The organism is Allobosea sp. CCNWLY174 (assembly GCF_037120455.1).
GTDB classification, from domain to species: domain Bacteria; phylum Pseudomonadota; class Alphaproteobacteria; order Rhizobiales; family Beijerinckiaceae; genus Allobosea; species Allobosea lupini.
The window spans coordinates 1-54,650 of the sequence record NZ_JBBBBQ010000003.1; the positions used below are offsets into that span (position 1 = coordinate 1).

Annotated in this window: 57 protein-coding genes and 1 tRNA gene (1 of these 58 running past the window's edge); 30 read left to right on the top strand and 28 right to left on the bottom strand. The window is 67.2% G+C overall.

The window, feature by feature from the left end; genetic code table 11:
• Positions 1-150: 150 nt before the first annotated feature.
• Positions 151-546 carry a hypothetical protein gene (locus V7S63_RS10950; protein ID WP_336530252.1) on the top strand — a complete coding sequence of 132 codons (396 nt, stop codon included), beginning with the start codon at positions 151-153 and terminating at the stop codon, positions 544-546.
• A 20-nt stretch (positions 547-566) separates the two neighbouring features.
• Positions 567-1,331 (top strand): hypothetical protein, encoded by a 765-nt coding sequence (locus tag V7S63_RS10955; protein WP_336530253.1) that lies wholly within the window; start codon positions 567-569, stop codon positions 1,329-1,331.
• A gap of 269 nt (positions 1,332-1,600) precedes the next feature.
• On the opposite strand, the gene V7S63_RS10960 is transcribed toward V7S63_RS10955, so the two are convergent.
• The 11 genes from V7S63_RS10960 to proB all read right to left on the bottom strand — a co-directional run bounded on the left by V7S63_RS10960 (position 1,601) and on the right by proB (position 10,963).
• A tRNA-Arg gene (locus V7S63_RS10960) sits at positions 1,601-1,677 on the bottom strand.
• Positions 1,678-1,818: 141 nt separating this feature from the next.
• Positions 1,819-2,235: a phosphoribosyl-ATP diphosphatase gene (gene hisE, locus V7S63_RS10965; protein WP_336530254.1), complete on the bottom strand. Its 417-nt coding sequence runs from the start codon at positions 2,233-2,235 to the stop codon at positions 1,819-1,821.
• Between the two features lie 62 nt (positions 2,236-2,297).
• Positions 2,298-2,801 (bottom strand): RNA pyrophosphohydrolase, encoded by a 504-nt coding sequence (locus V7S63_RS10970; protein WP_336530255.1) that lies wholly within the window; start codon positions 2,799-2,801, stop codon positions 2,298-2,300.
• Positions 2,798-4,006, bottom strand: a complete 1,209-nt coding sequence (locus V7S63_RS10975; protein ID WP_336530256.1) for a divergent polysaccharide deacetylase family protein — start codon at positions 4,004-4,006, stop codon at positions 2,798-2,800. Before V7S63_RS10975 ends, V7S63_RS10970 begins: the two co-directional genes overlap by 4 nt.
• Before the next feature lie 162 nt (positions 4,007-4,168).
• Positions 4,169-5,539, bottom strand: coding sequence for a S41 family peptidase (locus tag V7S63_RS10980; protein WP_091838379.1), 1,371 nt, complete (start codon positions 5,537-5,539; stop codon positions 4,169-4,171).
• The gene (locus V7S63_RS10985; protein ID WP_100962742.1) at positions 5,539-6,870 is read right to left on the bottom strand and encodes a murein hydrolase activator EnvC family protein; all 1,332 of its coding nucleotides are present in this window, start codon (positions 6,868-6,870) and stop codon (positions 5,539-5,541) included. The genes V7S63_RS10980 and V7S63_RS10985 overlap by 1 nt, the downstream gene beginning before the upstream one ends.
• Before the next feature lie 32 nt (positions 6,871-6,902).
• Positions 6,903-7,385, bottom strand: a complete 483-nt coding sequence (gene rlmH / locus V7S63_RS10990) for a 23S rRNA (pseudouridine(1915)-N(3))-methyltransferase RlmH (RefSeq protein ID WP_336530257.1) — start codon at positions 7,383-7,385, stop codon at positions 6,903-6,905.
• 12 nt (positions 7,386-7,397) lie between these two features.
• Positions 7,398-7,754, bottom strand: a complete 357-nt coding sequence (gene rsfS, locus V7S63_RS10995; RefSeq protein WP_091838248.1) for a ribosome silencing factor — start codon at positions 7,752-7,754, stop codon at positions 7,398-7,400.
• Positions 7,755-7,877: 123 nt separating this feature from the next.
• On the bottom strand, positions 7,878-8,489 hold the full coding sequence (locus V7S63_RS11000) for a nicotinate-nucleotide adenylyltransferase (protein WP_091838246.1): 612 nt from the start codon (positions 8,487-8,489) through the stop codon (positions 7,878-7,880).
• Complete coding sequence (locus V7S63_RS11005) at positions 8,486-9,727, bottom strand: glutamate-5-semialdehyde dehydrogenase (RefSeq protein ID WP_336530594.1); 1,242 nt, start codon at positions 9,725-9,727, stop codon at positions 8,486-8,488. The genes V7S63_RS11000 and V7S63_RS11005 overlap by 4 nt, the downstream gene beginning before the upstream one ends.
• A 96-nt stretch (positions 9,728-9,823) precedes the next feature.
• The gene (proB, locus tag V7S63_RS11010) at positions 9,824-10,963 is read right to left on the bottom strand and encodes a glutamate 5-kinase (protein ID WP_199777485.1); all 1,140 of its coding nucleotides are present in this window, start codon (positions 10,961-10,963) and stop codon (positions 9,824-9,826) included.
• 602 nt (positions 10,964-11,565) lie between these two features.
• Between proB and rpsU the strand changes: the two genes are divergently transcribed.
• From rpsU to V7S63_RS11035, 5 genes are all read left to right on the top strand, one after another.
• A complete protein-coding gene (gene rpsU, locus V7S63_RS11015) occupies positions 11,566-11,829 on the top strand; it encodes a 30S ribosomal protein S21 (RefSeq protein ID WP_091838241.1) in 264 nt (87 codons plus the stop codon).
• A gap of 82 nt (positions 11,830-11,911) precedes the next feature.
• Positions 11,912-12,286, top strand: coding sequence for a DUF6481 family protein (locus tag V7S63_RS11020; RefSeq protein WP_244543923.1), 375 nt, complete (start codon positions 11,912-11,914; stop codon positions 12,284-12,286).
• A 279-nt stretch (positions 12,287-12,565) separates the two neighbouring features.
• Entirely contained in the window at positions 12,566-13,681 is a 1,116-nt protein-coding gene (locus tag V7S63_RS11025; RefSeq protein ID WP_336530258.1) for a TRAP transporter substrate-binding protein, read from the top strand.
• 83 nt (positions 13,682-13,764) lie between these two features.
• Positions 13,765-14,355: a TRAP transporter small permease subunit gene (locus V7S63_RS11030; protein WP_091838234.1), complete on the top strand. Its 591-nt coding sequence runs from the start codon at positions 13,765-13,767 to the stop codon at positions 14,353-14,355.
• 8 nt (positions 14,356-14,363) lie between these two features.
• The gene (locus V7S63_RS11035; protein ID WP_208862337.1) at positions 14,364-15,683 is read left to right on the top strand and encodes a TRAP transporter large permease; all 1,320 of its coding nucleotides are present in this window, start codon (positions 14,364-14,366) and stop codon (positions 15,681-15,683) included.
• Between the two features lie 10 nt (positions 15,684-15,693).
• On the opposite strand, the gene V7S63_RS11040 is transcribed toward V7S63_RS11035, so the two are convergent.
• The gene (locus V7S63_RS11040; protein ID WP_336530259.1) at positions 15,694-16,221 is read right to left on the bottom strand and encodes a hypothetical protein; all 528 of its coding nucleotides are present in this window, start codon (positions 16,219-16,221) and stop codon (positions 15,694-15,696) included.
• Here V7S63_RS11040 and V7S63_RS11045 point away from each other — a divergent pair.
• Both V7S63_RS11045 and V7S63_RS11050 read left to right on the top strand, forming a co-directional pair.
• On the top strand, positions 16,220-16,360 hold the full coding sequence (locus V7S63_RS11045; RefSeq protein WP_336530260.1) for a hypothetical protein: 141 nt from the start codon (positions 16,220-16,222) through the stop codon (positions 16,358-16,360). The two genes, V7S63_RS11040 and V7S63_RS11045, sit on opposite strands and share 2 nt — an antisense overlap.
• A 60-nt stretch (positions 16,361-16,420) precedes the next feature.
• Complete coding sequence (locus V7S63_RS11050; RefSeq protein ID WP_091838229.1) at positions 16,421-16,732, top strand: hypothetical protein; 312 nt, start codon at positions 16,421-16,423, stop codon at positions 16,730-16,732.
• Positions 16,733-16,822: 90 nt separating this feature from the next.
• Here the strand turns inward: V7S63_RS11050 and V7S63_RS11055 are convergent, their stop codons facing one another.
• Entirely contained in the window at positions 16,823-18,247 is a 1,425-nt protein-coding gene (locus V7S63_RS11055) for a M20 family metallopeptidase (protein ID WP_336530261.1), read from the bottom strand.
• A 143-nt stretch (positions 18,248-18,390) separates the two neighbouring features.
• On the opposite strand from V7S63_RS11055, the gene V7S63_RS11060 reads away from it, so the two are divergent.
• Both V7S63_RS11060 and V7S63_RS11065 read left to right on the top strand, forming a co-directional pair.
• Complete coding sequence (locus V7S63_RS11060; RefSeq protein WP_248307532.1) at positions 18,391-19,545, top strand: glycosyltransferase family 4 protein; 1,155 nt, start codon at positions 18,391-18,393, stop codon at positions 19,543-19,545.
• Complete coding sequence (locus V7S63_RS11065) at positions 19,542-20,213, top strand: class I SAM-dependent methyltransferase (protein WP_336530262.1); 672 nt, start codon at positions 19,542-19,544, stop codon at positions 20,211-20,213. Before V7S63_RS11060 ends, V7S63_RS11065 begins: the two co-directional genes overlap by 4 nt.
• A 17-nt stretch (positions 20,214-20,230) precedes the next feature.
• On the opposite strand, the gene V7S63_RS11070 is transcribed toward V7S63_RS11065, so the two are convergent.
• From V7S63_RS11070 to V7S63_RS11085, 4 genes are all read right to left on the bottom strand, one after another.
• Positions 20,231-20,446, bottom strand: a complete 216-nt coding sequence (locus V7S63_RS11070) for a DUF1059 domain-containing protein (RefSeq protein ID WP_091838219.1) — start codon at positions 20,444-20,446, stop codon at positions 20,231-20,233.
• 219 nt (positions 20,447-20,665) lie between these two features.
• Complete coding sequence (locus tag V7S63_RS11075; RefSeq protein ID WP_091838217.1) at positions 20,666-21,373, bottom strand: L,D-transpeptidase; 708 nt, start codon at positions 21,371-21,373, stop codon at positions 20,666-20,668.
• Positions 21,374-21,513: 140 nt separating this feature from the next.
• Complete coding sequence (locus tag V7S63_RS11080; RefSeq protein WP_199777486.1) at positions 21,514-22,581, bottom strand: patatin-like phospholipase family protein; 1,068 nt, start codon at positions 22,579-22,581, stop codon at positions 21,514-21,516.
• Positions 22,578-23,363, bottom strand: a complete 786-nt coding sequence (locus V7S63_RS11085; RefSeq protein ID WP_336530263.1) for a 3-hydroxybutyrate dehydrogenase — start codon at positions 23,361-23,363, stop codon at positions 22,578-22,580. The genes V7S63_RS11080 and V7S63_RS11085 overlap by 4 nt, the downstream gene beginning before the upstream one ends.
• A 117-nt stretch (positions 23,364-23,480) precedes the next feature.
• On the opposite strand from V7S63_RS11085, the gene V7S63_RS11090 reads away from it, so the two are divergent.
• From V7S63_RS11090 to V7S63_RS11100, 3 genes are all read left to right on the top strand, one after another.
• Positions 23,481-24,014 carry a transcriptional repressor gene (locus V7S63_RS11090; RefSeq protein ID WP_100962532.1) on the top strand — a complete coding sequence of 178 codons (534 nt, stop codon included), beginning with the start codon at positions 23,481-23,483 and terminating at the stop codon, positions 24,012-24,014.
• 67 nt (positions 24,015-24,081) lie between these two features.
• Positions 24,082-25,359, top strand: a complete 1,278-nt coding sequence (ispG, locus tag V7S63_RS11095; RefSeq protein ID WP_336530264.1) for a flavodoxin-dependent (E)-4-hydroxy-3-methylbut-2-enyl-diphosphate synthase — start codon at positions 24,082-24,084, stop codon at positions 25,357-25,359.
• A gap of 160 nt (positions 25,360-25,519) precedes the next feature.
• Complete coding sequence (locus tag V7S63_RS11100; RefSeq protein ID WP_100962534.1) at positions 25,520-27,505, top strand: potassium transporter Kup; 1,986 nt, start codon at positions 25,520-25,522, stop codon at positions 27,503-27,505.
• A 4-nt stretch (positions 27,506-27,509) separates the two neighbouring features.
• On the opposite strand, the gene V7S63_RS11105 is transcribed toward V7S63_RS11100, so the two are convergent.
• Positions 27,510-28,463 carry a polyprenyl synthetase family protein gene (locus tag V7S63_RS11105; RefSeq protein WP_336530265.1) on the bottom strand — a complete coding sequence of 318 codons (954 nt, stop codon included), beginning with the start codon at positions 28,461-28,463 and terminating at the stop codon, positions 27,510-27,512.
• A 134-nt stretch (positions 28,464-28,597) separates the two neighbouring features.
• On the opposite strand from V7S63_RS11105, the gene mtgA reads away from it, so the two are divergent.
• Both mtgA and rpmF read left to right on the top strand, forming a co-directional pair.
• Positions 28,598-29,326, top strand: coding sequence for a monofunctional biosynthetic peptidoglycan transglycosylase (gene mtgA, locus V7S63_RS11110; RefSeq protein ID WP_442896452.1), 729 nt, complete (start codon positions 28,598-28,600; stop codon positions 29,324-29,326).
• Between the two features lie 90 nt (positions 29,327-29,416).
• On the top strand, positions 29,417-29,602 hold the full coding sequence (gene rpmF / locus V7S63_RS11115; protein ID WP_057189713.1) for a 50S ribosomal protein L32: 186 nt from the start codon (positions 29,417-29,419) through the stop codon (positions 29,600-29,602).
• Positions 29,603-29,679: 77 nt separating this feature from the next.
• Here rpmF and V7S63_RS11120 read toward each other — a convergent pair whose 3' ends face one another.
• Positions 29,680-29,898, bottom strand: a complete 219-nt coding sequence (locus V7S63_RS11120) for a hypothetical protein (RefSeq protein ID WP_143079743.1) — start codon at positions 29,896-29,898, stop codon at positions 29,680-29,682.
• Positions 29,899-30,065: 167 nt separating this feature from the next.
• On the opposite strand from V7S63_RS11120, the gene V7S63_RS11125 reads away from it, so the two are divergent.
• Positions 30,066-31,760, top strand: a complete 1,695-nt coding sequence (locus tag V7S63_RS11125) for an EAL domain-containing protein (protein WP_336530266.1) — start codon at positions 30,066-30,068, stop codon at positions 31,758-31,760.
• Between the two features lie 35 nt (positions 31,761-31,795).
• Here the strand turns inward: V7S63_RS11125 and phaR are convergent, their stop codons facing one another.
• Positions 31,796-32,371 carry a polyhydroxyalkanoate synthesis repressor PhaR gene (gene phaR, locus V7S63_RS11130; protein WP_091838193.1) on the bottom strand — a complete coding sequence of 192 codons (576 nt, stop codon included), beginning with the start codon at positions 32,369-32,371 and terminating at the stop codon, positions 31,796-31,798.
• Between the two features lie 249 nt (positions 32,372-32,620).
• Between phaR and V7S63_RS11135 the strand changes: the two genes are divergently transcribed.
• From V7S63_RS11135 to phbB, 3 genes are read left to right on the top strand one after another with little or no spacing between them, the layout of a single operon-like run.
• Positions 32,621-33,799: an acetyl-CoA C-acetyltransferase gene (locus V7S63_RS11135; RefSeq protein WP_336530267.1), complete on the top strand. Its 1,179-nt coding sequence runs from the start codon at positions 32,621-32,623 to the stop codon at positions 33,797-33,799.
• A gap of 13 nt (positions 33,800-33,812) precedes the next feature.
• On the top strand, positions 33,813-34,028 hold the full coding sequence (locus V7S63_RS11140) for a DUF1737 domain-containing protein (protein ID WP_336530268.1): 216 nt from the start codon (positions 33,813-33,815) through the stop codon (positions 34,026-34,028).
• A 40-nt stretch (positions 34,029-34,068) separates the two neighbouring features.
• Positions 34,069-34,794 (top strand): acetoacetyl-CoA reductase, encoded by a 726-nt coding sequence (gene phbB / locus V7S63_RS11145; protein WP_091838185.1) that lies wholly within the window; start codon positions 34,069-34,071, stop codon positions 34,792-34,794.
• Positions 34,795-34,865: 71 nt separating this feature from the next.
• Here phbB and V7S63_RS11150 read toward each other — a convergent pair whose 3' ends face one another.
• Together V7S63_RS11150 and V7S63_RS11155 are read right to left on the bottom strand one after the other, a co-directional pair.
• A complete protein-coding gene (locus V7S63_RS11150) occupies positions 34,866-36,062 on the bottom strand; it encodes an MFS transporter (RefSeq protein ID WP_336530269.1) in 1,197 nt (398 codons plus the stop codon).
• Between the two features lie 94 nt (positions 36,063-36,156).
• On the bottom strand, positions 36,157-36,816 hold the full coding sequence (locus V7S63_RS11155; protein ID WP_091838181.1) for a GntR family transcriptional regulator: 660 nt from the start codon (positions 36,814-36,816) through the stop codon (positions 36,157-36,159).
• A 44-nt stretch (positions 36,817-36,860) separates the two neighbouring features.
• Between V7S63_RS11155 and V7S63_RS11160 the strand changes: the two genes are divergently transcribed.
• Together V7S63_RS11160 and V7S63_RS11165 are read left to right on the top strand one after the other, a co-directional pair.
• Positions 36,861-38,027: a pyridoxal phosphate-dependent aminotransferase gene (locus tag V7S63_RS11160; RefSeq protein WP_336530270.1), complete on the top strand. Its 1,167-nt coding sequence runs from the start codon at positions 36,861-36,863 to the stop codon at positions 38,025-38,027.
• A 12-nt stretch (positions 38,028-38,039) separates the two neighbouring features.
• A complete protein-coding gene (locus V7S63_RS11165) occupies positions 38,040-39,038 on the top strand; it encodes a dipeptidase (RefSeq protein WP_336530271.1) in 999 nt (332 codons plus the stop codon).
• Between the two features lie 232 nt (positions 39,039-39,270).
• Here the strand turns inward: V7S63_RS11165 and V7S63_RS11170 are convergent, their stop codons facing one another.
• The gene (locus tag V7S63_RS11170) at positions 39,271-40,257 is read right to left on the bottom strand and encodes a GlxA family transcriptional regulator (RefSeq protein ID WP_336530272.1); all 987 of its coding nucleotides are present in this window, start codon (positions 40,255-40,257) and stop codon (positions 39,271-39,273) included.
• 122 nt (positions 40,258-40,379) lie between these two features.
• Here V7S63_RS11170 and V7S63_RS11175 point away from each other — a divergent pair, with 122 nt between their 5' ends.
• Positions 40,380-41,210 carry an alpha/beta fold hydrolase gene (locus tag V7S63_RS11175; RefSeq protein ID WP_336530273.1) on the top strand — a complete coding sequence of 277 codons (831 nt, stop codon included), beginning with the start codon at positions 40,380-40,382 and terminating at the stop codon, positions 41,208-41,210.
• A gap of 189 nt (positions 41,211-41,399) precedes the next feature.
• Positions 41,400-42,287 (top strand): aromatic amino acid exporter YddG, encoded by an 888-nt coding sequence (gene yddG, locus V7S63_RS11180; protein ID WP_336530274.1) that lies wholly within the window; start codon positions 41,400-41,402, stop codon positions 42,285-42,287.
• 1 nt (position 42,288) lies between these two features.
• Here yddG and V7S63_RS11185 read toward each other — a convergent pair whose 3' ends face one another.
• Genes V7S63_RS11185 through gloB form a run of 3 tightly spaced genes read right to left on the bottom strand, consistent with a single transcriptional unit; the run spans position 42,289 to position 44,292 of the window.
• The gene (locus tag V7S63_RS11185; protein ID WP_336530275.1) at positions 42,289-43,050 is read right to left on the bottom strand and encodes a GNAT family N-acetyltransferase; all 762 of its coding nucleotides are present in this window, start codon (positions 43,048-43,050) and stop codon (positions 42,289-42,291) included.
• Positions 43,051-43,052: 2 nt separating this feature from the next.
• Positions 43,053-43,508, bottom strand: a complete 456-nt coding sequence (locus V7S63_RS11190) for a cupin domain-containing protein (protein ID WP_336530276.1) — start codon at positions 43,506-43,508, stop codon at positions 43,053-43,055.
• A 19-nt stretch (positions 43,509-43,527) separates the two neighbouring features.
• A complete protein-coding gene (gloB, locus tag V7S63_RS11195; protein WP_336530277.1) occupies positions 43,528-44,292 on the bottom strand; it encodes a hydroxyacylglutathione hydrolase in 765 nt (254 codons plus the stop codon).
• Positions 44,293-44,455: 163 nt separating this feature from the next.
• On the opposite strand from gloB, the gene V7S63_RS11200 reads away from it, so the two are divergent.
• From V7S63_RS11200 to V7S63_RS11215, 4 genes are all read left to right on the top strand, one after another.
• Positions 44,456-45,226 carry a class I SAM-dependent methyltransferase gene (locus V7S63_RS11200; protein WP_336530278.1) on the top strand — a complete coding sequence of 257 codons (771 nt, stop codon included), beginning with the start codon at positions 44,456-44,458 and terminating at the stop codon, positions 45,224-45,226.
• A 118-nt stretch (positions 45,227-45,344) separates the two neighbouring features.
• Positions 45,345-46,298 (top strand): acetyl-CoA carboxylase carboxyltransferase subunit alpha, encoded by a 954-nt coding sequence (locus V7S63_RS11205; RefSeq protein ID WP_199777497.1) that lies wholly within the window; start codon positions 45,345-45,347, stop codon positions 46,296-46,298.
• Positions 46,299-46,496: 198 nt separating this feature from the next.
• Positions 46,497-47,918: a hypothetical protein gene (locus V7S63_RS11210; RefSeq protein WP_336530279.1), complete on the top strand. Its 1,422-nt coding sequence runs from the start codon at positions 46,497-46,499 to the stop codon at positions 47,916-47,918.
• A gap of 214 nt (positions 47,919-48,132) precedes the next feature.
• Positions 48,133-49,050 (top strand): TorF family putative porin, encoded by a 918-nt coding sequence (locus V7S63_RS11215; protein WP_336530280.1) that lies wholly within the window; start codon positions 48,133-48,135, stop codon positions 49,048-49,050.
• A gap of 119 nt (positions 49,051-49,169) precedes the next feature.
• Here V7S63_RS11215 and V7S63_RS11220 read toward each other — a convergent pair whose 3' ends face one another.
• Positions 49,170-49,991, bottom strand: a complete 822-nt coding sequence (locus V7S63_RS11220; protein WP_336530281.1) for an AraC family transcriptional regulator — start codon at positions 49,989-49,991, stop codon at positions 49,170-49,172.
• Positions 49,992-50,096: 105 nt separating this feature from the next.
• Here V7S63_RS11220 and V7S63_RS11225 point away from each other — a divergent pair, with 105 nt between their 5' ends.
• Together V7S63_RS11225 and V7S63_RS11230 are read left to right on the top strand one after the other, a co-directional pair.
• Positions 50,097-51,302, top strand: a complete 1,206-nt coding sequence (locus V7S63_RS11225) for an MFS transporter (RefSeq protein WP_336530282.1) — start codon at positions 50,097-50,099, stop codon at positions 51,300-51,302.
• A 50-nt stretch (positions 51,303-51,352) separates the two neighbouring features.
• Positions 51,353-52,141: a 2-keto-4-pentenoate hydratase gene (locus tag V7S63_RS11230; RefSeq protein WP_336530283.1), complete on the top strand. Its 789-nt coding sequence runs from the start codon at positions 51,353-51,355 to the stop codon at positions 52,139-52,141.
• Between the two features lie 33 nt (positions 52,142-52,174).
• Here V7S63_RS11230 and secA read toward each other — a convergent pair whose 3' ends face one another.
• Positions 52,175-54,650: the 3' portion of a preprotein translocase subunit SecA gene (gene secA, locus V7S63_RS11235; protein ID WP_336530284.1), read on the bottom strand. 371 nt of this gene lie beyond the right edge of the window; the window shows 2,476 of its 2,847 coding nt (coding positions 372-2,847); its start codon lies beyond the right edge, outside the window; its stop codon occupies positions 52,175-52,177.

Sequence of the window (54,650 nt, forward strand, 5' to 3'; positions counted from 1 at the left end):
GTCCTCAAATCCTCGCTGGAAAAACAGGCCGCCTGAGGCCAGAAACGAAACTCAGGACTCTCCCTCAGAACGGAGGAGAAAAAGGTCTCAGGTCAGGATCAATCATTTAGCTGAAAAGTTCCGCGTGTCCGGCTCCTATCGTGCGCGGGTTTGCAGCGCGCTCAACGTGCCCCGCCCACCGGCGGGGTACTGGCAGAGGAAAGCGGTTGGGAAGGCCCCGCCTCGCCTTGGACTGCCGGCCGCCCTGCCGGGGATCAACTGAGCTGGGCCAAGGACAAGCCGCTTGCTGCGCCCGTCAAGAAGCGCGTGTGGCGCACGGTGGATCGTAAGGCTGCAATCAAGGCCATCAGATCCGCTCGCCACCCGATGCTGATCGGCGTGGAAGAGTACTTCCGGAAGTCGCGTACCACCGAGGAGAACGAATTCCTCAGGCCTTATAAGCAGCTCTTGCCTGACATTGTCGCGTCAGAAGCCCGTCTCGTTCGCGCTCTCGAGCTAGCCAACGACATCTCCAGCGCGCTCGCCGAAAGGGCCATCGTGTTCTGATCGCGCCGCCTGATCAGGAGATGGATCGTATCCATGTCGAAGAGCGTGAGATGCCCGGGAAGGACAGAAAATATGGGCGCTATCAATTTGGGAGCATCTGGTCGCCACGTCGACCGACGATCACCTACATCGGCTCCTTTCCCATCGGGCTTGCCCTGACTGAGATGACCGAGCGAGCCACTCTACGCTACCTGGACGGAAAACATGTCCGCGAAGATAGCAAGCTGGTTCAGTCAGCCAAACCATGGCAACTCACCCACTCCTGGACCACTGAGCAGGATCTTCCCTGCGGGCGCTTTCGCTTCATTGCCTATTCCCCTCTTGCCGGCGTCGACTGGACTTCGAGTTGGCAAGAGACGCAGACGAGTTCGATGAGCACGATGGTCTCGGCGATTGTCCAGAAGTTGGAAAGCGTCGAGGATGAAATTCGAGTTCTGATGAGAGCCGCCGAGGAAGCAGCCGCCCCGCAACGGCGGGAATGGGAGGAAGCGCAGGAACGCTTTCGCCGCGAGGAGGATCGGCGGCGCGTCGCGCAAGCGTTGGAGGAGATCAAGAGGCAGCTCGCGGACATCATCGAAAAATGGGCTGCAGCGACGGCCGTCGAGCGCTTCTTTTTGGAGGCTCAGAGCCGCATTGGCGAGGCGGAGGGCGAACGTCGCACCTACCTCAATGCGCGTCTCGCTCTGGCCAGGTCGATGGTTGGCCTCCTGGATCCATTGGCCTTCCTGGCAGAGTGCCTGGCGCCGGAGGAGCGCTACAAGTCCAAATGCGGCCAAAGCGAGTAGCCGGCCTGCTGTCTTTGATGACACGACGCATTTGAGTGTGCTCGGGCCATGATCGGTCGCTTGCTCTGTTCGAGGTGCGAACAGAGAATGGCGTTTGCGTGCTGGGTTAGCAGAGCGCTTAACAATCCACGGACCGAATCCATCGTAGTCGATTGAAAGCGGCAGCGCATGAAATGCGGCCCAATCGCGCCCGCAAGCGAAAACCGTTTCAAAAACCGTTCAGAACGGGAAATTGAAACGGTGGAACCCGGCGAACTTCTTGAAAAGAATGGCGCGCCCGAAAGGATTCGAACCTCTGACCCTCAGATTCGTAGTCTGATGCTCTATCCAGCTGAGCTACGGGCGCGTGACAACGGAAGCGGTTTCGAAGGCCGCCATCGGCTGACGGATGCGGATTTAACGGCTCCCACTGTGCTTGGCAAGCCCGATTTGCCGACTTCCTTCGCTTTCTTGTCGAACCTTGTGACAAGCGGTGGCGAAGCGACCATCAGCCCCGCTTGCCGCGCAGGAGCAGTGGCTGCAAGGCATCCTGTCTTGCTGCCTCATCGCTTGCCCCGCAGTCCGGCACAGCAAGGTGGCGGCCGCCATGCCGCGATTTCGGCAGTTTCTCGGCGATGCCGTAGAGCGCCTCGCGCCGGTCCATCTCGCGCCAGACCTCACCGGGCGTGATGCCGAGCTCGCTCCACAGCACGACGAGATTGTAGATGAGATCGGCGCTTTCGCGGACCACCGCCGGGCGGTTGTTCTGCACGGCCTCGATCCCGACCTCGACCGCTTCCTCGCCGAGCTTCTTGGCCATTTTCGGCGTGCCTTCGCGGATCAGCTTGGCGGTTCGCGACAAAGCGGGGTCGCGGCTGCGGGCCGAAAGCACGGCCGCGTAGAGATTCTGCACCGAATCGGTCATCGATCCAGAATCGGGCCGCCATGTAAGGGTTTCATGACGGTCCCGCCGTTTGCGCCGGGCGCTCATCGCGCGACACCCGCGAACAGGCGGACCACCTCGCGGTAGACCTCGCGCTTGAACGGGATGATCAGCTCCGTGGTCTCCGCGAGCGGCACCCAGCGCCAGGCGTCGAACTCGGGCTTGTGGCCGCCTCCGGGGTTGAGAATGTCGATCTCGCTCTCGTCGCCATCGAAGCGGAAGGCGAACCATTTCTGCGACTGGCCGCGATAGCGCCCGCGCCAGGCCTCCTTGCCGATCTCATAGGGCAAATCATAGCTCAGCCACTCCGGCGCTTCGGCGAGCAGCGACACCGACGAGACATTGGTCTCCTCGCGCAGCTCGCGATAGGCCGCCTCGATCGGCTGCTCGCCGGCATCGATGCCGCCCTGCGGCATCTGCCATTCATGGCCTGGGGCGGTGTGCTCGCGCTGGCTGCGATTGGCTCTGCGGCCGACGAAGACGAGGCCAGCCGGATTGAACAGGGCCAGCCCGACGCAGGGGCGGTAGCCGGCGGGCGGTTTCGTCATCGCAGCGAACCGGTGGTCGAAGGGTTGCGGAAGCCGCGGGCGGCGCTGACCGGGACGAGAATCAGGTTCTTGCCCTCAAGCGTGCGGGCCCAGCGGGTGATACGCTCGACCGTGACGGGCAGGGCGCTGGCGGTGGCGACGGCCGCACCCTGGTCGCGGGCGAGCGTCTCAAGACGCTGCAGCTCCTTGTCGATGGCCTCGGGCCGCGGGACGGTATCGAGCGATAGGTCGGCCTTGAGCGCCGGGATCTGCGCGCGCGTCGCTGCGGAAGCGAGCAGGCTGCGCGGCGAGGAACCGTCGTCGACGACCATCAGCCCGCGTCCGGCGATCTCGCGCAGCAGCGGCGTCAGGGCCATGTCGTCGGCGGTGAGGCGGCCGCCGAGGAAATTGACGATGCCGACATAGCCGGAGAAGCGGCCGAGCACCCATTGCAGCCGGTCGAGATTGTCGCTGCCCTTCTGGCCGGTGAGAAGGGTATGCGGACCTGGGTCGTTATCGGGATAGTCGAACGGCTCCATCGGCACCTGCAAGAAGACCTCGTGGCCTTCACCGCGGGCGCGCTGGACCGTTTTCTCCAGCTCCGCGCCGTAGGGGGCGAACGCGAGCGAAACCGGCCCCGGCAGGCGCGCGATCGCCTCGCTGGTCGAGCTCTGGCTGATGCCGAGCCCGCCGACGAGAATGGCGATCCGGCCGGCCGGCTTGCCGGCGGGGGCAGGGCCGGGCGGGCGGGCATAGACCTGCGCCGGTGTCGCGCCATCCGGGCCGATCTTCGGCAGCAGGCCGTGCCGGGTGCGCTCGACCAGGCGCTTGTCCGGCGCCGGAGCGAGCTTGACCGCGCCATCGTCGGGTACGGTGATGATGATCGCGCCGGGCGCGTCCGAACCCGGGCGGACGACGGTGACGCCGGATTCGGTCTCGAGCTGGCTGGCGCTGGCCGGGCCGCGCCGATCATCGCGCTGTGCGGGCTCGGGCGGGGCCTTGGCAATGTCGGGTGAGACGGGACGCTCGCGGATCATCGCGGTTGCGATCGGTTCGCCGCCGTCGGGATCGCGTTTCAGTGCCGCGTAGAGGATGAGGCCGATGAAGAGAGCCGCCAGTCCGCCGGTCAGGCCGCGCCGGAGCCAGCGCCCATAGGGCTTGCGCGCGCGGGCGCGCTTCGCCTGCCCGAGCGGCTGGTCGAGTTCGCTGAGCGGCAATCCGGCCAAGAGGCGCCGTCCTCTTCGACGTCACAACATCTGCGAATCAGTTCGCAGCGCTAGAGTCGGATGATTCGAGCCGGAATCAACAATCAATCGGCCGCAGGGGAAACAATCTCCTGCGGCCGTTGCGCAAGTGCCGAATAGCTGGGCCGGAAAGGGCCTGCGGGCTCAGTCGGACTTCTTTTCGCCGTCGGACTTTCCGGCCTCAGGAGCCGGAGCGGGCGTGGCAGGTGCCGGCGTCGCGGGCAGGGCGACGTCCTTCTTGCCGCGCAGCAGGTTGAGCGCCGCGGCGAGCTGGGTGTCCTTGGCCGGATCGATCGGAACATAGGACGGCGAGCCGGCCTGCTCCTCCTTGCCGTCGCCATTGCGCAGATGGCCCTTGAGCGAGGCCTCGCCCTTGTTCTCGACCTTGTCCTTCAGCTCGGCCGGCACGTCCTGGATGATCTCGATGTCGGGCGTGATGCCCTTGGCCTGGATCGAGTTGCCGGACGGGGTGTAGTAGCGCGCCGTGGTCAGCCTGAGGCCGCCATTGTCGCCGAGGCGGATCACGGTTTGGACCGAGCCCTTGCCGAAGGAGCGCGAACCCATGACGGTGGCGCGCTTATGGTCCTGCAGGGCGCCGGCGACGATCTCGGCGGCCGAGGCCGAGGAGCCGTTGATCAGCACGACGACCGGCTTGCCCTTGGTCAGATCACCCGACTTGGCGTTGAAGACCTGGGTTTCCTCGGCGTTGCGGCCGCGGGTCGAGACGATCTTGCCACGCTCGAGGAAGGCATCTGAGACCAGCACCGACTGGTCGAGGCGCCCGCCGCGATTGTTGCGCAGGTCGATGATGTAGCCCTTGATCTTGTCGAAGCCGATCTCGGCGTTGACCTTGTCGAGCGCCTTGCGCAGGCCCTCATAGGTCTGCTCGCTGAAGGTGCCGATGCGGATGTAGCCGACATCGCCCTCGACGCGCTCCTCGACGGCCGGGACGACGATGTTCGACCGGGTCAGGGTGAATTCCAGCGGCTCGGTCTTGCCGGTGCGCTCGATCGTCAGCTTGACCTGCGTGTTGATGATGCCGCGCATCTTCTCGACGGCCTGGTTCAGGCTGAGGCCCTTGACCTCGTCATTGTCGATCTTGCGGATGATGTCGCCGGCCAGGATGCCGGCCTTGGCGGCAGGCGTGTCGCGAATCGGCTTGGCGACCTTGAGAACCTCGTTCTCCATGGTCACCTCGATGCCGAGCCCGCCGAACTGGCCGCGCATGTCGATGTCCATGTCGCGGAAGCTCTTGGCATCGAGATAGCCCGAGTGCGGATCGAGCGAGGAGACCATGCCGTTGATGGCGGCCTCGATCAGCTTCTGCTCGTCTGGCTTCTCGACGTAGTCGGTACGGATCTTCTCGAAGATGTCGCCGAACAGGTTGAGGCTGCGATAGACCTCGGCCGAGGCCGCGACCGCACTGGTCGAGGAGAGCAGCTTGGTCTGGGTCACCACACCGGTGAGGCCCGCGCCGGCGATGGCGCCGACCAGAACGAGAGAAACCTTGCGCATCATCCGCGAGCCTTTTCGCCTTGCGATTTCGTCCACCACGGCGTCGGATCGATCGAGACGCCGTCTTTCCTGAACTCGATATAGAGGACCGGTTCGCCGGTCCCCGCTCCCACATTCGTCGCGGCCGCTTCCGCAGTCTCGCCCATCACAGCGACCGGCTCCCCGGCCAGCACAAACTGGTTCAACGATACGTCGATGCGCTGCATGCCTGCCAGAAGAACATAGTAACCATTGCCGGCATTGAGGATCAAGAGTTGGCCAAAGGAGCGGAACGGCCCCGCATAGACCACCCAGCCATCGGAAGGTGACGAAACCACGGCATTGGCACGTGTGGAAAGCGAAATTCCACGCGTGGCGGCGCCAACGTCGTCGGCCGCGCCAAATCCACGCAATTGTGAACCGGTGACCGGCAAGGGCAGCATGCCGCGCAATTCCTGGAAGGCCGCCTTGGGCGCGAGCCGGGCCGGATCACGGAAGGCGAGCTGGGCCATGCGTTGGCGCTGCTCCTGGGTCTCCGCTTCGAGCGCGCGGCGCGCCGCATCGGCGGCGCGATTGGCGGTGGATATGTCCTTCTCGATCCGGTCGACGAGGTCGCGCAGCGTTCGTGCCTGCGCCGCGAGCTCGCCGCCGGCGGCCCGCTGCGCCTCGATGTCCTGGGCAGCGCTGGTCTCGCGCGCACGTCTGGCTTCGATCAGCGAAGCCAGGCGGCGGCGCTCGCCGGCCAGCGCTTCCATCTCACCGGCGATGCTCTTGCGCTCCTCGGCGATGGCCTCGCGCAGGCGCACCAGCTCGGCGAGGTCGGTGCCAAGGATGGTGATCTCCTGGCGCAGATCCGGGACGACGGCACCGAGCAGCATCGAGGCGCGCACCGCTTCGAGGATGTCCTCCGGCCTGACCAGCACAGCCGGCGGCGGCCGGCGGCCGATGCGCTGGAGTGCCGCCAGCACTTCGCCGATCAGGCCGCGTCGGCTCTCAAGCGAACGCCGGATCGCGGTCTCGCTGGTCTGCAGCAGCGAAAGGCGCTGTTCGATGCCGGCGATGCGGCCTTCGGCGGCCTGCGTGCGGGCAGTGGTGTCGAGCAGGGCCTGGTTGAGCTTGGTCCGGTCGGCGCGGATGCCGGCGATCTCGGCTTCCAGCTTGACGCGGGCATCGGCATTGCCGGCGAGGCGCTCCTCGATCGCCTTGAGCTCGGCCTCGCGAGCGCGCTTCTCCTCGCGCTTCTGCTCGGTGTCGCGGGCGGCCTCCTCCGGATCAGGGGTGGGGGCGTTCTGGGCGAGGGCATGGCCGGCTGCCAGGCAGGCGCACAGCAGCGCCGGCCAGAGCCGAAGCATGCGTGCGATTCGAATCAGCCGGGAATTGCGGGTCATGCGCGATGATAGGGATGTCCGGCCATGATCGTCATCGCTCGATAGAGCTGTTCGAGCACGAGCGCGCGGACGATCTGGTGCGGCATGGTCAGCGCGCCGAAGGAAAGCACCATCGCGGCGCGCTCGCGCAGCTCGGCGTCGAGCCCGTCGGCGCCGCCGATCAGCAGGGTTGCTGCGGGGGTGCCGGCATCGCGCGCGACGGCAAGGCGGTTGGCGAAGGTGTCGCTGTCGAGGCTCCGACCGCGCTCGTCGAGCGCGATGACGAGGCCCGACGGCGGCAGGCGCTCGCCGATCAGCTTCGCTTCCTCGCGGCGGCGTTCCTCGGTGCGCCGGCCACGGCCTTCGGGGAGTTCGACGACCTCGGGGCCGCTCAGGCCGAGCCCGCGGGCCAGGCCTTGCGCGCGTTCCTGATAGCGGGCGCAAAGGTCACGTTCCGGCCCGTCCTTGAGGCGGCCGACCGCGATGACCGACAGTCGCACGGGAACCGGGACTCAGCCGTCGAGGCGCTCGCGCGGCCGGTCGGCGCCCCACATCTTCTCGAGATTGTAGAACTGGCGCACTTCCGGACGGAAAATGTGGATGATCAGGTCGCCGGTGTCGATCAGCACCCAGTCGCAGGCGGGGACACCCTCGACCTTCGGCGTCTCATGGCCGGCCTTCTTGAAGGCTTCGACGAGACTGTCGGAGATCGAGGCGACATGGCGGTTGACCCGGCCGGAGGCGATGATCATGGCGTCGGCCAACGAGGTCTTGCCGACGAGGTCGATCACGGTGGCGTCCTCGGCCTTCATGTCGTCCAGGACCTGCAGGGCGAGCGCGATGCTGCTCGCGGCGGGGTTCTCGGTCATGGCGGCCGGGGGAAGCGGCTCGGTGCCGGCTTCGCCGATGGATTGACGGTTCAGAGCCGTATCCTCACGTGACGACGCGCTCATGGCGCGACACCCTCAATTTAAGCGTCGGAGGGGGCGAGTTCAATTGGTTTCGGCGAGTTCGCGCAGATAGGTCGAGGACAGATCAGAGCGCCGACCGTGCAGGAAGATCCAGGCGGGCGGGGTGCGAACCGGCAAGGCGGCACCCTGATTCTCCGACAAACGCCAGCGCGCCATCCAGTTGGCGGCGGGCGAGGCGATCGAGCGATGAGTCGAGCCGGGGCGGTCGATCACCGCGATCGGCATCATCCGGGCGATGGCGCGCCATTCGTTCCAGCGGTGGAAATTCGCGAGATTGTCGGAGCCCATGATCCAGACGAAGCGCACGCCGGGGCAGCGGCGCTTGAGTTGGCGCAGCGTGTCGGCGGTGTAACGCGTACGCAGGGTCGCCTCGATGCCGGTGACGTTGATGTGGCCATGGTCGGCGAGCGCCCGGGCCTGGGCGATGCGCTGCGTCAGCGGCGGCAGGGCGTGGTTGTCCTTCAGCGGGTTGCCGGGTGTGACCAGCCACCAGACGCGGTCGAGCTGGAGCCGGCGCAGCGCCGTCAGGCTCGCCATGCGGTGGCCGTCATGGGCGGGGTTGAAGGTGCCGCCGAACAACCCGATGCGCAGACCGGGGGCGTGCGGCGGCAGGCGCAGCTCCTCGGCGCTCACGGGCGGACCTGACCCTGGCCATGGACCCGGTATTTGAAGGAGCAGAGTTGCTCGACGCCGACCGGGCCGCGCGCATGCATGCGGCCGGTGGCGATGCCGATCTCGGCGCCGAAGCCGAACTCGCCGCCATCGGCGAACTGGGTCGAGGCGTTGTGCAGGACGATGGCCGAATCGACCTCGGCGAGAAAACGGGTCGCCGCCGCCTCGTCGGCGGTCACGATCGCATCGGTGTGGTGCGAGCCATAGGTCTCGATATGGGCGATCGCGGCGTCGAGGCCGGGCACTGTCTTCACCGCGATGATGCGGTCGAGATATTCGGTGCGCCAGTCCGCCTCGCCGGCCGGCGTGACGCGCGGGTCGACGGCGAGCGTCGCCGCGTCGCCACGCACAGCACAGCCCTCGTCGAGCAAGGCGGCGACCAGCGGCTTCAGATGTGTCGCCGTGCAGGCCTCGTCGACGAGCAGCGTCTCGGCGGCGCCGCAGACGCCGGTGCGGCGCAATTTGGCGTTGATGAGGATCGCGCGGGCCATGGCGAGATCGGCGGCGGCATGGACATAGACATGGTTGTTGCCGTCGAGATGGGCGAAGACCGGCACGCGCGCCTCCTGCTGCACGCGCGCCACCAGGCTCTTGCCGCCACGCGGCACGACGACGTCGACAGTGCCGTCCAGCCCTTTCAGGATTTCGCCGACGGCGGCGCGGTCGCGGCTGGGCACGAGCTGGATCGCTTCGCGCGGCAGGCCGGCGGCCGCGAGGCCTTCCTGCATGGCGGCAGCGATCTCGCTGGCGCTGCGGAAGCTGTCGGACCCGGCGCGCAGGATCGCGACATTGCCGCTCTTCAGGCAGAGCGCGCCGGCGTCCGCCGTGACATTGGGGCGGCTCTCGAAGATCACCGCGACGACGCCGAGCGGTGTGGCGACGCGCTCGAAGACGAGGCCGTTGGGCTGCGTCCACTTCGCCAGCACCTTGCCGACCGGGTCGGGCAAGGCGGCGATATCGGCGACGGCCTGGGCGATCGCTTCGAGGCGGGCATCGTCCAAAGCGAGGCGGTCGATGAAGGAGGCGGCGAGGCCGGCAGCGCGCGCATCGGCGAGATCCTGCCGGTTGGCGACGAGGATCGCCGGAGCGCGCTCGCGCAGGGCTTCGGCCATCGCGGCGAGGGCGCGGTTGCGCTGCTCGGCCGATGCGGTGCCGACGCGGCGCGCGGCAGCGCGGGCACCCCGGCCGAGCCCGTGCATCAGCGCGGCGATATCGCCGTTCTCATTATCGGGCGCGGGGACGCGCTTGGCGTTCTGCCGTGCGTTCTCTTGGGTCATCGCCGCCCTGAACTCTGCTTAGGCATCGGGATCGTAGCCGAGGCGCAGCGCCATGTCGTCCCGGTGAATCATCTCGGCGCGACCGGGGTAGCCGAGCACGGCCTCGATATCGCGGGAGGCCTTGCCGAGCACGCGCACCGCCTCGTCCACATCATAGGCGACGAGGCCGCGGCCAAGCTCGCTGCCGTCACCGGTTCGGATCATCACCGCGTCGCCGCGGCTGAAGGCGCCTTCGATCCGGGTGACGCCGACCGGCAGCAGGCTGGCGCCGCCCCGCAGGGCGCGAGCGGCGCCGTCGTCGACATGCAAGGTGCCGCGCGGCTCGAGCGAGCCGGCGATCCAGGTCTTGCGGGCGGTCGCGGGCGTCGAGGCGCTGAGGAACCAGGAGCAGCGCGCGCCCTGCGCGACCGCGCGCAGCGGGTTCTTGGCCCTTCCGTCGGCGATCAGCATATGGGCGCCGCCGGCGGTGGCGATCTTGCCGGCCTCGATCTTGGTGCGCATGCCGCCGCGCGAAAGCTCGGACGCCGCGCCGCCGGCCATCGCCTCGATCGCGGGCGTGATCGCGGCGATGACCGGGATATGCCTGGCATCCGGGCTGGAGAGGGGCGGGGCGGTGTAGAGGCCGTCGATGTCGGAGAACAGCACCAGCAGGTCGGCGCCGGCCATGGTGGCAACGCGGGCGGCGAGCCGGTCATTGTCGCCATAGCGGATCTCGGAGGTCGCGACGGTATCGTTCTCGTTGATCACCGGGACGGCGCGCAGATCGAGCAGGCGGCCCAGGGTCGCACGCGCGTTGAGATAGCGCCGGCGTTCTTCGGTGTCGGCGAGGGTGAGCAGGATCTGGCCGGCATTGAGCCCGTGATGGCCGAGCGCCTCCGACCAGTTGCGGGCGAGCGCGATCTGGCCGACCGCTGCCGAAGCCTGGCTTTCCTCGAGCCGGAGCGGGCCGGCTGGCAGCTTCAGCACGGTGCGGCCGAGCGCGATCGCGCCGGATGAGACGACCAGGACATCGGCGCCGCGGCCATGCAATTCGGCGAGATCCTCGGCGAGCGCCGCGAGCCAGGCATGGCGCAGGCGCCCCTGCGCCCGGTCGACGAGCAGGGAAGAGCCGACCTTGACGACGATGCGGCGGAACTGGTCGAGGGCAGGCAGGTTCACGGGCGGACCGGGCTTCGGATGGGCAGGATAATGCCCGCCGCAGTTCCTTGGCCAAATTGCCGGCGTTGTAAAGCTGCGCGGGCGCAATGCCGTTGTGCCGGGCGCGGCGTGCTCTACAGCGGCGCGGTCACCACGCGTGCCGTCCAGCAGAGCTGATAGGCGATGTGCAGCAGGGCCATCGCGAACTGCAGGCCCCTGTGGGCGTAGAGCGAGGCGAGCAGGCAGAGCCCGAGGCCGAGCTGAACCTGAATGAGATAATCTGCGCAGTCGTGACTCCACCGTGCCGGCCGCTTGAGGCGATGCCGTGAGCAGCCGGGTGATGCCGAGGCCGATCACCATGCCGATGACGACGCGGATATGGGGAAGAGCTCGTTGGCCGCTTGCGAATCCATGATGCGCGGCGCGATCGAATGAGGGCTCGAGGGTGCATGGCGGATCGTTCCACGCCACGCGTTCGACCTGCCACGGGTTCGCCATGCGCCGAGCGTGATACGATTAGGGGTGGCGCTGGTCTGGGATTTCTGCTACCGCGACGCACAAATCCTAAGGGTCGGGCTTTGCCTGACCCTTTTTCCTTCCATCCTGCAAAGCTGGAGACACGGATGCAGGTTCTCGTGCGCGACAACAATGTCGATCAGGCCATTCGCGTTCTGAAGAAGAAATTGCAGCGCGAAGGCGTGTTCCGCGAGATGAAGCGTCGCGCTTCCTATGAGAAGCCCTCCGAGCAGCGCGCTCGCGAGAAGGCCGAGGCCGTCCGCCGCGCCCGCAAGCTCGCCCGCAAGCAGGCTCAGCGCGAAGGCTTGATCGCCGCGCCGAAGCCGAAAGTGCTCAAGCCCCGCGCTGCCAGCGCAGCGGCCCCGCGCTGATTTCACTACAAATATCCCGCGAACTGCCCTATCTGCAGCGCGCGGGCGGCACTTTCGCCCGAGCAACTCCTGAAGGCTGACCTTGAAGAATCCGAACGACCGCCATTTCACTGATCGCCAGGCCAATTCCGCTAATGCGAAGAAGGCCCTGCTGGAGCGCTTCAAGAAGCGTCCCGGACCAGACGATCCGGTGATGGTGCAGCGTCGGGCCGAACGCGAGGCGATCGCCGCCGCGCGGGCCGAGCGCGATGCCAAGAAGGAAGCCGAGCGCCTGGAGGCCGAGCGCATCGCCGCCATCGAGCAGGCTGCGCGCGAGGAGGCCGAGCGTCTGGCCGAGATCGAGCGCGAGGTGCAGCGCAAGGCCGAGCAGGCCAAGCGCGACGCCGAGCGGCCGCGCCGCGTCCTGCTCGAAGCCGTGCAGTACATGGAGATGCGGGTCGCCGGTAAGCGCCGCTGAACACGAATTCTCGATCGAACCTGTCGATCGTCGACGGCGCCGCATGCGATGCGGCGCCGTTTTCTTTTGGCGCATAGGCTTCCGACGCGCCTGTTCTTTCCGACAGGGAATAGGACTCATTCCAGGCGGGAACAGCCTTCGTTCCGATTGCAACTAAAGTGCTACGACCTTCCGGCTTGCTATCTCCCCATCTCGCCGAAACGTTGAAGGCTGGCGGCCAGCAGAGCCGCAAACAACGCTCGCCGGTTGCAACGGCGCCGTTCCTCTGGGGAGAGAGCCATGACATCCGAACCAACGCAGTCGCGCGCCAATCGGCGCAATTTCCTGAAGGTGGCGGGCCTTGCGGGTGCCGGCGCCATCGCGATGCCGCAAGTCAGCCGGGCGCAGACCGTGACCTGGAAATTCCAGTCGACCTGGCCGACCAAGGACATCTTCCATGAGTTCGCCGGCGATTTTGCCAAGCGCATCAACGACATGTCGGGCGGCCGGCTGAAGGTCGACGTGCTCGCGGCCGGTGCCGTCGTACCTGCCTTCCAGATGCAGGATGCAGTCGCCGCCGGCATCCTCGATGGCGGCCATGGTGTCTCCGCCTACTGGTACGGCAAGAACAAGGCGTTCTCGCTGTTCGGCACGCCGCCGGCGTTGGGCTGGGACGCCACCAACTTCCTCGGCTGGATGAACCATGGCGGCGGCTATGACCTCTACAACGATCTCGTCCAGAACCAGCTCAAGCTCAACCTGGTCGGCTTCTTCTCCGGACCGATGCCGTGCCAGCCGCTTGGCTGGTTCAAGAAGGAGCTGAAGACCGCCGACGACTTCAAGGGCCTGAAATACCGCACCGTTGGCCTCGCAGCCGACCTGATGCGCGAGATGGGCGCGGCGGTCACCATCCTCGCCGGCGGCGAGATCGTACCGGCGCTGGAGCGCGGCGTCATCGACGGCGCCGAGTTCAACAACCCGTCCTCGGATTCGATCCTCGGCTTCCAGGACGTCGCCAAGGTCTACATGCTGCAGAGCTATCACCAGGCGGCGGAGAGCTTCGAACTGCTCTTCAACAAGACCAAGTTCGACGCGCTCTCGCCGGAGCAGAAAGCGATCATCAAGTACTCGGCCGAATCGGCCTCCTCCGACATGATCTGGAAGGCGCTCGACCGCTATTCCAAGGACCTCGAAATGCTGCGCGGCAAAGGCGTCAACGTGGTCTCGACGCCGGAGCCGATCCTGAAAGCGCAGCTCGCGGCCTGGGACAAGGTGCTCGAGAAGCTCGGCGGCGAGAGCCCGTTCTTCAAGAAGGTCGTCGATAGCCAGAAGGACTGGGTCAAGCGCACCGTGTCCTATCAGCGCATCAACGAGCCCTCGCGCGAGCTCGCCTTCAACCACTTCTTCAAGACTTGAAGGCCGCCGTCCGCGACAACGCCGCGCCCGCCATTGTCCTCGATGGCGGGCGTTCTTTGCCCGAGAAGCATGAGCAGGCGCGCATGGGACTGATCCTGGCGATCGACAAGTTCAACACCGCCATCGGCAAGCTCGCCGGCTGGACGATCCTGATCCTGACGCTGGCGATCAGCTACGAGGTGTTCTCGCGCTATGCGCTGCGGGCGCCGACCGAATGGGCCTTCGACGTCAGCTATATCCTCTACGGCACGCTGTTCATGCTGGCCGGGCCCTATGCGCTCGCGCGAAACGCACATGTGCGCGGCGATTTCCTCTATCGCGCCTGGAGCCCGCGCACGCAGGCGAAGCTCGATCTTGCGCTCTACATCCTGTTTTTCTTTCCCGGCATCATCGCGCTCGCCTGGGCCGGCTACAAGTTCGCGGCCTTCTCCTGGATGATCGGCGAGCATTCCTCGAACTCGCCGAACGGGCCGCCGCTCTACCATTTTAAATCGCTGATCCCGATCGCCGGCGCGCTGATGACGCTGCAGGGGCTGGCCGAAGTGGCGCGCTGCGTCATCTGCCTGCGCACCGGCGACTGGCCGCCGCGACTGCACGATGTCGAGGAAACCGAGAAGCTCATTCTCGAACAGGCTGCCGCGCAGGGCGCGCCGGATGCGGGGAAGACGGTCTGATGCTGGGCATGGGCAATCCGGAACTGGGCGTGGTGATGCTCGTCCTGTTCATCTTCTTCATCATGCTCGGCTTCCCGATCGCCTTCACGCTGATGGCGCTGGGTGTCGGCTTCGGCTACTGGGCGATGGGCGACACCGTCTTCAACCTCGTGGTCCAGCGCACCTATTCGGTGATGGCCAACGACGTGCTGGTCTCGATCCCCCTCTTCATCTTCATGGGCTACATCATCGAGCGGGCGAACATCCTCGACCGGCTCTTCCACTCGATCCAACTCGCGCTCGGGAACGTTCCAGGCTCTCTCGCCATCGCCACATTGGCGACCTGCGCCATCTTTGCGACCGCGACCGGCATCGTCGGCGCGGTGGTGACGCTGATGGGGCTTCTCGCCTTCCCGGCGATGCTGCGGGCCGGCTACGACGTCAAGCTCTCGGCCGGTGTGGTCTGCGCCGGCGGCTGCCTCGGCATCCTGATCCCGCCCTCGGTGATGCTGATCCTCTACGGCGCGACCGCCGGCGTCTCGGTGCCGAAGCTCTACGCCGGGGCGCTTTTTCCCGGCCTGCTGCTCGCCGGCCTCTACATGCTCTATGTGCTGATCCGCTGCTGGCTCAACCCGGCGCTGGCGCCGAAGCTGCCGAAGGAGCAGACCGACGTGCCATGGACGCGGGTGCTCTGGGCGCTCGTCACCAGCTTCTTCCCGCTCACCATCCTGATCATGTCGGTGCTGGGCTGCATCTTCTTCGGCCTGGCGACGCCGACGGAAGCGGCCGCGGTCGGCTCGCTCGGCAGCCTGATCCTGGCTGCCGCCTACCGGTCGCTCTCCTTCGGCAAGGTCAAGGAATCGGTGATCCTGACGGCGCGGACCTCGGCCATGGTCTGCTGGCTCTTCGTGGGATCTTTCATCTTCTCGTCGATCTTCGCCATCCTCGGCGGACACGAGCCGATCAAGAACCTGGTCACGGCGCTCAACCTGTCGCCGACCATGTTCCTGATCGTGGCGCAGCTGATAATCTTCGTGCTCGGCTGGCCGCTCGAATGGACAGAGATCATCGTGATCTTCGTGCCGATCTTCCTGCCGCTGCTGGAGTTCTTCAAGATCGACCCGCTGTTCTTCGGCATCCTGATCGCCTTGAACATCCAGACTTCGTTCCTGTCGCCGCCGGTGGCGATGGCGCCGTTCTATCTCAAGGGCATCGCGCCGCCGCACGTCACCATCAATCAGATCTTCTCCGGGGTGATGCCGTTCCTCTGGCTGGTGCTGGTGGCGATGGTTGCGGTCTACGTCTTCCCCGGTATCGCGCTCTGGCTGCCGAAATATCTCTACGGCTGAGGCTCGGGCGTCAGTCCTCGGAGCGGGCATCCTGGCCGCAGCGGAAGCCCGGCGCCTTCTCGTCGGCGAGGCGGCGGGCGGCGACATTCGCACCTGGCTTGCGGGCGTCGACGCTGCCGATGATGCAGGAGGTGCCCTCGGACGCGAGCCGGTAGACGATGAGCCGACTGCCATCGAGCTTGCCGACATTCTGGCCGGTGGCATAACGCAGGATCGCCGCCTGCGGCCGGCCGCCCTTCGGCCCGCGCCATTCGATCGTCTTGCCGGCCTCGAAGAAGGCGGCCTTGTCGGAGATCGTCTCCTGCTGAGCCTTGGCGCCGAACTCGACCGCCGATGAATCGTCGCCGGCGGTCCAGATCACCATGAGGCCCGCCTTGCCGGGGCAGCGATGCACCGAGATGGGATCGCCATTGCTCTTGTCCTTGCGGCATCTCTCGTAGTCATGGGTCGTATAGCTGCTTTCCCATTGCTCGGCGTGCAGTGGCGCCGCCAGCACGGTCGCAAAGCCAAGGGCGAGAGCGACGCGTGCGATCGTCATGGCGAATTTTCTCCGGTCGGCGATGGCCGATCCGACGATATCCGGCGCCCGCCGGCAAGCCGTGCCGCGCACGCGCGATGTGGAACCCGACGGCGTTCCACGAATTTTTTATGCGACCCGCGCGATTCCGGTCCTGTGACCGACAAGTCTCGTGCATGGCGAACAGTTCGCCACCCGGCTACCAGATCGGAGAACGAACATGACCCGTACCAAGAAGAGCTTCGCCGCTGCCCTTGCCGCCCTCGCGATCGGCGCTTCCGTTTTCGCCACCTCTGATGCCGAGGCGCGCCCGCGCTATCGTGGCGCTGCGATCGGCGCCGGCATCGTCGGTGCGCTCGCTCTCGGCGCCATCGCGGCAGGCGCTGCCAGCGGCCCGGCCTATGGCTACTACGACGATGGCTATGCGCCGGCTTACGCCTACGGCCCGGCCCGCCGCTGCCACCTCGTCGACCGCGTCAACTATTATGGCGAAGTCATCGGCACCCGCCGCGTCTGCCGCACCTATTACTGATTACTGAGTTTCTCCCAGGGCCTTCCTCCCCGGCCCGACATCCTGGCCCGCCGGTTCGCCCGGCGGGCCTTTTTCATGTCCGAAGGCTCTTCAGCCGCCGGTCGACATGGTCAGCGGCGGCTTCACCTCGGGGGGAACCGGCGAGGTATAGCCGCCATCGGCCGCGACCCGCTTCTGGAAATCGGCCTTGGCGGCCGCCATCAGCTGGGGGTCGGTCAGCACGGCGGCGCCGGTCGCGGCCATCGCCTTGGCGACCTGGACCATCGCCTTGTGCGCTGCCGGCATCTTGCCCTGCGCCACGACCTGCCAGGTGTGGAAGGGCGTGCCGATCGCGACGGTCGGCGCATGTGCCTGCACGGTCGGGACGACCCAGCTGACATCGCCGACATCGGTCGAGCCGATCGCCGGGTTGCGCGGCGAATCGAGCGGCACGGTGAAGTCGGCGAGTTCGGCCTCGGTCTTCGGCACGCCGATCGCGCGCCAGACGGCGTCGATGTCCTTCTGCGACAGGGTCGCGCGGATCTGGCGGGCGAACTCCTTGTCGGCATCGTCGAAATGCGGCGGACCGAGATCCTCCATGATGCCCTGCAGCGCCTGCTCCAGCGGGCCGTTGCCGACGACGTTGGAGACGGCGGAGACGATCTTCATCTCCATCGTCGTCTCGGTCATCAGCGCCGCGCCCTCGGCGATCTTCTTGACCCGGCCGACCAGCTCCAGCATTCCCGGCAGGTCGCGGGCGCGGATCGAATAGCGCACGCGGGCATGGGCCTGGACGACGTTGGGCGCGATGCCGCCGGTGTCGAGCAGGGCGTAATGGACGCGCGCATCGCTCGGCATGTGCTCGCGCATATAATTGACGCCGACGCTCATCAACTCGACCGCGTCGAGCGCGCTGCGGCCGAGCTCCGGCGAGGCGGCGGCATGCGAGGCACGGCCGGTGAAGATGAAATCGGCGCGGGTATTGGCCAGCGAGAGCGGCGGGGTGACCTCCCAGAAGCTGCTCGGGTGCCAGGAAATGGCGATGTCGGCATCCTTGAAGGCGCCGGCGCGGACCATGAAGGCCTTGGCGGCGCCGCCCTCCTCGGCCGGGCAGCCATAATAGCGGACGCGGCCGGGCAGCTTGTTCTCTGCGAGCCAGTTCTTCATCGCGGTCGCGGCGAGCAGGGCGGCCGAGCCGAGCAGGTTGTGGCCGCAGCCATGGCCGTGGCCGCCGGTCTCGATCTCGCTGTGCCTGGCGACGCCGGATTCCTGGCTGAGGCCGGGCAGGGCGTCATATTCGCCGAGGAAGGCGATGACCGGGCCGCCTTCGCCGGCCTCACCGATCACCGCGGTCGGGATGTCGGCGACATTCTCCGTGATCCTGAAGCCCTGGTGCCGGAGCTCGGCGACATGCTCGGCGACCGAGCGCTTTTCGGTGTAGCAGACCTCGGGAATCGCCCAGACCCGGTCGCTGAGTTCGATGAAGCGCTCTTTGCTGGCGTCGACGTGACGCCAGAGGTCGTTGCGGTTGTCCATGTCTTGTCTCGCTGGAGAGGGAAGCCTCGCCTCCTTGTCGCAAGCCGGGGTTCAGGCGTCCAGCAACCGCAGGGCATGGCGGGGCTGCCTACCGGCTCGCTTATGCGCTTGCATTTCGGCGCCGCATCGGCCTGATGCGCGCCATGGCCCGCCAGAAGCTGTTGTTCGTCGCTACCGAGGACTGGTTCTTCGCCTCGCATTTCCTGCCGATGGCTCGCGCTGCGGCGGAGATGGAGCTCGACGTCGCCGTGATCGCGCGGGAGCGCAATCACCGCAAGGCGATCGAGGCGACGGGCGCAAGGCTGATCGCACTCGAGGCCGAGCGGCGCTCGCTCTCACCAGTGGCGCTGGCCAGGCAGATCATGGCGCTGAAGCGCCTGATCGAGCGCGAGAAGCCCGATATCCTGCATTGCATCGCGCTGAAGCCGATCGCGCTCGCCGGCCTTGCCGGCAAGCTCGCCGGGGTCGAGCGCCGGGTCTACGCCCTGACCGGCCTCGGCTTCCTCGGGGCGCGCGAAGGCGGTCTCGCCGATGCGGCGCGGCTGGCGGCGAAGGTCTGGCTGCGCGAGGCGGTCGACGGGCCTCAGGTCCGTTTCCTGTTCGAGAACCCGGACGATCCCGTCACGCTCGGGCTCGATCCCGCCGATGGGGCGAAGGTCGCGATCGTCGGTGGTGCCGGGGTCGACCCGCTGGTCCTGATGCCTGAACCGATGCCGCCGCAGCCGCCGCTCAGGGTCGCGCTGGTCGCCCGCATGCTCTGGTCGAAGGGCGTCGACCTTGCGGTCGAGGCGGTCACGCTGGCGCGCAAGCAGGGCGCACGGGTCGAGCTGACGCTTCACGGCGCACCCGACCCCTCCAATCCCAAGGCGGTTCCGGAGGCGACCCTGCGCGAATGGTCGGCGCGGCCGGGCATTAGCTGGGCCGGGCCGACGCGCGACATCGAGGGCGTCTGGCGAGGGCACCATGTCTGCTGCCTGCCCTCGCGCGGTGGCGAGGGCCTGCCGCGCACCTTGCTGGAAGGGGCCGCCTGCGGACGGGCGCTCCTGACCACCGACGTCCCGGGCTGTCGTTCCTTCGTTCGCACCGGCCAGGACGGCTTCGTCGTGCCGGCCAACGACATCGCCGCGCTCGCGCAGGCGCTGGTGACGCTCGCCGCCTCGCCCTCCCAGGTCGAGCGCATGGGCGCGAGCGCGCGCGAGCGCCTGCTCGCGGGCTATACCGAACGCGACGTGATGGACGGGGTGAAGGCGCTCTATCGTGCTCTGCTCGGCCAGCGGCAGGCGGACCTCGTCGCGTGAGCGCGGTCGACGCCACGCTCGACCGGCTCGCTTTCATCCGCGCCCATACGCGGCTCTTACCGGTGCCACATGCGCCGGAGATTTCGCTCCACGTTGCCGAGGAGGCGACCGAGCTCTGGCAGAAGACCGAGGACGAGCTGGCGACGATCGGCCTGCCGCCGCCGTTCTGGGCCTTTGCCTGGGCCGGCGGGCAGGCGCTGGCGCGCTATATCCTCGACCATCCCGAGACCGTGCGGGCCAAGCGCGTGCTCGATTTCGCCAGCGGCTCCGGCCTCGTCGCCATCGCCGCGGCCAAGGCGGGGGCGACGCAGGTGATCGCTGCCGATATCGACGCCTTCGCCGCCGCCGCGATCGGACTTAATGCCCAAGCGAACGGCGTCTCGATCGAGGCCCGCCTCGACGATCTCATCGGCCTCGACCAGGGCTGGGACGTCATCCTCGCCGGCGACATCTGCTATGAGCGCGAATTGGCGGCGCAGGTGATCGATTGGCTCTCGGGCCTCTGGCAGCGTGGCGCGACTGTGCTGATCGGCGATCCCGGGCGCAGCTATCTGCCCAGGGACAGGCTCAAGGAGGTAGCGACCTATCAGGTGCCGGTGACGCGCGCGCTGGAGGACGCCGAGATCAAGAAGAGCTCGGTCTGGCGGCTGGCGGGCGAGAAGCGATAGAGGTCGGTAGGTCCCGCTCAGGCGGCCCGGCTCGGCGCCTTCTCCGGGGGCATGCCGTCTTTGATGACGCTCCTGAGCATGTCCCGCAATTCGGGCGTATCCTGATGCCCGTGAACCTTGACGGCGTGCTGAACGGCTGCTTCCAGCAGTTCGCCCTCGGTGTCGGCGCCGATCGCGATCGAGCAGTTCATTTCGCTCGGGAATTCGCGGCAGTCGATGAATTTGCGTCCCATGGCATCCTCCCGGATTCGAAGATCCGGCGCCCTTAGGTTAAAGGGCTGCCGCACCCATGATACGCTCAGGCGGGATTGCCGCAAAAGCGATATGCGGCCCGGCCATGGCCGGGAGCGTGACTATTTCGTCTACCGCGCCATCGATGATTGGGCTCTCCGCACGAAAAAGGGCGCCGCCGACACCGGCAGCGCCCTTATCGAAAACGCGATGGTGCTGTCTCAAGCCGGCAGCACGACCACCTTCGTCTTGACCGGCGTCTGGTTGTAGAGGTGGATCATGTCCTGCGTGAGCAGGCCGATGCAGCCGCTGGTGATGCCGTTGCCGATCGATTCCGCGTCGAGGGACGCATAGATCGTATAGAGCGTGTAGGCGCCGTTCTGGTAGAGATGCAGCGTGCGCGCGCCGAGCGGGTTGTCGAGGCCGCCGGGCATGCCGCGGGCGTATTTGGCGGCTTCCGGCTGGCGCTTGATCATCTCCTTGGGCGGCGTCCAGGTCGCCCATTCGGACTTGCGCCCGACATAGGCGTCGCCGTTCCAGCGGAAGCCGTCGCGGCCGACATTGGCGCCGTAGCGGGTCGCCGTCCCATCACCCTCGACGCGATAGACGTAGTAATTGCCGGGATCGACGATGATCGTGCCGGCGGCGTGCTTGGTGTCATAGGCCACCGTGCGGCGGAAATATTTCGGATCGACATGGCTGATGTCGATAGCCGGGATCGGGAATTTCTCCTCGGGCACCGGCCCGTAGAGCTTCTGCGCCTCGGCGAGGCTCACGCCGTCGGTGGTGCAGCCGCCGAGCGCGAGCGCGCCGAGACCGGCGGCCGAGCCGGCCAGAAAAGCGCGGCGGCCGATGAGGCCGGCCGGGCGCCCGCGCAGGGCGATCTCGTGCATCTCGCGGGCATCGGCCCTGCTATCGTCGATGATCATGTTCCTGGACTTCCCATGTCCTGCTGCCCGACGAGAGATCACTCCGGCATACATCTGATGAACCTCTTGGCGGGGCGGAGATTGCCGGCACATGGCATGGCTGGCAAGCTCCGGCTCCGCTGCATTCTCGGCCTCACGCCTTACGAAATCGCTTCCTTCAAATCCAGCGTTCCCTGCACTCCGATCGCCGCGTAGTTGCGTTTCAGCCAGCGCTTGGCGGCGGTGCGGCCGAGATCGCGCAGGCTGAGCAGGAAATTCCATTCCGAATTGAGGCGCGAGGAGGAGGTCAGCTGCGCCAGCGGCAGGCCGCCATCGATGCGATGCATCAGCACGCGCTTGTAGTCGCCGGTCGAGAGCTTGCCGTCGTCGACGAGGCGGTTGACGAAGTCGATGGCGCGCAGTTCGCGTAAGAGCGAGGCGTTGAAGGTGATCTCGTTGAGCCGGTCCTGGATCGCCCGTGCGTTGGTGGGCAGTTCGCGGCGCTCGAGCGGGTTGATCTGCACCAGCAGGATGTCGTCGCCGGCGGCCTCGTAGAACAGCGGGAAGAGCGGCGGATTGCCCATATAGCCGCCGTCCCAATAGGCCTCCCCCGATATCTCGACCGCCTGGAAAAGCATCGGCAGGCAGGCCGAGGCCATCAGATGGTCGGCGGTCAGCTCTTCGCGCGTGAAGATTTTGATCTTGCCGGTGCGGACATTGGTCGCCGAGATGAAGAGATTCACGTCGGCGCAGCCATTGACCTTGCTGAAATCGATCAGGTCGGCGATCACCCCGCGCAGCGGATTGATGTTGAGCGGGTTGACGTCGTAGGGGCTGGCGACCTTCGACAGCAGCTCGAACCAGATCAGCCCCGGCGGGCGCCCGTCGGTCCAGGCGCCGAGCATGGTGTCGAGCAGCGAGCGCTCCGAGCCGCCATATTTGCCGTCGACGCTGATCCGGCGCCAGAAATTCTCCAGCGCCGTGCGCGCGCCGTCGCTGCCGCCGTCGAGCCAGCCCTCGGTCAGCACCACCGCGTTCATCGCACCGGCGCTGGCCCCGGTGATCGCCTCGATGGCGATGCGGCCATCGGCGAGGATCTCGTCGAGCACGCCCCAGGTGAAGGCGCCGTGCGCGCCGCCGCCCTGGAGCGCGAGGTTGACCGACTTCTCGGCCTTCGGGCCCGCCAGGCCCTTGACCTGCGGGACGCGGCTGCGCTTGCGGCCGGTCACGCGGCGGTCCAGCCGCCATCCATCGGCAAGGTGGTGCCGGTGATCGACTTGGCCGAATCTGTGCAGAGGAAGACGGCGAGCGCGGCGACCTGCTCGACGGTGACGAACTCCTTGGTGGGCTGGGCCAGCAGCAGCACGTCGTTGATGACCTGCTCCTTGGTCAGGCCACGGGCCTTCATCGTGTCGGGGATCTGCTTCTCGACCAGCGGCGTCCAGACATAGCCGGGCGCGATCGCGTTGACGGTGATGCCCTTGGTCGCGACCTCGAGCGCCACCGTCTTGGTGAAGCCGGCGATACCGTGCTTGGCGGCGACATAGGCCGATTTGAACGGCGAGGCGACGAAGGCGTGGGCGCTGGCCGTGTTGATGATCCGGCCCCAGCCCTTTTCCTTCATCTTCGGCAGGGCGGCGCGTGTGGCGTGGAAGGCCGAAGACAGGTTGATCGCGATGATCTGGTCCCATTTCTCGATCGGGAACTCGTCGACCGGGGCGACATGCTGAATGCCGGCATTGTTGACGAGGATGTCGATCGCACCGAACTCGGTCTCGGCCTCGGCAACCATGGCGGCGATCTCGTCGGGCTTCATCATATTGGCGGCCGAGTAGCGCGCCTTGACCTTGTAGTCGGTCTCGATCGAACTGCGTTCCTTCTCGATCGCGTCGGCATCGCCGAAGCCGTTGATCACGACATTGGCGCCTTCGGCAGCGAGCGCGCGGGCGTAGGCGAGGCCGATGCCGGAGGTGGAGCCGGTGACGAGGGCGGTGCGATCTTTGAGGAACATGGGGCGGCTCCTGACATTTGGCCTGAGAACGCTTAACTTACCGGCGGAGGCTGGCATTGCGCCAGCGAGGGAGCGTCGGTCACCAGGACGGTGCCCGATGTGCTATTGCAACGCAACATGACGAAAATGCAGCCTGCAAGCGACGCTCATCATCACGATCACGAGCATGGTCTTTGCCAGCATGCGCACGACCATTCGGCCCATGCCGCCACCGGTCTGGCGCGAGCCGAGAAGGTCTGCCGCGAGCGCGGCCTGCGCCTGACGCCGATCCGGCGCAAGGCGCTGGAGGCACTCTATTCCGACCACAAGCCGGTGGGCGCCTATGATCTGGCGGATCGGATCTCGCCACCTGGCGGACGCCGGTTGGCGCCGATCTCGATCTACCGGGCGCTCGACTTCCTGGTCGAGCAGGGTTTCGTGCACCGTCTGAGTTCGCGCAACGCCTTCATCGCCTGCCCGCATGGGCACGGCGCCGATGAGGCGGTCGCCTTCCTGATCTGCGAGATCTGCGGCGGCGTCGACGAGGACGCCTCGCCGGCGATGCGCCAGGCGATCCGGGGGATGGCGGAGGGCCGGCGCTTCCAGACCTCCTATCAGGTGGTCGAGATCGTCGGCCGCTGCGAGCATTGTCGCGACGCTGCCGCAGCTTGACGATTATCCTGCAACGGCGCAGTGCAGCCGCGACGAGCCGCTGCCGGCAAAGGATCCGGACTATTCCATGAGCGATCAGCCGCTGACCTGCCTGCCCGAAGGGCCTGACGCCGCGCCGGCGCCTCGCAAGCGCACCGTCCCGGTCATGGTCGGCCATGTGCAGGTCGGCGGCGGTGCGCCGATCGTCGTACAGTCGATGACCAATACCGATACGGCCGACATTCCTGCGACGGTCGGACAGGTCGCGGCATTGGCGCGCGCCGGCTCGGAGCTGGTACGGATCACGGTCGATCGCGACGAGGCGGCGGCGGCCGTCCCGCATATCCGCGAGCGCCTCGACATCCTCGGCATCGACGTGCCGCTGGTCGGCGACTTTCACTATATCGGCCACAAGCTGCTGAGCGACCATCCGGCCTGTGCGCAGGCGCTGGCGAAATACCGGATCAATCCCGGCAATGTCGGCTTCAAGGACAAGAAGGACAGACAGTTCGGCCAGATTGTCGAGCTCGCGATCAGGCATGGCAAGAGCGTGCGGATCGGTGCCAACTGGGGCTCGCTCGACCAGGAATTGCTGACTTCGCTGATGGACATCAACGCCGCCGCAGCGAAGCCGCTCGATGCGCGGGCGGTGATGCGCGAGGCGATGGTGCAGTCGGCCCTGCTTTCGGCCGAGCGCGCCGAGGAGATCGGCCTCGGCAAGGACAAGATCATCCTCTCGGCCAAGGTCTCCGGCGTGCAGGACCTGATCGCGGTCTATCGCATGCTGGCGGAGCGCGGCGACTATGCCATCCATCTCGGCCTGACAGAGGCCGGGATGGGTTCGAAGGGGCTCGTCGCCTCCTCGGCGGCGCTCGGTGTGCTGCTGCAGGACGGGATCGGCGACACGATCCGCTTCTCGCTGACGCCGGAGCCGGGCGGCGACCGCACGCTGGAGGTCAAGGCCTCGCAGGAATTGCTGCAGACCATGGGCTTTCGGGCCTTCGTGCCGCTGGTCGCGGCCTGTCCGGGCTGCGGGCGGACGACCTCGACGGTGTTCCAGGAGCTGGCGATGGACATCCAGAGCTGGATCTCCACCTCCATGCCGGAGTGGAAGACGCGCTATCCTGGCATCGAGGCGCTCAACGTCGCGGTGATGGGCTGCATCGTCAACGGTCCCGGCGAGTCCAAGCATGCCGATATCGGCATCTCGTTGCCGGGCACGGGCGAGACGCCGACCGCGCCGGTCTTCGTCGACGGCAAGAAAGTCGCGACCCTGCGCGGACCGTCGATCGCCGCCGACTTCAAGGCGATGGTCGAGGATTACGTCGAGCGGCGCTACGGCGCCCGCGCTGCCGCGGCCGAATAGGCGCAGGCGACCATTCAATCGTTTGAAGCGATTCTCGGCACGCATGACGCGAAAGTGGCTGCCGCCAGCATGGAACTGCTCTAGCGTCTTTGCCTGGACAGACAGGCCGTGCTAGAGGCCCCGGCCTTTCGCTGCATTGCAGCACCCGCGGAGCGCCGTGATGGGTCATGACCAGCAGCACCCGCCGGCCGCCAAGCCGGATGGGGATCGCTTCGGGCTCGACGAGCCGGCCGGCAACGGCCACTCCACGCAAAGCTATGCCGCATTGGCCCTGGGCGCGCTCGGCGTCGTCTACGGCGATATCGGCACCAGCCCGCTCTATGCCTTGCGCGAGACGATCCTGGCTGCGACCGGAGCGGCATCCGGCGGGCATGGCGGCGGCGCCGAAGTCGTCCTGACGGGCCCGCTGCCGCGCGCGGCGGTGATCGGCGTGCTCTCGCTGATCCTGTGGTCGCTCGTCGTGGTGGTGACGCTGAAATACGTCGTGCTGCTGCTGCGCGCCGACAACAACGGCGAAGGCGGCACGCTGACCCTGGTCGCGCTGGCGCAGCGCGCGCTGGGGCGCACGCGCGGCGGCATCGTGCTCTTTCTCGGCATGGCCGGCGCGGCGCTGTTCTATGGCGATGCCGTGATCACGCCGGCGATCTCGGTGCTCTCGGCGGTCGAGGGCCTGAAGCTGGTGACGCCGGTTCTGAACGACTACGTCATCACCATCGCATCCGTGATCCTGATCGCGCTGTTCCTGGTGCAGAGCCGCGGCACCGGCAAGGTCGCCAATTTCTTCGGCCCGATCATGACGATCTGGTTCCTGACGCTGGCCGGGCTCGGCATCTACCATATCGCCGACGATCTTGGCGTCTTCGCCTCGATCAATCCGTATTACGGCGTGCGCTTCTTCTTCGACCATCCCGGGCTGTCGCTCGCCGTGCTCGGCAGCGTCTGCCTTGCGGTGACCGGGGCCGAGGCGCTCTATGCCGATATGGGCCATTTCGGCCGCGGCCCGATCCGCAGCGCCTGGATCTTTCTGGTGTTCCCGGCCTTGTGGCTGAACTATCTCGGCCAGGGTGCGCTGATCCTGTCCGACCCGACGGCGATCGACAATCCGTTCTACAAGCTCGCCCCGCCGGCGCTGATCCTGCCGCTGGTGATCATGGCGACGCTCGCCACCATCATCGCCAGCCAGGCGGTGATCACCGGTGCCTATTCGCTGACCCGTCAGGCGATCCAGCTCGGTCTGCTGCCGCGCCTCGAGATCCGCCACACCTCCGAGCATACCTCGGGGCAGATCTACATCCCGCGCATCAATATCCTGCTGCTCTTCACCGTGCTGCTGCTGGTCTGGACCTTCAAGACCTCGTCCAACCTCTCGCATGCCTACGGCATCTCGGTGTTCGGGGCGATGCTGGTCGATTCGCTGCTCGCCTTCATCGTGATCTGGCGGGGCTGGCGCTGGGGTCTGGCGGCTGCTGTCGCCGTGATCCTGCCCTTCCTGATCATCGACGTCGCCTTCTTCTCGGCGAACCTCCTGAAACTGCTCAGCGGCGGCTATGTGCCGGTGCTGTTCGCCATGGCGCTCGTCCTGCTGATGTGGACCTGGGTGCGCGGCACCAAGATCCTGTTCGACAAGACCCGCAAGACCGACGTGCCGCTGCTCGAGCTGGTCGGCATGCTGACCAAGAGCCCGCCCTACCGGGTCAAGGGCATGGCGGTGTTCCTGACCAGCGATCCCGAGACGGCCCCGGCCTCGCTGCTGCACAACCTCAAGCACAACAAGGTGCTGCACGAGCGCAACGTCATCCTGACCGTGCGCTCGGCCGATACCCCGCGCGTCGCCGAGAGCGAGCGCGTCAGGCTTTCGCGGATCACCGACGATTTCTGGCGCGTCGAGATGGTCTACGGCTACATGGAAAGCCCGAACGTGCCGAAGGGGCTGGCGATCCTGCGCAAGCAGGGCTTCAAGTTCGACATCATGTCGACCTCGTTCTTCCTGTCGCGCCGCTCGATCAAGGCCTCGCCGCAATCGGGCATGCCGATCTGGCAGGACAACCTCTATATCGGCCTGACCAAGAGCGCGACCGACGCCACCAACTTCTTCCAGATCCCGACCGGCCGCGTCGTCGAGGTCGGCACGCAGGTCACGGTCTGACGTATCAGCTCTGGCGCTGCGCGCTGAACTGCGCCGCGGCGCGCAGCATCGCCGCCTCCGGCCCGAAGCCGGCGAGCGCCGCGATCGCCTCGTCGCTCAGCCGGTCGCGCTCGTGCTTGGCGGCGTCGATGCCGAGCGCGGTGACCAGCGTCGCCTTGCCCTTCGCGTCGTCCTTGGCGGTCGCCTTGCCCATCTGCTCCGGGCTCGCTTCGATATCGAGGATGTCGTCGGCGACCTGGAAGGCCGCCCCCAGCGCCTTGCCGTAGCGCTCCAGTGCAGCCATCCGCTCTGGGTCGGCCTGGCCGAGGCGCGCGCCGATCAGGACGCTGCCGGCGAGCAGCGCGCCGGTCTTCATCGCCTGCATCCGCCGGATCTCGGCCTGGCCGAGCTTCTCTACGGTGCCGTCGCCGCCGAAGCGTCCCTCGGCGGCAAGATCGAGCATCTGGCCGCCGACCATGCCGCCAAGGCCGAGTGCGCGGGAAAAGAGCAGGACGATTGCGGCACGCGTCTCTCCGTCCGGGTGGGTCCGCGCATCGGCGATGACGTCGAAGGCGAGCGTCAGCAGGCCGTCGCCGGCGAGGATCGCGGTCGCCTCGTCATAGGCCTTGTGCACGGTGGGGCGGCCGCGACGGGTGTCGTCGTCGTCCATGGCCGGCAGGTCGTCATGGACGAGCGAATAGCAATGGGCGAGCTCGACGGCGGCGCCGGCCCGCAGCGCCTGCTCGGCGGGGACGCCGAAAAGCCCAGCCGTCTCGACGACGAGGAAAGGCCGCAGGCGCTTGCCGCCGCCCAGCGCGCCATGGCGCATCGCGGCGAGGAGCCGGGCGGGGCGATGGATCTCGCCGGCCTCGAGCTCGTTCCGCAGCAGCGCGTCGAGCAGCGTTTCGATGGCCGCTGCCGTCTTCGACAAGGCGCTGGCCAGAGCCGGGGCGGGGGCCGTCCGTTCCACGGAACTCATCATCATCTCTCGCGTTTGGCAGCCTGATCTGGCGCTGACTTGGCGCGCGGGGCTTGCCGGAGGCGGCCGTAATCGTCAAGCGTGGGGGCATGACGCAGATGGCAGACAATCCAGCTCCACGACGCGGGAGCCTCGTGGGACGGATCGTCCGTGTCGTGGTCCGGTTCGCGCTGGTGCTGGCGATCGTTTTCGCCGCCCTGCTGCTGCTCTACCGTTTCGTACCGCCGCCTTCGACGTTGATGCTCGGCCGCTGGCTGACCTTCCGCACGGTGGAGCGCGACTGGGTGCCGCTGTCGCAGATCTCGCCCCATCTGATCCGTGCCGTGATCGCCTCCGAGGACCAGCGCTTCTGCTCGCATGCCGGCGTCGACTGGGGCGAGCTCAACGCCGTGCTGCAGGACGAGGATGGGCCCAGCCGCGGCGCCTCGACGCTGACGATGCAGACCGCCAAGAACCTCTTCCTCTGGCCCGGCCGCTCCTATCTGCGCAAGGGGCTGGAGCTGCCGATGGCGCTGGCGATCGACTTCGCTTGGCCGAAGCGGCGGGTGATCGAGGTCTATCTCAACATCGCCGAATGGGGCGAGGGCGTCTTCGGGGCGGAAGCGGCGTCCCAGCGCCATTTTGGCAAGCCCGCCTCGCGCCTGACGCCGGCGGAGGCCGCCAGGCTCGCCGGAGCCCTGCCGAACCCGATCCTGCGCGACCCGTCGCGGCCGAGCCGGGCGTTGCTGGCGGCCGCCGGCCGCGTGCAAAGGCGGATGAACCAGCTCGGGCCGCTTGGAAACTGTGCGCTTCCGGCCGGTGCCAGCGCACAAGCGCCACTTTTTCCGCAGCATGGTCTAGCCAGAGCCCGCGCGAGCGTGTAAAGGCCAGCCCTCATCACGAATGTGACGTCGTCGCGACAGTGGTGCGGGTGAAATGCCCCGCCTCGCGCGAAGGCATGATGGAGAGTACCGATGGCCGTTCCGAAGAGAAAGACTTCGCCGTCGAAGCGCGGCATGCGCCGCTCGGCCGACGCGCTGAAGCAGCCTACCTATATCGAAGACAAGAACTCGGGCGAGCTGCGCCGTCCGCATCATATCGACCTGAAGTCCGGCATGTATCGCGGCCGTCAGGTGCTGAAGGCCAAGACCGAGGCCTGATATGGCGGGGCCCTGCGGCCCCAGTCTTCGAGACCCAAGAGCGCCGGCCGAAAGGCCGGCCTTTTTGCGTTTATGCGTCAGGCCGAGTGGAGGAGCCGGTGCGGCGGGCGGCGCTGCGCCATTCCCTCATAATAGCGGCGGGCGCCGATGAAAGGCGTCTCGCGGTCGCGGCGGGCGAAGGGGCCGATCCCAGCCTGGCTCGCGGCGAGCTGGACGAGAAAGGCCGCGGGAACACTCGGTGTGGGGGCTTCCTGCTCCGTGAAGGAGGCCGTTTCGGGCTGTCCTGTCTCGATCATCGTGCCGCTCCGGAACATCTGGGGGTTCGGGAGCGAATCCTTGCAATCCGGGCGCCGGCCTTAACCGGCCGTTAACGCAGCCTCCTGCATCGTTTCGGGACAGTTTCCCGCCATTCCGCAATCAGGACGGGGCGGCTCTCCAACCCGTCGTCCGAGGCAGCCGCACCATGTCTGCGCCGTCCCTGTTCGGTTCCCGCGACGAGAGGATCGTCGAGCCGCGCAGCCTGCTCTCATCGATAGGCGAAGTGGCTTACAGCTGGGATATCGGCAGCGACACGTTGAGCTGGGGCCCGAATGCGGCCGAGGTGCTCGGCCCTGTTCCACTCGCCGTGCTGCAGCGCGGCCTATCCTTCGCCGGGCTGGTCGAGCCCGGGAGCGGGCGCAGCCGCTACGATGCGATCTTCTCCTCGGGCGGGCATGATCTCGGCGACGGTGCGGTCTATCGCACGCGCTACGCCGCCGATCTTGCCGGGCGCAAGATGTGGATCGAGGATGCCGGGCGCTGGTTCGTCGGGATCGACGGCCGCCCAAGCCGCGCACGCGGCGTGCTCAGGCTGGAGCGGGCGGTGCGGCCGGAGGAGCTGACCGCGACCGACGCCGATCTCTGCGATCGCAATGCGCTGGTCGAGCGCGTCGACGAGGCCCTGGCAGAGCATCTGCCGGCGGACCGCTCGGTCGTCGTGCTGGTCGCGGCGATCGGCGAGCTCGCGCGCCTCAATGGCGAGTTCGGCCATGAGGGCACCGAGGAGATCATCGAAGAGGTGCGTCAGCGCCTGCATTCGGTGATGCGCCGACGCGACCAGCTCATGCACTATTCCGGCAATCGCTTCGCCATCCTGCTCAGCAGCTGCCCGGCAAACCAGATCGAGGCGGCGGCGGAGCGCTTCATCAAGGCTGTTGCCCGCTCGGCGGTCGAAAGCTCGCGCGGGATTGCGCTGGTCAGGCTGCGCGTCGGCGCCGCGATCGCCCCGGACCTGGCCCGCGAAGGCGCGACGCTGGTCAAGGCGGCCGAAAGTGCGCTCTCAGGCGCCGAAGCGGCGGGGCTCGACAATGCGGTGATCGCGCGCCGGCCGGTTGTGGCCGAGGGCGGCGGCGGCGCGCCGCGGCTCGACCTCGAAGCCGTTGCCGCGCTGAACGAGCGCAGGGTGCGGCTGGCCCTCCAGCCGGTGGTGACGGCGAAGGGCCGCATTCCGGCCTTCCACGAGGCGCTGCTGCGGGTCGAGCGTCCGCAGGGCGGCTTCCTGGCCGCGGCCGAGCTGGTGCCCCTGCTCGAAAGGCGGGGCCTGGTGAACCTGTTCGACCATCGCGTGCTCGAGCTCGCCATGACGCATCTGACGGACCGGCAAGACGCGGTGCTGTCGATCAACGTCTCGCCGCGCACCCTGGCGGACGCCGACTGGATCGAGGGGTTCGAGGCGAGCGCCGGGGCGAACCCTGGCGCGGCAAAGCGCCTGATCGTCGAGGTCACCGAGACGGCGACGATCGAAGATCCCGAGCGGATGGCCAGGCTCTTGGTTAGGATCAAGCAGCGCGGTGCCCGGGTGGCGATCGACGATTTCGGCGCAGGCCACACCTCGCTGCGGCATCTGCGCGCCTTTCCGATCGACATCCTCAAGCTCGACGGCGCCTTCACGCAGAACCTGCGGCGTTCGACCGATGATCGCTTCTTCGTGCGCACCCTGCTCGAGCTGGCGCATCATCTCGGCGTCGAGACCGTGGCCGAATGGGTCGACGACGAGCTGCAGGCTTCGATGCTGTGCGATTGGGGCGTCACCTATCTGCAGGGACACCTGGTCGGCAAGGCCGAGCTGAGCCTGCCGGACGAAACGCATGATGGCCCGCCACTGCGCGTGGCGGGCTGATAGCGCGGGCGATCAGCTCCGGCTGGAATGGCCGCTCACTTGTCCTTGGCGAGCTTGTCGAGCCGTTCGCGCATTTCGTTGAGCTCGCGCTTGAGATCGCCGAGCTCGCCGGTCTCGCCCTGGGCCGGCGCTTCGCCCCGGCCTTTCGCTGCGGCAGCCGCCGCGAAAGGGTTGAACAGGCGGAAGGCCTCCGTGAACATCTGCATATTGGCGCGCGTCTGGGCCTGGAGCGCATCTATCGCGCCCGTGCCGAAGGCCTTGCTCATCTGCTCGCGGATCTTGTTCTGGTCCTGCGTCAGATTATCCATCGAGAATTCGAGATAGCGTGGCACCAGGGCCTGCATGCTGTCGCCATAGAAGCGGATCAGCTGGCGCAGGAAGGTGATGGGCAAGAGGTTCTGCCCGTCCTTGCTCTCTTCGTCGAAGATGATCTGGGCCAGCACCGAGCGGGTGATATCCTCGCCGCTCTTGGCGTCGTAGACGACGAAATCCTCGCCCTTGCGCACCAGACCGGCCAGATCCTCCAGCGTCACATAGGAGCTCGTACCCGTGTGGTATAGCCGGCGATTGGCGTATTTCTTGATGACAGTCGGTTCTTTGTCGCTGGCCATCGACCCCACACGGCTAGTTGCGGACAAGCCCGAGGGATCGGGCAAGGCCGGAGAACGGTCCCGGAAGGAACGATAACTCTTCGGCTGCCTGCTGCAAGTTTTTTGAGCGCGCCGCGAGATCATGCCGAGTCTGCCTCGAAGATGAGCTTGGCTACTCAGCCCGCTTGACGGCGTCGTTTCGCCCTTCGAAGGTGTGGAAGACATGCCGCTGCGCCGCCTGGCCGGCGAGCGAACCGGAGGAAGAGCCCCATGGCTGAGAATGACATCGTGATCGTCGGCGCAGCGCGCACGGCGATCGGCTCCTTCAACGGCGCCTTTGCCAATACGCCGGCTCACGATCTCGGCTCGGCGGTGATCAAGGACGTGCTGAAGCGTGCCAAGGTCGATGCCGGCGAGGTCGACGAGGTCATCCTCGGCCAGGTGCTGACGGCGGCGCAGGGCCAGAACCCGGCCCGCAAGGCAGCCGTCGACGCCGGCGTGCCGCAGGGCTCGACGGCCTGGGGCCTCAATCAGGTCTGCGGTTCGGGCCTGCGGGCGGTGGCGATCGGCATGCAGCAGATCGCCAATGGCGATGCCAGCATCATCGTAGCCGGCGGCCAGGAATCGATGTCGCTTTCGGCGCACGCCTCGCATATGCGCGCCGGCACCAAGATGGGCGACGTCAAGTTCATCGACACGATGATCAAGGACGGCCTCTGGGACATCTTCCATGGCTATCACATGGGCACCACGGCGGAGAACGTCGCGGCCAAATGGCAGATCAGCCGCGAGGAGCAGGATCGCTTCGCCGTCGGCTCGCAGAACAAGGCAGAAGCCGCCCGCAAGGCCGGTCGCTTCAAGGACGAGATCGCGCCGATCACGATCTCGACGCGCAAGGGCGATATCGTCGTCGACACGGATGAATACATCCGCGACGGCGCGACACTCGAGGCGATGGCCAAGCTGAAGCCGGCCTTCTCGAAGGACGGCACGGTGACCGCCGGCAACGCCTCGGGCCTCAATGACGGTGCTGCCGCGCTGGTGCTGATGACGGAAAAGGAAGCGAGCAAGCGCGGCTTGACCCCGCTGGCCCGTATCGCCTCCTGGGCGACCGCCGGCGTCGATCCGGCGATCATGGGTTCGGGCCCGATCCCGGCCACGCGCAAGGCGCTGGAGAAGGCTGGCTGGAAGGTCGGCGATCTCGACCTCGTCGAGGCCAACGAGGCCTTCGCGGCGCAGGCGCTGGCGGTGAACAAGGACCTCGGCTGGAACCCCGACATCGTCAACGTCAATGGCGGGGCGATCGCGATCGGCCATCCGATCGGCGCTTCCGGCGCGCGCGTGCTGGTGACGCTGCTGCACGAAATGGCGAAGCGCGACGCCAAGAAGGGCCTCGCCACGCTGTGCATCGGCGGGGGCATGGGCATCGCCCTGGCGGTGGAGCGCTGAGCAGTTCTCCGTCATGCCGAAGCAGACCACGCTCTATCGCTATCTCACCGGTCCCGATGACGCCTCTTTCTGTCATCGGGTCTCGGACGCGCTGAGCCGCGGCTGGGTCCTCTACGGGCACCCGACCCTGACCTATGACGAGAAGTCGGGGCGAGTGATCTGCGCGCAGGCGATCATCAAGGATGTCGACCGGGCTTACGAGCCCGGTCTCGATCTCAGCAAAGAATAACGCGGCCGCATAGCCGCGTCCAAGAGGGGAGAAGACGACGATGGCTAAGGTTGCACTGGTGACGGGCGGGTCCCGTGGCATCGGGGAGGCGATTTCGAAGGGCTTGCAGGCGGCCGGCTACACCGTGGCGGCAAGCTATGCCGGCAATGACGAGGCGGCGGCCAAGTTCACCGCCGAGACCGGCATCAAGACCTATAAATGGGACGTCTCGGACTATGACGCCTGCGTCGCGGGGATCGCCAAGGTCGAGGCCGAACTCGGGCCGGTCGACGTGCTCGTCAACAATGCCGGCATCACCCGCGACGGCATGTTCCACAAGATGACCAAGGAACAGTGGGACGCGGTCATCAACACCAACCTCAACTCGCTCTTCAACATGACCCGCCCGGTCTGGGAAGGCATGCGCGCCCGCAAGTTCGGCCGCGTCATCTGCATTTCGTCGATCAACGGCCAGAAGGGCCAGATGGGCCAGGTCAACTATTCCGCCGCCAAGGCCGGCGACATCGGCTTCGTCAAGGCGCTGGCGCAGGAGGGCGCGCGGGCCGGGATCACGGTGAATGCGATCTGCCCCGGCTATATCGCGACCGAGATGGTCAAGGCGATCGATCCGGCCGTGATCGAGAAGTCGATCCTGCCGCATATCCCGGTCGGGCGCCTCGGCGAGCCCGGCGAGATCGCGCGCGCGGTGGTGTTCCTGGCCAGCGACGATGCCGGCTTCATCACCGGCTCGACGCTCTCCGCCAATGGCGGCCAGTACCTGGCTTAGGGTCGATCAGCAGCCCCGAGACGAGAAGGGCGGAGCGGGTCGGCTCCGCCCTTTTTTCATTCTGCGAGGCCTCAGCGCCGCGCTTCCTTCGGGAGCAGGAAGGTGAGCAGGCCGAAGGCCGGCAGCCAGGCGCAGAGCCAGAAGACCTGGATGATGCCGATCCTGTCGGCGAGCGCGCCGAGCGCGGCGGCAGCGAGGCCGCCGAGGCCGAAGGCGAGGCCGTAGAACAGCCCGCCGACCAGGCCGACGCGGTGCGGCACCAGGTCGATCGCGTAGATCAGGATCGCCGAAAAGGCACTCGCCATGATGAAGCTGATGATCACGCTGAGGATCGCGGTCCAGACGAGGTCGGCATAGGGCAAAGCGAGCGCGAAGGGCAGGCAGCCGAGGATCGACAGCCAGATCACGCGGTGTCGGCCGATCCGGTCGCCGATCATGCCGCCGATGATCACGCCGACGGCGCCGACGACGAGATAGAGGAAGAGCAGGATCTGCGAGAGCTGCAGCGAGACCTGGAAACGCTCGATCAGATAGAAGGTGTAGTAGGAGGTGAAGGAGGCCGTATAGGCGTTCTTCGAGAACAGGATGACGATCAGCACGGCCATGGCGAGCAGGACCTTGCCGCGCGACATGCCGTGCGAGGCGACATCGTCGGCATGCGCCTTGGATGCGACCTGCTCCTTGCGGAAGGCGGAATAGCGCGAGCCGATCCAGGCCATCAGCAGCATGGCGACCAGCACGATGCCGGAGAACCAGGACAGGCTCTGCTGGCCGTTCGGCACGACCACGGCGGCGGCGAGCAAGGGGCCGATCGCATAGCCGGCATGGCCGCCGACCTGGAAGACGCCCTGCGCCAGCCCCTGCCGGCCCGCCGCGGCATGGCGGGCCATGCGGGTCGCCTCGGGATGGAACACGGCCGAACCGGTGCCGACCAGGGCGGCGGCGACCAGCACCATGCCGTAGCTATGGGCGAAGGCCAGCGAAAGCAGGCCGGCCAAGGTCGCGCCCATGCCGGCGACCATCGCATAGGGCCAGGGCTTCTTGTCGGTGACATAGCCGAGGAGCGGTTGCAGCAGCGAGGACGTCACCTGGAAGGCGAGTGTGATCAGGCCGATCTGCACGAAGTCGAGCTGATACGTCTCCTTGATCAGCGGGTAGACCGCCGGGATCATCGACTGGATCAAGTCGTTGAGCAGATGGGCGACGCTGAGCGCCGCCAGGACCGGCATCAGAGGGCGGGCGGCGGTCGGCAAAGGGAGTGTGGTCATGGCGCACGCATGCGCCCGCGCGCGTGCGCGGTCAATCGCCGCACGCCGCGCAGGTTGCATGGCGGCTATCGCAGATGTGCGCGTCGAAGGTGCGTCAGGGCGATGCCAGCAATTGCGCCGCGAGCGCTTCGCCGGCTGCGAGGATATGGGCTTCCAGCGCCTGGGCGGCGGGCTCGATCCGCCTCGCCGCCAGTTCGGCGAGGATGTGCCGGTGTTCGGCTTCCGAGCGCGGCTGCCAGTCTAGGCCCTGCCAGGTCGCGAACAGGAAGCGTGCGCTCGTCCGTTGCAGGTCCTCGATCGTCGCCAGCAGGCGCGGCAGGCCGCAAGGCGCGGTGATGGCGTGATGGAAGCGCCGATTGGCTGCCTCCCAGATCAGGGCCGCATCGCTTGCCTCCGCTTCGGCAATGGCCGCCGCGGCCGCCTCCAGATCGGCTGCGGCGAGCTTCGGGAAGCCGCGGCGTAGCGCGAGAGCCTCGAGTGCGGCACGCATCGCCGTCACCTCCAGCACCAGCCCCGGTTCCAGCGGGGCGACGCGCACGCCGCGGCGCGGCTCGCTGACGAGCAGGCCCTGCGCCTCCAGCGTGCGGAAGGCCTCGCGCACCGGCACGTGGCTGGCGCCGAACTCGGCCGCGACATGGTCCTGCCGCACGGCGGTTCCCGGTGCCAGTGCTCCGGTGAGGATGCGCTGCGCGAGGCTTCTGGCGATGCGGCTGGTCAGCGAGGCGCCGGCCTCGCTTTCGTCTTGAAAGCTCATGGCACACATGTTTTCATAGATAATATATGAAATGAGGTTTCACGATGACACGCTCTCGTCCAGCCCGCCTGCATCATATCGCCGGAATCGGCGTCGACGGTATGGGATCGATCGCCGACGCCTCCGGCAAGGATTTCCTGCGCCTGGAGAATCTCGACACCGACATCCTGCCGGCCCCCGAGGCGATCGCGCGCACGGTGCACGCCGCGACCGAGGATGCCGACAACAGCTATCTGCCCTTCATCGGCCAGGCGCGCCTGCGCGATATCGCAGCCCGCCACGTCTCGGCGATCTCCGGGGTGAGCTATAGCGGCGAGCGCAACTGCGTGATCTCGGCCGGCGGCCTCTCCGGCATCCTCAACGTCCTGTTGGCGACGATCGAGGTCGGCGACGAAGTGATCGTCACCGATCCGACCTATGCCGGGTTGATCAACCGGGTGCGCCTTGCGGGCGGGGTGCCGCGCTTCGTGTCCTTCGTCTTCGAGCCGGGCGGCGAGTGGCGGCTCGATCGCGCGGCGCTGCGCGCCAGCATCGGGCCGAAGACCACGGCGATGCTGCTGATGTCGCCCTCGATGCCCTCCGGCGGCTGCCTGGACGCCGCCGACTGGGCCGTCGTCGCCGAACTCTGCGTCGCGCATGACCTGCTGCTGATCGTCGATACCGCGATGGAGCGGCTGGTCTTCGATGGCCGGCCGGTGCTGCATCCGGCCGGACTGCCCGGCATGGCGGAGCGGACGGTCACGGTCGGCTCTTCGGCCAAGGAACTGCGGATGATCGGCTGGCGCGTCGGCTGGATCGTCGCCCCGGATGCCTTCATGCCGGATCTCGTCGCCGTCTCGCTCGCCAATGTCGTGGTGCCGGTCGGCATCGGCCAGGACGCGGTCGCGACTGCGCTGGAGAATTCGGCGACGACGCTGGCGCCTTATGTCGACGAACTGCAGGCTCGGCGCGATTGCGTGCTCGAGGAGCTGCGCGGCCTGCCGGTCGGCGTCCCCGGCGGCGGCTGGTCGCTGCTGCTGCGCGTCTCGGATTTCGGGCTGGACGGTGCGGCCATGTCGGAACGGCTGCTGGAGCAGGGCGTTTGCGCCACCGCCATGGCCGGCTGGGGCGAGACGCATGGCGGCCAGTATATCCGCTTCGTCTACGCCAACGAGCCGACCCGGCGCCTGCGCGCGCTCGGCGCCCGTGTTCGCGCGGCTCTCGATCTGTGAAGGGGTGAGGTGATGGCGGAGTGGCGCAAGACGCGGCCGGACCTTGCGGACGCGATCGTCTGCGACGGGCTGCTGCCCTGGGCGAAAGCTTTCCTGCCGCCTGGGGCAAGGCTCGGCGAGCAGCTGGCGCGCTTTCGGGCGCAGGGCTGCGACCACATCTCGCTCACTGCGGCCGCCGGGGCGGACGGGCCGGTGGAGGCGGCGGCCCGGCTCGGCTTCCTGCGCCGCGAGATCGCGGCGGCGGGCGACTGGCTGACGATCGCCGTGGACGCGGCCTCGATCAGGCAGGCGAAAGCGCAGGGGCGGCTCTCGGTCTCCTTCCATTTCCAGTCGGCGACGCCGTTCGCGCCCGATCTCGATCTGGTCGAGGCCTTCCGCGCCGCCGGCATTGACCGCGCCATCCTGGCCTATAACGAGGCCAATCCCTTCGCCGACGGCTGCCACGAGCCGCGCAATGGCGGGCTTTCAACGCTGGGGCGGCGACTGATCGCGCGCATGGACGCCTGCGGCATGCGCGTCGACCTCAGCCATTGCGGGGTGCAGACGAGCCTCGATGCGCTGGAGCTCGACCTCGCCGCGCCGCCGATCTTCTCCCATTCCAATGCGCGCGCGCTGTTCGACCACGAGCGCAACGTCAGCGACGAGCAGATCAGGGCCTGCGCCGTCCGAGGCGGCTATATCGGCGTCAACGGTGTCGGCATGTTCCTCGGCGTGGCCGGGCCGCAGATTCCCCAGGCGATGGCGCGGCACCTTGCGCATATCGCCGCGCTCGCTGGACCTGACCGGATCGGCCTCGGGCTCGACTTCATGTTCCTCGCAGGCAGCGACTACGGATTCTACCATGCCGCGAAGGGTCGCTGGCCGCGCGGCTATCCGGAGCCGCCCTGGGATTTCTTCCAGCCCGAGCAGTTCGGCGATCTCGTGGCTGCGCTAGAAGCGGAAGGCTTCGGGGCAGAGGAGATCCGGGGTATTCTCGGTGAGAACTACCTGCGGCTGGCGCTTCCCAGCTGAGGCGGATGTCGCGATAGCGCGATGTCGGGGCGGGTGCCGCCTGTCCAGCTCCTCGGCATGACCTTCGTCATCGGAGGCGTCTTCGTGCTGGCGATCGCGGCGGCGCGGTGACGGCTGGGGCGAGACGCATGGCGCGCAAATGTATCCGCTTCGTCCATGCCAACGAGCCGGTGGAGCGGTTGCGGACGCTGGGAGACCGCGTCCGCGCAGCGCTTCGCGCGTAGCCGCCCGTTCAGGCGACGGCGACGCCGAAGCGGCGGCGGTAATCGGCGGGGGCGAGCCCGGTGATGCGCTGGAACAGCTTGCGGAAGGCCGAGGCGTCCTCATAGCCGACATCCCAGGCGATCTGCGCCACCGGACGGCGGCTCAGCTCCAGCGCTTCGCGCGCCTTGGCGATGCGGACCTGCTGGGCATATTCGGTCGGGCGCAGGCCTGTCGCTTTGCGGAAGCGGCGCAGGAAGGTGCGTTCCTCCAGCCCGGCCCGCTTCGCCAGCGCCGGCACGTCGTGGTCCCTGGCGCCGCTCGCCTGCAGCCAGTGCTGCACTTTGAGGATCGCCGCGTCGCCATGGTCGAGCCGCGGCACGAAATGTCCATAGGGCTGCTGCGTGCGTCCGGGCGGGTCGACCAGCAGGAAGCGTGCGGTCTCCAGCATCACGCTCGGTCCGAGCAGGCGCTCGACCAGCGTCAGGCCGAGATCGGTCCAGGCCAGGATGCCGCCAGCGGTGATGAGGTCGCCATCGTCGATCACCATGCGGTCGGTATCGACCTTCGCCGCCGGAAAGCGCGCCGCCAGCTCCTTGGCGAAGGCCCAATGCGTTGTCGCCTCGCGGCCTTCCAGCAGGCCGGCCTCGCCGAGCAGGAAGGCGCCGGCGCAGACCGAGCACAGTGTCGCACCCTCGCCATGGCGCTCGGCCAGCCAGCTGGTGAGACCGTTCATCGGTTGCATCCTCGCCGGCATGATCAGGCTTGGCGGCGCGATCAGATGGCTGGGATCGTGCAATGGGCCGGGATGGCTGTCGAAGACGCATTCCACACCGGCGCCGTCCGCCGCCTGGCGCCAATGGCTGACGCGGATGACGGGCGCATCCGGTCCGCCGCGCTCTTGGCTCATCTCGCCGGCGATCCGGAACAGGTCGGTCAGGCCGTAGACGGCCGCGAGCTGCACATCCGGATAGAGCAGGAGCCCGATCTCTGCGACAATCTGTTTGCCTGTCGTCATGTTGTCAGTTTTGCCTCGTTGATTGTCGCTTCCGCCAAGCGGCAGCATGCAACGCCCCGCCTATAACCGTCCACATCGAAGGGCGACGATCCGGCCGCCCGGAAAGCCGAAGGAGAAGGCAGATGAGCACGATCACCACCAAGGACGGCACCGAGATCTTCTACAAGGACTGGGGCCCGAAGGAGGCGCAGCCGATCGTCTTCCACCATGGCTGGCCGCTCAGCGCCGACGACTGGGACAACCAGATGCTGTTCTTCCTGCATCAAGGCTTCCGGGTGATCGCGCATGACCGCCGCGGCCATGGCCGCTCCAGCCAGACCGCGACCGGCAACGAGATGGACACCTATGCCGCCGATGTCGCCGAGCTCGCCGCGCATCTGAACCTCAAGAACGCCGTCCATATCGGCCATTCCACCGGCGGTGGCGAGGTCGCTCATTATGTCGCCCGCGCCGAGCCCGGCCGTGTCGCCAAGGCGGTGCTGATCGGCGCGGTGCCACCGGTCATGGTCAAGTCCGAGAAGAATCCGGGCGGCCTGCCGATCGAGGTTTTCGACGGCTTCCGCACTGCGCTCGTCGCCAACCGCGCCCAGTTCTATGTCGATATCCCGACCGGCCCGTTCTACGGCTTCAACCGTGAGGGCGCCAAGGTTTCGCAGGGCGTCATCGACAACTGGTGGCGGCAGGGCATGATGGGCGGCGCCAAGGCGCATTACGACTGCATCAAGGCCTTCTCGGAGACCGATTTCACCGAGGACCTGAAGGCGATTGAGGTGCCGGTGCTGGTGATGCATGGCGACGACGACCAGATCGTCCCCTATGCCGACTCCGCTCCGCTGTCGGTCAAGCTGCTGAAGAACGGCACGCTGAAGACCTATGCCGGCCTGCCGCACGGCATGTGCACCACCCATCCCGACGTGATCAACGCCGACCTGCTCGCGTTCATCAAGGGCTGAAGCGGGGCGGGGGCTGAACTTTCAGCCTCCACCTGCCCCATCAAACTGCCGGTCGGCCGCTGCGGCGGCTGATCGGTGGTTTTTTGCATAGGAATCGGGTCCCGGCTTTGTCGTGAAGACCGAACGGGCTGGCGGGGACGCGGCGCAACCCTTAACGGGTCTCCAGTCGTCACGCCGAAGCCCGTTCCCATGACCTCCCATACCGCCACCGCAACCGGCGCCATCGCCATCCTGCTCTGGTCGACTTTGGCACTATTCACCGCCATGTCCGGGCGGGTGCCGCCCTTCCAGCTCGTCGGCATGACCTTCGTCATCGGCGGCGTGCTCGTGCTGGCGATCGCGGCGCTGCGGGGGCGCCTGCATCTGGCGTGGCCGACCCCGGCCTCCTTCCTGCTCGGGCTCTACGGGCCGTTCGGCGACACCGCGCTCTACTATGCCGCGGTGAAGACGGCGCCGGCGGCCGAAGCCAACCTGATTCATTATCTCTGGCCGCTGCTGATCGTGCTGTTCGCGGCGCTTCTGCCGGGCGGGGGGCTCAAGGTGCGCCATCTGGTCGGGGCGCTGATCGGCCTCGTCGCCACCGCACTGCTGATCTCCGGCAGCCTCGGCTCGGGCGGCGCCGGCATCCGGCTCGGCCATGTGCTGGCGGCGCTCGGGGCCTTCGTCTGGGCGAGCTATTCGGTGCTGTCACGGCGCTTCGCCGGGGTACCGTCGGAGAGCCTGGCCATCACCATGCTCGGCTGCGCGATTCCGGCCTTCGCCTGCCATCTCGCCTTCGAGGCGACCTTGTGGACGCCAAACGCCGTCGAATGGGGCGGCGTGCTCGGCCTCGGTCTCGGCTCGATCGGGCTCGCCTTCATCTGCTGGGACATCGGCATGAAGAAGGGCGACGTCGCTTTCCTCGGCGTCGCCTCCTATGCGGCGCCGGTGCTCTCGACCGTTGTCCTGGTCATCGCCGGCTATGCGGCCGCGAGCTGGCTGCTGGCCATCTCCTGCGTGCTGATCGTCGTCGGCGCGCTGGTCGCGAGCTTCGGGCCAGCGGAACGAAGCACCGAGCCGAAGGCCACCGGCGGCTAGGTCAGGTGTCGAGCATCCGCGTCTCGTAGGCGTAGACCGTGCGGAAGCCCAGCCGCTTGTACATCTCGAAGGCGAGGCCGTTGCTCTGGTCGACCTGGAGATAGGCCTGGCTGCAGCCCTGCGCTGCCGCCCAGCCCATCAGCCCGAGCATCATCTGCTTGCCGAGGCCCTTGCTTCGCAGGGCTTCGTCGACGATCACCGCGCCGATCTCGGCCATGCCGCGCTCGGCGACACTCATCGCATAGGCGGCCGGGCGCCCCTCATGCAGCAGCGTCGCGAAGGCGGCTGGCACGCGTACGCCGGAGACGATCGCGGCGAGATGCTCGCGGTTGCGCTTCGCGCCGGTCTGGTGAGCGCAGACGCCATCGATCCAGGCATCCTCCGCCTGTGCGGTCGTCAGCATGCCAGGGGCAGGCGGATGCCGATTGGGATCGAGCTCGGCGACCATGCCGAAGGAGGCGGTCTCGATGCGATAGCCGCGCTCCGCGAAGCGTCGGCGGGCGCTCTCGGCGACCAGCGGGGTGAAGCGGATGCGCGGCGGCAGGCCGGCCTGGCGATAGAGACCCTCGACGAAGGCCAGCGTCGTCTCGTCCATGTCGCCGCCCTCGCGCAGCGAGGAGGCCGAGTTGGCGCGGCCGGAATAGCCGTTGGCGAAGCGCACCACCCATTGGTCGACGACGAGCGTCGTCGGCGCCGGCCAGGCATTGACGATCCGGGTCTCGCAGGCGCTGACCAGCGCCGTATCGATGACAGTTTTGTCCATGGTCAGCCTCCGGCCGGGCGCGGCGTCGGGCGCCAGTCCGGCGGGGCCATCTCGAAGCCGGAAAAGGCAAAGCCCGGCGCGACCGTGCAGCCGACCAGCGTCCAGGCGCCGAGCGAGGTCGCGCTCTGCCAGTGCCCGGCCGGCACGACGATCTGCGGGCGCTGGCCGGCCGCAAGGTCCTTGCCGAGATGGTGGGCCGAGGCGTCGTGGCCGTTAGGCGAGAGCGTGATGACCATCGGGGCGCCGGCATAGTGGTGCCAGATCTCGGCGGCATCCACGCGATGCCATTCCGAGGTCTCGCCGACATCGAGCAGATAGTAGATCGCGGTCGAGAAGCCGCGGCCCTCCGGACCGGCGGGATCGCGGAAGGTCTCGCGATAGTGCCCGCCCTCGGGATGGGGCTTCAGCTCCAGCAGGCGGATGACCTCGGCGGCGCTGAGGCCGCTCAGCGTGTTCATTTGACTTCAGAACCTGTTCTCAAAATTTGTTCTTGGCCTCGCGCAGCGCGGCGAAGATCTCGCCCGCCGGCTTGCCGACGATGCCGAGCGTCGCAGCGAGCGCCGGCTCCTCGGCGCGGAAGAAGGGGTTGGTCGCCCGCTCCTCGCCGATCGTGGTCACCGCCCAGAAGCGTCCCTCGGCCTTCGCCGCCTCGGCCTCGGCGAGGCGAGCGGCAACGGCGGCGTTGCTCGGGTCCATGGCCGCGGCGAAGCGGGCATTCGAGAGCGTGTAGTCATGGCCGGTGATCAGCGTGGTCGCGTCCGGCAGCGTCATGATGCGCGAGAGCGAGGTCCACATCGCTTCCATCTTGCCGGGCATGACGCGGCCGCAGCCCATGACGAAGACGACATCGCCGACGAGGGCGAGCTTGGCGCTTTCGCCGATGAAGCTGACATGCCCGTCGGCATGGCCGGGCGTCGCCCAGGTCTCGAAGTCGTAGCCGCCGACCGAGACGCGGTCGCCTTCGCCGAGGACGACGTCGACGGGCGCGCCGGCGCGCGCGGCTTCCGGTGCGAACACCTTGGCGCCGGTCGCCTGCTTCAGCGCGGCGATGCCCTGGACGTGGTCGGCATGCTCATGCGTGACCAACACCTGGCTGATCGCCCAGCCCCTGGTCTTGGCGGCGGCGAGCACCTCGTTCGCATCGGGAACATCGACGGTGGCGCAGGTGCCGGTGGCGGGGTCGCGCAGCAGCGCGCCGGCATTGTCGCTGAGCGTGCGGAAGACATGGATGTCGAGCGGCATGGGAAGCTCCGGCAGTCGGCAACAAGCAGTCGGCAATCGGGGAATCCGAGCCGGCGCGGATCGAGGCGGCAACCTATCAAGTCAGGCTGGGGACTGCCTACTGCCGATTGCCGACTGCCGTCTACCCTTGCACTCCCGGCCCCGCTGAGCCATCTCCGTCGGCATGGCCCTGGATGTCGTCGACCTGCGCAGCTTCTACGCCAGCCCGCTCGGGCATGTGGCGCGGCGGACCGTCGGCCGGGTCATGCTGAGGCTCTGGCCGGATTGCCGGCGCCAGCGCCTGCTGGGGCTGGGCTTCGCGACGCCCTATCTGCCGCTGCTCGGCGGCGAGGCCGAGCGTGCCATCGCTTTCATGCCGGCCGCCCAGGGTGTGGTGAACTGGCCTTCGCCTGGCCTTTCCGCTTCCGCTCTGGTCGAGCCGACGCTGCTGCCGCTGCCGACCGCCTCGGTCGACCGGGTGCTGCTGGTCCACGCGCTGGAGGAAACCGAAAGCCCCGAGGATCTGCTGGAAGAGATTTCGCGGGTGCTGAGCCCGGGCGGGCGGCTGATCGTCGTCGTGCCGAACCGGCGCGGCCTGTGGGCGCGGATGGATACGACGCCCTTCGGCCATGGCCGGCCGTTCAGCCGGTCGCAGATCGAGGCCCTGATGCGCCGGGCCATGTTCTCGCCCGAGCACTGGGCCGAGGCGCTCTATGTGCCGCCGCTGCGCCGGCGCCTGTTCATGCGCTCGGCCATGGCCTGGGAGAAGGTCGGCGGCGGCCTGTCGCTGCCCTTCGCCGGCGTCTACGTCATCGACGCGACCAAGCAGTTCTACCGGCGCGCGCCCTTGCGGGCGACGCGGCGCAGCTTTGCCTTCCGGCCGGTCCTGCTGCCGCAGGGCCACTCCTCAGGCCGGCTGCCGCGGCAGGATGAGGCGAATATGCCGGCGGGTTGACAATTTCGCCGGGGCGCGGCCAAGGTCCGCCGCCTTTTTGACCTTTCCGTCGCCGCGACCCCTGGCGGCCGATGCTGCCGCCTCTTCCGTGGGAAAGCGGGACCTGATCTGGATGTCGATGCGAAGCTATCTCGATTTCGAAAAGCCGGTTGCCGAATTGGAGGCGAAGGCTGATGAACTGCGTGCGCTCGACGGCAAGGGCGACGGCTATTCGCTCGCCGAGGAGGTCGGCAAGCTCGAAGCCAAGGCCTCGCAGGCGCTGAAGGACCTGTATGGCGCCCTGACGCCCTGGCAGAAGACACTGGTGGCGCGCCATCCGCAGCGACCGCATTTCCTCGACTACTGCTCGGCCCTGATCGACGAGTTCACGCCGATGGCGGGCGACCGCGCCTTCGGCGAGGACGAGGCGATCGTCGGCGGCTTCGGCCGCTTCCGCGGCGAGCCGGTCTGCGTGATCGGCCAGGAGAAGGGCAACTCGACCGAGACCCGCATCAAGCACAATTTCGGCATGCCCAAGCCCGAAGGCTACCGCAAGGCTGTGCGCCTGATGGAACTGGCCGATCGCTTTGGCCTGCCGGTGCTGAGCTTCATCGACACCGCCGGCGCCTATCCCGGGATCGAGGCCGAGGAGCGTGGCCAGGCCGAGGCGATCGCGCGCTCGACCGAGACCTGCCTTGCCCTGCGCACGCCGAGCGTCGCGCTGGTGATCGGCGAGGGCGGCTCGGGCGGGGCGATCGCGATCGCTGCCGCGAGCAGGGTGCTAATGCTCGAGCATGCGATCTATTCGGTGATCTCGCCGGAAGGCGCGGCCTCGATCCTCTGGCGCGACACGGCGCGTGCCCAGGATGCCGCGACCGGCATGAAGATCACCGCCCAGGATCTGCTGCGCTTCGGTGTGATCGACAGGATCGTCACCGAACCGACCGGCGGCGCCCACCGTGATCCCCAGGGCGCGATCGAGCGGGCCGGCGCCGCGATCGAGGCGGCGCTGTCCGAATTCGCCGGGCTCGGTGCCGACGAGATCGTCGATCGGCGGGCGCAGAAATACCTGGCGATCGGCCGGGCGCTGTAGCCCTGCCGATTGTGCGCAAGCGGGCGTTCGGCCCGGCGGGCGCTTTACCGCGGCTTCGCCATATGGCCATCTGCGAGCCTCCTGTGGTAAGGGACGGTCAAGGCTAACGATCCTGCAACCAATCGACGGGCATAATTTGGCCGCGTTGTCTGAGGCATTGTCGGCTTTGACGCGTCTGCGCGAAATGGGATTGACGACGTGGCTGTGAGACATTTCGCGCTGGCGGCGCTCCTTGGCCTCAGTTTGGCAGCCTGCGAAGAGGACCGCTATCGCGGCTCCGCGCGCCACAACATCCCGATTCCGTCGGCGACCTACACGCTGATGTCCGAGAAGGGCATGAGCAAGAGCCAGCCCATCGTGATTCGCTCCTACAAGAAGGAGTCGGAGCTCGAGGTCTGGAAGAAGCGCGCGGACGGCAAATACGCGCTGCTGAAGACCTATCCGATGTGCCGCTGGTCCGGCCAGCTCGGCCCGAAGGTGCGCGAGGGCGACCGCATGGCGCCCGAGGGTTTCTACGCCATCAGCCCGGCGCAGATGAACCCGAACTCGTCGTTCTACGTCTCGTTCAACATGGGCTATCCCAACGCCTATGACCGGGCGCATGGCCGCACTGGCGCGCATTTGATGGTGCATGGCGCCTGCTCCTCGGCCGGCTGCTATTCGATGACCGACGACCAGATCGGCGAGATCTACGCGCTGGTCCGCGAGGCCCAGAATGGCGGGCAGCGCGCCGTTCAGATGCAGGCTTATCCCTTCCGGATGACGCCGGAGAACCTCGCCAAGCACCGGCTCGATCCGAACATCGCCTTCTGGAAGAACCTGAAGGAAGGCTCGGATTATTTCGAGGTTGCCAAGGACGAGCCTTCGGTCTCGGTCGTCGGCGGGCGCTACGCCTTCAATCGCGACGGCGTCCAGGTCGATCCCTCGTTGACGCAGGCGATCGCGCAGAAGCGCCAGCAGGACGAGATCCAGGTCGCGGCGCTGGTGTCCAAGGGCACCCCCGCAGTCAAGCTGATCTATGACGATGGCGACCAGCATTCCTCGTTCAAGCGCCAGCTTGCCCAGTCCGGCGCTGATTCCCTGAACAGGTCGGTGGCCTGGGGCTCGCGCGACGTCGGCATCAGCCGCGTCGATTCGCTGATCGGCCCGCGCGTCGTCGTGCTCGACGACAAGGGCCGCACCAAGGCGACCGTGCGGGCCGAATCGGCTGATAACGACGCCGTGCTCGCCGCGGTCAGCAGCGCGCAGGTGGAGGACGCCAAGCCTGTCGTCGCCGCTGCCGCACCGACCAGGCCTGCGTCCGTGCAACCCGCCGCCAAGCCGGCAAGCGATGCAGCGGCGCAGGTCGCCAAGGCGAACCCAGGCGAGGCCACCGCTGCTCCGATCCAGACGGCTTCGGCCGCACCGGCGCAGCCCTCCTTCTATCAGCGCGCGCTGAGCTTCGTACCGCTGCTCGGCAGCTCCTCCGAGCCGAAGGAGCAGTCGCCGGTCGCCTCGACCGTGCCAGAGGCCCCGCAGACGGTGACCGTGCCGCTGCCGCCGCGGCGTGCCTCGACCCTGCGGACCTCGCAGCTCCAGCAGCCCGATGCCGCCTATGCGAACCAGCCGGCGACTCGCTGAGCAGTCTGCAAATCATCTGATGTAAAAAAGTCACGCCCGCGGTCAGCAATGGCCGTGGGCGCTTTTCTGAGCGCGGAATGCGCCGAAACCGACAGATTTGCCTATTGATGCGGCAGTCTGCCAAAAAGCTCGCCTTGCCGATATTGCGGCTGCGAAGGCCTAATCATGGCGAATGCATGACTGGAGTCGTGCAGGGATCTCGATGGAGTTCGCGATGGCTGCCTTGAAGACTTCCGGCTTGCTGACGGGCTTTGCGCTTTCGATGGCGCTGACGGTTTCGGGCGCGGCGCTCGCCTCCGACCTGCCGAGCAAGAAGGGCGCTCCGCCCCCGCCGGTGGCCCCGAGCATCACCTGGTTCGACATCGCCGTCAGCGTGAAGGGCATGACGGACTACAATTTCCGCGGCATCTCGCAGACTGACCGCAAGCCGGCGATCCAGGGCGGCGCCGAGCTGCAGTTCTACGACAACCTGGTCTATGCCGGCGTCTATGCCTCGAATGTCGACCTGGCGACGCGTCCGCCGGCCGAGATCGACTTCTACGCAGGCATCCGGCCGAAATTCGGTCCGGTCACCGTCGATGTCGGCGTCTGGCAGTACTATTATCCCAGCGAGAAGCAGTTCATCGATACGGCCGGCGTGTACTGGACGCCGCGGAACACCGACTACACCGAGGTCTACGGCAAGGTCAGCTACAATTTCGAGGACAAGCTGATCCTCGGTGCCAACGTCTTCTACGCCTGGGACTGGCTCGGCACCGGCGCTTCCGGCACCTATGCCTCGGTGACGGCGAAATACAACCTGCCTTTCCTGGAAGGCCTCTCGGTCTCCGGCGAGTTCGGCCATTACTGGCTCGGAACGACCAATCTGGCGATCTGGTCGACTGTGCCGCCGACCAACCTGCCCGACTACGCCTACTGGAACGCCGGTGTCTCCTACACCTGGAAGAACCTGACGGCGGATGTCCGCTATCACGACACCAACCTGTCGAAGACCGAATGCTTTGCGCTGACGGCCGATCCGCGCGGGATCAACTCGGGTTCGGGGCGCTCGAAGTGGTGCGCCCCGGCGGTGGTGGCGACGCTCTCCTTCGACATCACGGCCAGCAGCGTCGGCATCTTCGCGCCGAAGTGAGGGCCTCAGGGCACGTGCCGATCAGATTGCTTTAATCTGATCGGATTCGGCCCTAGCCGCATGGACTGCTTGAGGGCCGCTCGCGAGAGCGGCCCTTTTTCATGCCGGTTGCGGCGACGCTATCGCGCCAGCGAGGCCTTCATGTAGTTGCGCGGCGCCGTGCCCAGCCGCCGCCTGAACATGGTCGTGAACGCCGCGACATTGTCATAGCCCGCCAGCATGGCGGCTTGCGTGACCGGCATGCCTTCCGCCAGCCGAGGCAGGCAGGCGAACAGGCTGGCCTGCTGGCGCCAGGCGACGAAGCTGAGGCCGGTCTCACGCTGGAAGAGCCGGGTGAATGTCCGCCTGCTCATCGCGAGCTTTCCGGCCCAATCGTCAAGACGCTCATTGACCGAGGGCGCGGCCATATAGGCGCGGCAGAGGGCAGCGAGACGCCTGTCGGCGGGGATGGGCAGGCCGAGCGGCCGGATCGGCAGCGCGGCGATCTCGGCCGTCAGCAGCTCGAGGACGAGGGCGAGCTTGCGATGGCCCGGCGGCATGTCGCGCAGGCGGATCGCTTCGACGATCAGCGCATGGGCGAGATCGGTGACGCCGAGCACCTGCAGCATGCGCTCCGCCAGGTCATCATCTCCGGTCAGGAGATAGACCGACTTGATGCTGACATCGCTCAGCATCTCCACCGCGTGCTGCAGCCGGGCGGGGATGAGCAGGCCATGGCCCGGCGGGATCATCCAGCTGCCACGCTCGGTGTTGATCTGGACCACGCCGGAGAAGGCGCAGAGAAGCTGGATCTGGCGATGGCTGTGCAGCGGGATCGTATAGCCGGCGGGATTGTCGGAGACGCGGACCAGAACATCGCCGTCGGCGTCGGCAACCGTGCCGTGGATATGGCGATGGTCGGAATGGAGGGCCTCGACCTGTGGCTGCGGCAGCTTTCTCATCGAATGGCCCGAACACGAAGCAATTAGACCGAATCACGAAAGCAGGTCACGGGCAAGCCTTGTAGAAGGAGCGCCGCTGAAGGTCCGCATGCGGGGAATAGCGCCATGGTTGCAACGGTCGAGGGGAGCCAGCCCCGTTTCGAGAAGACGACGATCTCCGTCCTGCTGGCGGTGAGCTTCTGCCATCTCCTGAACGACGTCATGCAGTCGCTGCTGGCCTCGCTCTACCCGCTGTTCAAGGCCAATTACGCGCTGGATTTCATCCAGATCGGCCTCTTGACCATGGCCTTCCAGGTCACGGCCTCGCTGCTGCAGCCGGTCGTCGGCATGGTGACCGATCGCTGGCCGATGCCCTATTCGGCGCCGGCCGGCATGGCCTCGACCTTCGGTGGCCTGATCCTGCTCGGCAATGCCCACAACTTCGCGGTGCTGATCGTCGCGGCCTGCCTGATCGGCCTGGGCTCGGCGATCTTCCATCCGGAGGCGTCGCGGATCGCGCGGCTCGCCTCGGGCGGGCGGCACGGCCTGGCGCAGTCGCTGTTCCAGGTCGGCGGCAATCTCGGCTCGGCGCTGGGGCCGCTGCTGGCAGCTTTCGTCGTCCTGCCATTCGGCCAGGGCAGCGTCGCCTGGCTCTCGGTCATCGCCATGGCCGGCGTCGTCGTCCTGACCCGGGTCGGGTCCTGGTACGCGGCCCATCGCCGGGCGCAGGCCGGGCGTCCGCCGGCGAGCCGGACCCTGCCGCTGCCGGGCGGGCGCGTCGCCTTCGCGCTGTTCGTGCTGGTGCTGCTGACCGCGACCAAGAACGTCTACATGGCGAGCATCTCCAGCTACTTCACCTTCTACGTCATCGAGCAGTTCCAGCTCGGCTTCCGCGACGCGCAGTTGATGCTGTTCCTGTTCCTCGGTGCGGCGGCGGTCGGCACCTTCGTCGGCGGCCCGATCGGGGACCGTTTCGGCGCGCGCTTCGTGATCTGGTTCTCGATCCTCGGCGTCATCCCCTTCGCGCTGCTCCTGCCCTACGCCAACCTGTTCTGGACCGGCGTGCTGAGCGTGATGATCGGGCTGGTCTTCGCCTCGGCCTTCTCGGCGATCGTGGTGTTCGCGCAGGAGCTGGTGCCTGGCCGCGTCGGCCTGATCGCCGGCATGTTCTTCGGCTTCGCCTTCGGCGCGGGCGGGCTCGGCGCCGCCTTCCTCGGCGGCTTCGCCGACGCCTATGGCATCACCTTCGTCTACAAGGTCTGTTCCTATCTGCCGCTGCTCGGGCTCCTGACGATCCTGCTGCCGCGGCTGCCCCGGCATGGTGCTGGCTGAGAGGGCCGTCACGTGGCAGGCTGCCGTTACCCGACGCCCGGAGCCTGGCCTTGTCCGATACAGCCATCGCTGTCGCAGCCGATGCGATCGCTACTGCGCGGCTGAGCCTGACGCCTCTGGCGCCGCCAGCTGCCGGAACCGCGCCACGAGACCTCGTGGAGGCCTATGCGGTGCGCGACGCAGTCCATGCGCGCCTTGCCGAAAGCCGTTTCGGTGCAAGGGTCGGCTGGAAGATCGGCTGCACCACGCCGGTGATGCAGGCCTATCTCGGCATCGCCCATCCTTGCGCGGCGGGACTCTTCGCCAGCACCACGCATCGCGGCGATGCCAGGCTTCGGCATGGCGACTTCGTCAAGCCCGGAGTCGAGTGCGAGATCGCGGTGCGGCTGGCGGGCGATCTGCCGGAAGGGCCCTTCTCGGCCGAGAGCGTCCGCCGCGCGGTCGGCGCGGTGATGGCGGCGATCGAGATCGTCGACGATCGCTATCTCGACTGGCAGGGAACGGGAACGCCGATGCTGGTCGCGGACGATTTCTTCGCCGCCGGTGCCGTGCTCGGCCGCGAGCATGACCCGGCCGCGCTACCAGACCTGGCGACGTTGCGCGGGCGGGTCCTTATCGACGGGATCGAAGCCGGTGCCGGTGTCGGCGCCGACGTGCTCGGCCATCCCTATGCGGCATTGGCCTGGCTGGCGGCGCACGCCAGCGAGCGCGGTATGCCACTGCGGTCCGGCGAGACTGTCCTGCTTGGGAGCCTCGTCCGAACGCAGTGGGTCAGTGCCAGTGCCAGCGTCCGGATCGAAATCGATGCGCTCGGCGCGGTCGAGGCCGATTTCGCCTGACATTCGCGCCGGCGTATTGCGCCGGCGCTGCGGTCAGACGAACTGGCCGTGGCAGTGTTTGAACTTCTTGCCGGAACCGCAGGGGCAGAGCTCGTTGCGGCCGACCTTGCCCCAGCTCGCGGGATCGGCCGGGTTGCGCTCGGCCACGGCGAGGTCGCCATCGGTGGCTGCGAACTGCGGCTGGCCGGCGAAGAAACCGGCGGGCGGCGGGGGCAGGGCATCGCTGCCGCCCTGGTCGAGGCCCTGACCGTCTTCCGGCGGCTGGTCGAAGCGGACCTCGACGCGCATCAGATTGCCGGTGACCTGCTCGCGCAGGCGGCCGATCAAGCTGTCGAAGAGCTCGAAGGCTTCCTGCTTGTACTCGTTCAGCGGGTCGCGCTGGGCATAGCCGCGCCAGCCGATGACCTGGCGCAGATGGTCGAGCGTGACCAGGTGCTCGCGCCAGAGATGGTCGAGCGTCTGCAGCAGCACCTGCTTCTCGATATAGGTCATCACCTCGTCGGTGTTGCGCTCGATGCGCGCCGTATAATCCTCGTCGGCGATCTTGCGGATGCGCTCGCGCAGCTCCGCGTCGGCGATGCCCTCTTCCTTGGCCCAGTCCTCGATCGGCAGTTCGAGGTTGAGATAGGTCGCGACGTCCTCGCGCAGGCCGGCGGCATCCCATTGTTCGGGATAGGCGTCCTCGGGGATGCGGCGCGAGACGGTGTCCTCGACGACGCCATGGCGCATGTCGTCGATGGTTTCGCGCACGCTTGCCGCGCGCATGAAGTCGCGGCGCTGCTCGAACACGACCTTGCGCTGGTCGTTCATGACGTCGTCGTATTTCAGGATGTTCTTGCGGATGTCGAAGTTGCGCGCCTCGACCTTGCCCTGCGCCTTCTCGACCGCCTTGTTGATCCAGGGATGGACGATGGCCTCGTCCTCCTGCAGGCCGAGCTTCTGCAGCATGCCGTCCATCCGGTCGGAGCCGAAGATGCGCATCAGGTCGTCCTGCAGCGACAGGAAGAACTTGGAGCGGCCAGGGTCGCCCTGGCGGCCGCCGCGGCCGCGCAGCTGGTTGTCGATGCGCCGGCTCTCATGGCGCTCGGTGCCGATGATGTAGAGGCCACCGGGGCGGGTCATGGTCTTGGCCGGGCGCGAGCCCTTGGCCGGCTCGAGCTCGATCGTCTCGGAGGCGTTGAGCACGATCTCCTTGAAGCGGGCGACCTCGGCTTCGATCTCCGCGATCTTGGCCTGCTTCTCCGGTCCCTCTTCCATGCCGGCCGTCTCGATCGAGACGCGCATCTCGACGTTGCCGCCGAGTTTGATGTCGGTGCCGCGGCCGGCCATGTTGGTGGCGATGGTGATCGCGCCGGGGACGCCGGCCTCGGCGACGATGAAGGCCTCCTGCTCGTGGAAGCGGGCGTTCAGCACGGCGAACTGCTTTGTGCTCTTGCCGGTACGGGCGGCGGAGTAAAGGCTGTCGAGCGCGTTAGGCTGGCTGAAGTCGATCTGCTTGAAGCCGGCGGCAACCAGCATCTCGGCGATCTGCTCGGATTTCTCGATCGAGGCGGTGCCGACGAGCACCGGCTGCAGGCGCTCGCTGGCGCGCTCCAGCTCCTTGATGATCGATTTCACCTTCTCCGGGAAGCTGCGATAGACCTCGTCGTCGTCGTCGATACGGGCGACCGGGACATTGGTCGGGATCTCGACCACTTCGAGCTTGTAGATCTGCTCGAACTCGTCGGCCTCGGTGCCGGCGGTGCCGGTCATGCCGGCGAGCTTCTTGTAGAGGCGGAAATAGTTCTGGAAGGTGATCGATGCGAGCGTCGCGTTCTCGGGCTGGACGGTGACGCCCTCCTTGGCCTCGAGCGCCTGGTGCAGGCCTTCCGAATAGCGCCGGCCGGGCATCATGCGGCCGGTGAACTCGTCGATGATCACCACCTCGTCGTTGCGGACGATGTAGTCCTTGTCGCGCGTGAACAGCGCATGGGCGCGCAGCGCCTGGTTGACGTGGTGGACCAGGGTGACGTTGACGGAGTCGTAGAGGTCGCCGTCCTTGAGCAGGCCGGCTTCGCGCAGCAGCTGCTCGATATGCTCGTTGCCGGCCTCGGTCAGCGCGACGGTGCGCTGCTTCTCGTCGACCTCGTAGTCGCCCTTGACCAGGCCGGGCAGGACCTTGTCGATCGCGACATAGAGGTCCGACTTGTCGTCGAGCGGGCCGGAGATGATCAGCGGCGTGCGGGCTTCGTCGATCAGGATCGAGTCGACCTCGTCGACGATCGCGAAATGGTGGCCGCGCTGGCTCATCTGCGCGACCTCGTATTTCATGTTGTCGCGCAGATAGTCGAAGCCGAACTCGTTGTTGGTGCCGTAGGTGATGTCGCTGGCATAGGCGCGCTGACGCTCCTCGTCATCGAGGCCGTGCACGATGATGCCGAAGCTCAGTCCGAGGAAGTTGTAGATCTTGCCCATCCACTCGGCGTCGCGGCGGGCGAGGTAGTCGTTGACGGTGACGACGTGGACGCCC

Coding starts and splice junctions, on each gene's coding strand:
- V7S63_RS11155 (WP_091838181.1), bottom strand. CDS start 36,816: ATGAGCTTTCAAGACGAAAGCGAGGCCGGCGCCTCGCTGACCAGCCGC.
- V7S63_RS11060 (WP_248307532.1), top strand. CDS start 18,391: ATGGCCCGCCAGAAGCTGTTGTTCGTCGCTACCGAGGACTGGTTCTTC.
- V7S63_RS10955 (WP_336530253.1), top strand. CDS start 567: ATGGATCGTATCCATGTCGAAGAGCGTGAGATGCCCGGGAAGGACAGA.
- ispG (WP_336530264.1), top strand. CDS start 24,082: ATGAGCGATCAGCCGCTGACCTGCCTGCCCGAAGGGCCTGACGCCGCG.
- V7S63_RS11045 (WP_336530260.1), top strand. CDS start 16,220: ATGGCGAATTTTCTCCGGTCGGCGATGGCCGATCCGACGATATCCGGC.
- V7S63_RS11050 (WP_091838229.1), top strand. CDS start 16,421: ATGACCCGTACCAAGAAGAGCTTCGCCGCTGCCCTTGCCGCCCTCGCG.
- V7S63_RS11055 (WP_336530261.1), bottom strand. CDS start 18,247: ATGGACAACCGCAACGACCTCTGGCGTCACGTCGACGCCAGCAAAGAG.
- V7S63_RS11025 (WP_336530258.1), top strand. CDS start 12,566: ATGACATCCGAACCAACGCAGTCGCGCGCCAATCGGCGCAATTTCCTG.
- V7S63_RS11205 (WP_199777497.1), top strand. CDS start 45,345: ATGCGAAGCTATCTCGATTTCGAAAAGCCGGTTGCCGAATTGGAGGCG.
- V7S63_RS11220 (WP_336530281.1), bottom strand. CDS start 49,991: ATGAGAAAGCTGCCGCAGCCACAGGTCGAGGCCCTCCATTCCGACCAT.
- V7S63_RS11150 (WP_336530269.1), bottom strand. CDS start 36,062: ATGACCACACTCCCTTTGCCGACCGCCGCCCGCCCTCTGATGCCGGTC.
- V7S63_RS11185 (WP_336530275.1), bottom strand. CDS start 43,050: ATGGACAAAACTGTCATCGATACGGCGCTGGTCAGCGCCTGCGAGACC.
- V7S63_RS11170 (WP_336530272.1), bottom strand. CDS start 40,257: ATGACGACAGGCAAACAGATTGTCGCAGAGATCGGGCTCCTGCTCTAT.
- phbB (WP_091838185.1), top strand. CDS start 34,069: ATGGCTAAGGTTGCACTGGTGACGGGCGGGTCCCGTGGCATCGGGGAG.
- gloB (WP_336530277.1), bottom strand. CDS start 44,292: ATGCCGCTCGACATCCATGTCTTCCGCACGCTCAGCGACAATGCCGGC.
- V7S63_RS11075 (WP_091838217.1), bottom strand. CDS start 21,373: ATGATCATCGACGATAGCAGGGCCGATGCCCGCGAGATGCACGAGATC.
- yddG (WP_336530274.1), top strand. CDS start 41,400: ATGACCTCCCATACCGCCACCGCAACCGGCGCCATCGCCATCCTGCTC.
- V7S63_RS11125 (WP_336530266.1), top strand. CDS start 30,066: ATGTCTGCGCCGTCCCTGTTCGGTTCCCGCGACGAGAGGATCGTCGAG.
- rpsU (WP_091838241.1), top strand. CDS start 11,566: ATGCAGGTTCTCGTGCGCGACAACAATGTCGATCAGGCCATTCGCGTT.
- V7S63_RS11100 (WP_100962534.1), top strand. CDS start 25,520: ATGGGTCATGACCAGCAGCACCCGCCGGCCGCCAAGCCGGATGGGGAT.
- V7S63_RS11030 (WP_091838234.1), top strand. CDS start 13,765: ATGGGACTGATCCTGGCGATCGACAAGTTCAACACCGCCATCGGCAAG.
- V7S63_RS11090 (WP_100962532.1), top strand. CDS start 23,481: ATGACGAAAATGCAGCCTGCAAGCGACGCTCATCATCACGATCACGAG.
- V7S63_RS11135 (WP_336530267.1), top strand. CDS start 32,621: ATGGCTGAGAATGACATCGTGATCGTCGGCGCAGCGCGCACGGCGATC.
- V7S63_RS11140 (WP_336530268.1), top strand. CDS start 33,813: ATGCCGAAGCAGACCACGCTCTATCGCTATCTCACCGGTCCCGATGAC.
- V7S63_RS10970 (WP_336530255.1), bottom strand. CDS start 2,801: ATGACGAAACCGCCCGCCGGCTACCGCCCCTGCGTCGGGCTGGCCCTG.
- phaR (WP_091838193.1), bottom strand. CDS start 32,371: ATGGCCAGCGACAAAGAACCGACTGTCATCAAGAAATACGCCAATCGC.
- V7S63_RS11225 (WP_336530282.1), top strand. CDS start 50,097: ATGGTTGCAACGGTCGAGGGGAGCCAGCCCCGTTTCGAGAAGACGACG.
- V7S63_RS11215 (WP_336530280.1), top strand. CDS start 48,133: ATGGCTGCCTTGAAGACTTCCGGCTTGCTGACGGGCTTTGCGCTTTCG.
- V7S63_RS11200 (WP_336530278.1), top strand. CDS start 44,456: ATGGCCCTGGATGTCGTCGACCTGCGCAGCTTCTACGCCAGCCCGCTC.
- V7S63_RS11120 (WP_143079743.1), bottom strand. CDS start 29,898: ATGATCGAGACAGGACAGCCCGAAACGGCCTCCTTCACGGAGCAGGAA.
- V7S63_RS11160 (WP_336530270.1), top strand. CDS start 36,861: ATGACACGCTCTCGTCCAGCCCGCCTGCATCATATCGCCGGAATCGGC.
- V7S63_RS11035 (WP_208862337.1), top strand. CDS start 14,364: ATGGGCAATCCGGAACTGGGCGTGGTGATGCTCGTCCTGTTCATCTTC.
- V7S63_RS10985 (WP_100962742.1), bottom strand. CDS start 6,870: ATGCTTCGGCTCTGGCCGGCGCTGCTGTGCGCCTGCCTGGCAGCCGGC.
- V7S63_RS11190 (WP_336530276.1), bottom strand. CDS start 43,508: ATGAACACGCTGAGCGGCCTCAGCGCCGCCGAGGTCATCCGCCTGCTG.
- V7S63_RS11070 (WP_091838219.1), bottom strand. CDS start 20,446: ATGGGACGCAAATTCATCGACTGCCGCGAATTCCCGAGCGAAATGAAC.
- V7S63_RS11165 (WP_336530271.1), top strand. CDS start 38,040: ATGGCGGAGTGGCGCAAGACGCGGCCGGACCTTGCGGACGCGATCGTC.
- rpmF (WP_057189713.1), top strand. CDS start 29,417: ATGGCCGTTCCGAAGAGAAAGACTTCGCCGTCGAAGCGCGGCATGCGC.
- V7S63_RS10980 (WP_091838379.1), bottom strand. CDS start 5,539: ATGCGCAAGGTTTCTCTCGTTCTGGTCGGCGCCATCGCCGGCGCGGGC.
- V7S63_RS11040 (WP_336530259.1), bottom strand. CDS start 16,221: ATGACGATCGCACGCGTCGCTCTCGCCCTTGGCTTTGCGACCGTGCTG.
- V7S63_RS11085 (WP_336530263.1), bottom strand. CDS start 23,363: ATGTTCCTCAAAGATCGCACCGCCCTCGTCACCGGCTCCACCTCCGGC.
- V7S63_RS11175 (WP_336530273.1), top strand. CDS start 40,380: ATGAGCACGATCACCACCAAGGACGGCACCGAGATCTTCTACAAGGAC.
- hisE (WP_336530254.1), bottom strand. CDS start 2,235: ATGACCGATTCGGTGCAGAATCTCTACGCGGCCGTGCTTTCGGCCCGC.
- V7S63_RS11105 (WP_336530265.1), bottom strand. CDS start 28,463: ATGAGTTCCGTGGAACGGACGGCCCCCGCCCCGGCTCTGGCCAGCGCC.
- rsfS (WP_091838248.1), bottom strand. CDS start 7,754: ATGACCGAGAACCCCGCCGCGAGCAGCATCGCGCTCGCCCTGCAGGTC.
- V7S63_RS11005 (WP_336530594.1), bottom strand. CDS start 9,727: ATGCACGGGCTCGGCCGGGGTGCCCGCGCTGCCGCGCGCCGCGTCGGC.